The organism is Escherichia sp. E4930 (genome assembly GCF_005845405.1).
Taxonomy (GTDB): domain Bacteria; phylum Pseudomonadota; class Gammaproteobacteria; order Enterobacterales; family Enterobacteriaceae; genus Escherichia.
Window position 1 is genome coordinate 1 of record NZ_VCDZ01000021.1, and the last position, 57671, is coordinate 57671.

Annotated in this window: 31 protein-coding genes and 2 pseudogenes (1 of these 33 running past the window's edge); 14 read left to right on the forward strand and 19 right to left on the reverse strand. The window is 55.6% G+C overall.

Translation table 11 applies throughout. From position 1 onward, the window contains the following. Nucleotides 1-186 precede the first annotated feature (186 nt). Together ybbP and ybbA are read right to left on the reverse strand one after the other, a co-directional pair. A complete protein-coding gene (gene ybbP, locus FFT88_RS20010) occupies nucleotides 187-2601 on the reverse strand; it encodes a putative ABC transporter permease subunit YbbP (protein WP_135403858.1) in 2415 nt (804 codons plus the stop codon). Beyond that, complete coding sequence (ybbA, locus tag FFT88_RS20015; protein ID WP_001110573.1) at nucleotides 2598-3284, reverse strand: putative ABC transporter ATP-binding protein YbbA; 687 nt, start codon at nucleotides 3282-3284, stop codon at nucleotides 2598-2600. The genes ybbP and ybbA overlap by 4 nt, the downstream gene beginning before the upstream one ends. On the opposite strand from ybbA, the gene tesA reads away from it, so the two are divergent. From tesA to cnoX, 3 genes are read left to right on the forward strand one after another with little or no spacing between them, the layout of a single operon-like run. Beyond that, the gene (gene tesA / locus FFT88_RS20020) at nucleotides 3252-3878 is read left to right on the forward strand and encodes a multifunctional acyl-CoA thioesterase I/protease I/lysophospholipase L1 (protein ID WP_135403859.1); all 627 of its coding nucleotides are present in this window, start codon (nucleotides 3252-3254) and stop codon (nucleotides 3876-3878) included. The genes ybbA and tesA overlap by 33 nt on opposite strands. Continuing rightward, nucleotides 3868-4677: an NADP(+)-dependent aldehyde reductase gene (gene ybbO, locus FFT88_RS20025; RefSeq protein ID WP_135403860.1), complete on the forward strand. Its 810-nt coding sequence runs from the start codon at nucleotides 3868-3870 to the stop codon at nucleotides 4675-4677. The genes tesA and ybbO overlap by 11 nt, the downstream gene beginning before the upstream one ends. 60 nt (nucleotides 4678-4737) lie before the next feature. Next, entirely contained in the window at nucleotides 4738-5592 is an 855-nt protein-coding gene (gene cnoX / locus FFT88_RS20030) for a chaperedoxin (protein ID WP_001295322.1), read from the forward strand. Between the two features lie 72 nt (nucleotides 5593-5664). Here the strand turns inward: cnoX and fetB are convergent, their stop codons facing one another. Next, the gene (gene fetB, locus FFT88_RS20035; RefSeq protein ID WP_010347707.1) at nucleotides 5665-6444 is read right to left on the reverse strand and encodes an iron export ABC transporter permease subunit FetB; all 780 of its coding nucleotides are present in this window, start codon (nucleotides 6442-6444) and stop codon (nucleotides 5665-5667) included. Next, nucleotides 6431-7108: pseudogene (gene fetA, locus FFT88_RS20040) on the reverse strand (iron ABC transporter ATP-binding protein FetA). Before fetA ends, fetB begins: the two are co-directional and overlap by 14 nt. A 144-nt stretch (nucleotides 7109-7252) precedes the next feature. Between fetA and FFT88_RS20045 the strand changes: the two are divergent. Then, the gene (locus tag FFT88_RS20045) at nucleotides 7253-8170 is read left to right on the forward strand and encodes an SPFH domain-containing protein (protein ID WP_000904498.1); all 918 of its coding nucleotides are present in this window, start codon (nucleotides 7253-7255) and stop codon (nucleotides 8168-8170) included. After that, a complete protein-coding gene (locus FFT88_RS20050; protein ID WP_130223170.1) occupies nucleotides 8167-8625 on the forward strand; it encodes an NfeD family protein in 459 nt (152 codons plus the stop codon). Before FFT88_RS20045 ends, FFT88_RS20050 begins: the two co-directional genes overlap by 4 nt. 385 nt (nucleotides 8626-9010) lie before the next feature. On the opposite strand, the gene FFT88_RS20055 is transcribed toward FFT88_RS20050, so the two are convergent. Then, the gene (locus FFT88_RS20055; RefSeq protein ID WP_001001643.1) at nucleotides 9011-9373 is read right to left on the reverse strand and encodes a hypothetical protein; all 363 of its coding nucleotides are present in this window, start codon (nucleotides 9371-9373) and stop codon (nucleotides 9011-9013) included. A gap of 731 nt (nucleotides 9374-10104) precedes the next feature. Here FFT88_RS20055 and FFT88_RS20060 point away from each other — a divergent pair. From FFT88_RS20060 to FFT88_RS20070, 3 genes are read left to right on the forward strand one after another with little or no spacing between them, the layout of a single operon-like run. After that, nucleotides 10105-11154 (forward strand): YadA-like family protein, encoded by a 1050-nt coding sequence (locus FFT88_RS20060; RefSeq protein WP_240731078.1) that lies wholly within the window; start codon nucleotides 10105-10107, stop codon nucleotides 11152-11154. Nucleotides 11155-11207: 53 nt separating this feature from the next. After that, nucleotides 11208-11630, forward strand: a complete 423-nt coding sequence (locus tag FFT88_RS20065) for a hypothetical protein (protein WP_130215525.1) — start codon at nucleotides 11208-11210, stop codon at nucleotides 11628-11630. Next, on the forward strand, nucleotides 11627-11830 hold the full coding sequence (locus FFT88_RS20070; RefSeq protein ID WP_130215523.1) for a hypothetical protein: 204 nt from the start codon (nucleotides 11627-11629) through the stop codon (nucleotides 11828-11830). Before FFT88_RS20065 ends, FFT88_RS20070 begins: the two co-directional genes overlap by 4 nt. Nucleotides 11831-11833: 3 nt before the next feature. Here the strand turns inward: FFT88_RS20070 and cueR are convergent, their stop codons facing one another. The 7 genes from cueR to glsA form a co-directional block, all read right to left on the reverse strand. Next, complete coding sequence (gene cueR / locus FFT88_RS20075) at nucleotides 11834-12241, reverse strand: Cu(I)-responsive transcriptional regulator (RefSeq protein WP_001026752.1); 408 nt, start codon at nucleotides 12239-12241, stop codon at nucleotides 11834-11836. Next, nucleotides 12238-13413, reverse strand: coding sequence for an HlyD family type I secretion periplasmic adaptor subunit (locus tag FFT88_RS20080; RefSeq protein WP_130258561.1), 1176 nt, complete (start codon nucleotides 13411-13413; stop codon nucleotides 12238-12240). Before FFT88_RS20080 ends, cueR begins: the two co-directional genes overlap by 4 nt. After that, on the reverse strand, nucleotides 13410-15572 hold the full coding sequence (locus tag FFT88_RS20085; RefSeq protein ID WP_135403862.1) for a type I secretion system permease/ATPase: 2163 nt from the start codon (nucleotides 15570-15572) through the stop codon (nucleotides 13410-13412). Before FFT88_RS20085 ends, FFT88_RS20080 begins: the two co-directional genes overlap by 4 nt. Nucleotides 15573-15575: 3 nt before the next feature. Then, entirely contained in the window at nucleotides 15576-37244 is a 21669-nt protein-coding gene (locus FFT88_RS20090; RefSeq protein ID WP_135403863.1) for an Ig-like domain-containing protein, read from the reverse strand. Nucleotides 37245-37352: 108 nt separating this feature from the next. Then, nucleotides 37353-38708: a TolC family outer membrane protein gene (locus FFT88_RS20095; protein WP_130215513.1), complete on the reverse strand. Its 1356-nt coding sequence runs from the start codon at nucleotides 38706-38708 to the stop codon at nucleotides 37353-37355. A 342-nt stretch (nucleotides 38709-39050) separates the two neighbouring features. After that, nucleotides 39051-40343: an APC family permease gene (locus tag FFT88_RS20100; protein ID WP_135403864.1), complete on the reverse strand. Its 1293-nt coding sequence runs from the start codon at nucleotides 40341-40343 to the stop codon at nucleotides 39051-39053. A gap of 2 nt (nucleotides 40344-40345) precedes the next feature. Then, complete coding sequence (gene glsA, locus FFT88_RS20105) at nucleotides 40346-41278, reverse strand: glutaminase A (RefSeq protein ID WP_130215511.1); 933 nt, start codon at nucleotides 41276-41278, stop codon at nucleotides 40346-40348. Between the two features lie 261 nt (nucleotides 41279-41539). On the opposite strand from glsA, the gene copA reads away from it, so the two are divergent. Beyond that, on the forward strand, nucleotides 41540-44044 hold the full coding sequence (gene copA / locus FFT88_RS20110) for a copper-exporting P-type ATPase CopA (protein WP_135403865.1): 2505 nt from the start codon (nucleotides 41540-41542) through the stop codon (nucleotides 44042-44044). Nucleotides 44045-44258: 214 nt separating this feature from the next. On the opposite strand, the pseudogene FFT88_RS20115 reads toward copA, so the two are convergent. Continuing rightward, nucleotides 44259-44336, reverse strand: a pseudogene (locus tag FFT88_RS20115) (addiction module antidote protein, HigA family); the annotation flags it as partial. A gap of 49 nt (nucleotides 44337-44385) precedes the next feature. On the opposite strand from FFT88_RS20115, the gene FFT88_RS20120 reads away from it, so the two are divergent. Continuing rightward, a complete protein-coding gene (locus FFT88_RS20120) occupies nucleotides 44386-45180 on the forward strand; it encodes a TraB/GumN family protein (RefSeq protein WP_135403866.1) in 795 nt (264 codons plus the stop codon). 202 nt (nucleotides 45181-45382) lie between these two features. Continuing rightward, entirely contained in the window at nucleotides 45383-45862 is a 480-nt protein-coding gene (gene ybaK / locus FFT88_RS20125) for a Cys-tRNA(Pro)/Cys-tRNA(Cys) deacylase YbaK (RefSeq protein ID WP_130215505.1), read from the forward strand. 36 nt (nucleotides 45863-45898) lie between these two features. Here the strand turns inward: ybaK and ushA are convergent, their stop codons facing one another. After that, entirely contained in the window at nucleotides 45899-47551 is a 1653-nt protein-coding gene (ushA, locus tag FFT88_RS20130; protein WP_135403867.1) for a bifunctional UDP-sugar hydrolase/5'-nucleotidase, read from the reverse strand. A 217-nt stretch (nucleotides 47552-47768) separates the two neighbouring features. Here ushA and fsr point away from each other — a divergent pair, with 217 nt between their 5' ends. Together fsr and ybaL are read left to right on the forward strand one after the other, a co-directional pair. Further along, nucleotides 47769-48989 carry a fosmidomycin MFS transporter gene (gene fsr / locus FFT88_RS20135; protein ID WP_130206317.1) on the forward strand — a complete coding sequence of 407 codons (1221 nt, stop codon included), beginning with the start codon at nucleotides 47769-47771 and terminating at the stop codon, nucleotides 48987-48989. A 238-nt stretch (nucleotides 48990-49227) separates the two neighbouring features. Continuing rightward, nucleotides 49228-50904 (forward strand): YbaL family putative K(+) efflux transporter, encoded by a 1677-nt coding sequence (ybaL, locus tag FFT88_RS20140; RefSeq protein ID WP_130215499.1) that lies wholly within the window; start codon nucleotides 49228-49230, stop codon nucleotides 50902-50904. A 130-nt stretch (nucleotides 50905-51034) separates the two neighbouring features. Here the strand turns inward: ybaL and gsk are convergent, their stop codons facing one another. Next, nucleotides 51035-52339, reverse strand: a complete 1305-nt coding sequence (gsk, locus tag FFT88_RS20145) for an inosine/guanosine kinase (RefSeq protein WP_135403868.1) — start codon at nucleotides 52337-52339, stop codon at nucleotides 51035-51037. A gap of 151 nt (nucleotides 52340-52490) precedes the next feature. Between gsk and aes the strand changes: the two genes are divergently transcribed. Further along, entirely contained in the window at nucleotides 52491-53459 is a 969-nt protein-coding gene (gene aes, locus FFT88_RS20150) for an acetyl esterase (protein ID WP_135403869.1), read from the forward strand. Here aes and hemH read toward each other — a convergent pair. From hemH to recR, 4 genes are all read right to left on the reverse strand, one after another. Next, nucleotides 53434-54396 (reverse strand): ferrochelatase, encoded by a 963-nt coding sequence (gene hemH / locus FFT88_RS20155; protein WP_135403870.1) that lies wholly within the window; start codon nucleotides 54394-54396, stop codon nucleotides 53434-53436. The two genes, aes and hemH, sit on opposite strands and share 26 nt — an antisense overlap. Nucleotides 54397-54527: 131 nt before the next feature. Further along, nucleotides 54528-55172, reverse strand: a complete 645-nt coding sequence (adk, locus tag FFT88_RS20160) for an adenylate kinase (RefSeq protein WP_001313630.1) — start codon at nucleotides 55170-55172, stop codon at nucleotides 54528-54530. Nucleotides 55173-55390: 218 nt separating this feature from the next. Continuing rightward, on the reverse strand, nucleotides 55391-57265 hold the full coding sequence (htpG, locus tag FFT88_RS20165; protein ID WP_000678201.1) for a molecular chaperone HtpG: 1875 nt from the start codon (nucleotides 57263-57265) through the stop codon (nucleotides 55391-55393). Nucleotides 57266-57374: 109 nt separating this feature from the next. Continuing rightward, nucleotides 57375-57671 carry the 3' portion of a recombination mediator RecR gene (recR, locus tag FFT88_RS20170; protein WP_130206305.1) on the reverse strand. 309 nt of this gene lie beyond the right edge of the window, so the window shows 297 of its 606 coding nt (coding positions 310-606); the start codon falls outside the window, past its right edge — the gene reads right to left on this strand; it ends in the stop codon at nucleotides 57375-57377.

Below are 57671 nucleotides of genomic sequence, written 5' to 3' on the forward strand. Positions count from 1 at the left end.
CTACGGTTGAGTGTCAGTTTTGTAGGCATGATAAGACGCGCCAGCGTCGCATCAGGCACCGCCGCACAACTGCCGGATGCGGCGTAAACGCCTTATCCGGCCTACACAATCTTGCAAAATCAATATATTGCACGCTCTTCGTAGGCCAGATAAGACTTTGCGCATCAGGCAATCTAACGCCTGTCATTACCCCGCAAACTGCCTGAACAGCGCCTTACCCTTAACCAGTCGCGCGCCCAGCCAGCCGCCGCAAAGCGACAGCAGCAGTGCACCGCTGCACGGCAGCACAATCCACAATCGCCAGTCTGGCTCCCACGGGAAATCAAACACTTTCGCCTGCAACACTACCAGCGCCGTTTCCGCACCAATTGCGGCCACCAGGCCGGATACAAACCCAAGCATGGCGAACTCACACCACAATGTCGTGCGCAGCAGTTTTTTCCCCGCACCGAGTGTGCGCCACACCACCAGCTCCTGATGACGCTGACGCATTCCCACCTGCACCTGTGCCAGCAACAGCAACATACCGCAGGCGGTGACCAGCACCACCATCACTTCCAGCGCCCGACTTACCTGCTCCAGCACCTGACCGACCTGTTTTAAAATCGCGCCAATATCTAACAGGCTAATGGTCGGGAACTGGCGGTTGAGTTGCGTCAACATGCCGTTGCCATTCTCCCAGCGGAAACTGGTAAGCCAGCTCTGCGGTTGCCCGTCTAATGCCCCTTCCGGGAAAATAAAATAGAAATTAGGCCGCAGACTTTCCCAGTCCACTTTGCGCAGACTGGTCACTTTAGCGCGGAACTCCTGGGTATCGCCCATAAAGGTGACGGTATCGCCGAGGGCAACGTTTAAGCGTTTCGCCAGCCCCTCTTCCATCGACACTTCATCGGCTTTTGGCGGCCAGTTACCGGCGACAATCGGATTATGATCGGGCCGCGTATTTTGCCAGGTAAGATTGAGTTCGCGGTTAAGCGCCTCATCTTCATTACCTTCTGTCGGCTTGCCGTTAATCGCCGTCAACCGCGCCCGCACCACCGGATAAAACGATTCCGGGACTATTTGATGTTCCGCGAGGAACGTTTTTAGCGGCGTAACCTGTTCTGTGGCGATGTTGATTAAAAAGTAGTTCGGGCTTTCTGGCGGTAGCTGCTGCTGCCAGCGGTCAAGCAGATCGCCACGCAACACCAGCAGCAGTGCCAGCAGCATAAAGGAGAGCGAAAATGCCGAAAGCTGGCTTAACGTTGACCACGGCTGACGTAACAGGCGGCTAACCGCCAGGCGCAGAGGTAGCGATTTCAGCGTCATGCGGCGAAGTACATTCAGCAGCATCCAGCCCAGAACACCGCACAGCAAAGCCAGTACTACCGCGCCCGCCAGCACCGCCCAGAGCAGCATACTGCCACCCATTAATCCGGCGAGCAGCAGCACAACCACCACACTGACAATCGGCAGATAAAACTTCAGCGGCCAGACGTTCGCTACCACATCATTACGTAATACGCGTAAAGGCTGCGTTGCCAGCAACAAGCGGTACGGTCGTAGCCCCACCAGCAGCGAGATGACCGTCATGGTGCCAAGCGCCCACAGCCACGGCCAGAGGCTGGCTGGCGGTAGTGCAGCAGGCAGAACGGGCTTGAGCAGCACCATCAACACGTTTTCGAACAACAGGCCTATCGCCCCACCGGTAATGGCTGAAAGCGCCAGCACCATCAACCACTGACCGACGATTAGCTTACGCAGTTGCGCTCGCCCTGCCCCCAGCGTTTTGAGGATCGCCACCAGATCGTAGCGGCTGCGACAGTAATGATTCATCGCCACCGCCACCGCCGCCACTGCCAGCAGCAAGGTCAGAAGCGCCGAAAGCAGCAGGAACTGTTGCGAGCGTTCCATTGAGCGCCCCAGCGCGCCTTCGTCCTGTTCCAGACCGTACCAGCGTTGTTCGGGTTTAAGCTGGGGTAACAACCATTTCTCATAGCTGTCGAGCTGGTTCTCGCTGCCGCCGAATTTATAACGCCAGGTGACCCGACTCCCCGGCTGCACGGCTCCGGTTTTATCGACATCCGCCAGATTCATCATCAGGCGCGGAGCCATCTGGAAGGGGTTAAAACCGGAATCCGGTTCCTGAATCACTTCTCCGGCAATCCGCAAGGTGGCATCGCCCACGTCAATGGTGTCGCCCGTTTTCAGGTTAAGCAGCGCCATCAGGCGTGGGGCCAGCAATACGCTGCCCGCCTGCGGTTTCAGGCCTGGGGGATTGGTTTGCAGATCGCCATACATCGGGTAGATATCATCCACCGCTTTGACATTCGCCAGCTGCGGTGTGTCGCCCGCAAAGGTCATCGTGGCGAAAGTCAGCTGCTTGCCAACTTTCAGGCCGCGCTTTTGCGCTTCCTCCAGCCACGCTTGTGGCACTTCGCGCGAACTGCGCAACGCCCGATCGCCCGCCATAAACTCACGGCTTTGCTGGCTTAAACCTTTCTCCATGCGATCGCTGATATTACCCAGCGCCAGCACGCAGGCCACCGCCAGGCTTAGCGCCAGCCAGACAATTAATAGCGACGGCGAGCGCCATTCGCGCCAGAACCAACGTGCAATCATGCTTCCTCCTGCAACTGCCCGTTCACCAGCCGTAAGCAGCGGTCGCAGCGTGCCGCCAGTTGCAGGTCGTGGGTCACCATAATCAACGTGGTGCCATGTTCACGGTTGAGGGAAAACAGCAGGTCGGCAATTTTATCGCCCGTCTGGCGGTCAAGGTTGCCAGTGGGTTCGTCGGCAAACAGCACATCAGGTCGACCGTTAAAGGCTCGCGCCAGCGCCACCCGTTGCTGTTCACCGCCGGAAAGCTGTGCCGGAAGATGATCAAGACGTTTACCCAGCCCTAACTGTTCGAGCAACGCTTTCGCCCCGTTACGACTTTCCGCGCTACTCTCACCGCGCAGCAGCGCCGGAAGCTCGACGTTTTCCAGCGCGTTAAGGGTCGGAATTAACATAAATGACTGAAAAACAAAGCCTACGTGCTTCGCGCGCAATTTTGCCCGCGCTTCTTCGTCCATATTATGTAGCGGTTGTCCCACCAGACTCACTTCGCCACTGCTGCCGTCATCCAGCCCGGCGAGGATCGCCAGCAAGGTTGACTTACCCGATCCCGACTCGCCCACCAGCGCGATAGTCTCGCCACGTTTGACAACCAGCTCAACTCCGGTGAGGATGGAGAGTTCATGCTCCCCCTGACCGACGGACTTCTTAAGATGATGAACTTCAACAATGTTTTCCGCTGGCATTTGCCCTTCCTGTTCCTGGTCCTGTTAACCTTTCGTGCCGCCGCAGCGGACACGTTATTAATTCTGGGTGATAGCCTGAGCGCCGGGTATCGAATGTCTGCCAGCACGGCCTGGCCTGCCTTGTTGAATGATAAGTGGCAGAGCAAAACGTCGGTAGTCAATGCCAGCATCAGCGGCGACACCTCGCAACAAGGGCTGGCGCGCCTTCCGGCTCTGCTGAAACAGCATCAGCCGCGCTGGGTGCTGGTTGAACTGGGCGGCAATGATGGATTGCGTGGTTTTCAGCCACAACAAACCGAGCAAACGCTGCGCCAGATTTTGCAGGATGTCAAAGCCGCCAACGCTGAACCATTGTTAATGCAAATACGTCTGCCTGCAAACTATGGTCGCCGTTATAATGAAGCCTTTAGCGCCATTTACCCCAAACTCGCCAAAGAGTTTGATGTTCCGCTGCTGCCCTTTTTTATGGAAGAGGTCTACCTCAAGCCACAATGGATGCAGGATGACGGTATTCATCCCAACCGCGACGCCCAGCCGTTTATTGCCGACTGGATGGCGAAGCAGTTGCAGCCTTTAGTAAATCATGACTCATAAAGCAACGGAGATCCTGACAGGTAAAGTTATGCAAAAATCGGTCTTAATTACCGGATGTTCCAGTGGAATTGGTCTGGAAAGCGCGCTCGAATTAAAACGCCAGGGCTTTCATGTGCTGGCAGGTTGCCGGAAACCGGATGATGTTGAGCGCATGAACAGCATGGGATTCACCGGTGTGTTGATCGATCTGGATTCGCCAGAAAGTGTTGATCGCGCAGCCGACGAAGTGATCGCCCTGACCGATAATTGTCTGTATGGGATCTTTAACAATGCCGGATTCGGCATGTATGGCCCCCTTTCCACCATCAGCCGTACGCAGATGGAACAGCAGTTTTCCGCCAACTTTTTCGGCGCACACCAGCTCACCATGCGCCTGCTACCCGCGATGTTGCCGCACGGTGAAGGGCGTATTGTGATGACCTCATCGGTGATGGGATTAATCTCCACGCCGGGTCGCGGCGCTTACGCGGCCAGTAAATATGCGCTCGAGGCGTGGTCAGACGCGCTGCGCATGGAGCTGCGCCACAGCGGAATTAAAGTTAGCCTGATCGAACCCGGTCCCATTCGTACCCGCTTCACCGACAACGTCAACCAGACGCAAAGCGATAAACCGGTCGAAAATCCCGGCATCGCCGCTCGCTTTACGTTGGGGCCAGAAGCGGTGGTCAACAAAGTGCGCCATGCTTTTATTAGCGAGAAACCGAAGATGCGCTATCCGGTGACGCTGGTGACCTGGGCAGTAATGGTGCTTAAGCGCCTGCTGCCGGGGCGCGTGATGGACAAAATATTGCAGGGGTGAGTTGAAGCGCGCGCTTAAGCCCCCATGTCATAGAAAATATCGACAACAGAGAGCGACTCCATGTCCGTAGAAAATATTGTCAACATTAACGAATCTAACCTGCAACAGGTTCTTGAACAGTCGATGACCACACCGGTGCTGTTCTATTTTTGGTCTGAACGTAGCCAGCACTGTTTGCAGTTAACCCCGATCCTGGAAAGCCTCGCGGCGCAGTACAACGGGCAATTTATTCTGGCGAAGCTGGACTGCGATGCGGAGCAGATGATTGCCGCCCAGTTTGGTCTGCGCGCGATTCCGACCGTGTATCTGTTCCAGAACGGGCAACCGGTAGACGGCTTCCAGGGACCGCAACCGGAAGAGGCGATCCGCGCCCTGCTGGATAAAGTGCTGCCGCGCGAAGAAGAGCTGAAAGCGCAGCAGGCGATGCAACTGATGCAGGAAGGCAATTACACCGACGCCCTGCCATTACTGAAAGACGCCTGGCAGTTGTCGAATCAGAACGGGGAGATCGGCCTGCTGCTGGCAGAAACGCTGATTGCGCTGAACCGTTCTGAAGATGCAGAAGCGGTGCTGAAAACCATTCCGTTGCAGGATCAGGACACCCGCTACCAGGGGCTGGTGGCGCAAATCGAACTGCTGAAGCAGGCGGCAGATACGCCGGAAATTCAACAGCTGCAACAGCAGGTGGCGGAGAATCCAGAAGATGCCGCACTGGCGACGCAACTGGCGCTGCAACTGCATCAGGTTGGGCGCAATGAAGAGGCGCTGGAGTTACTGTTCGGACATCTGCGTAAAGATCTCACCGCCGCAGACGGTCAGACACGTAAAACGTTCCAGGAGATCCTCGCTGCGCTGGGTACGGGTGATGCACTGGCGTCGAAGTATCGCCGCCAGCTGTATGCGTTGTTGTATTAATTTTCCGTTGAAATGCGATGCTGTGCAGGTTTGCAGGCCTGATAAGACGCCAGTGTCGCATCAGGCATCGCATTATTTCTTCTTCAATTGCGTCACCACCAACTGGTGGCGCGAATTATAAAACTTACGATAGGTTAAATAGCAGGCAATAATGGTCGACAAGCTGGCGGTTGAGAGCAGCATAAAGGTCACCATAATCTGATATTTAATCGCCTTCACCGGATCAATCCCGGCAAATATCAGCCCGGACATCATTCCTGGTAAACTCACTAAGCCAACCGTTTTTGCCGAATCCACCGTCGGAATTAAAGCCGCGCGAATACTGTCGCGAATCAATATCGCTGAAGCCTGCTTCGGCGTCGCGCCAAGACTCAGTTTCTCCTGAATCTGTTGCTGTTCGCTAATGACCCGTTGCCCTAAATTGTTGTAACACAACCCCACCGCCACCATCGCGTTACCGGCAATCATCCCGGCGATAGGGATCACCTGCATCGGGATAAATTCAATCGACCCTGAGAGAATCAGCACCGCCAGAGTAATTCCCGCCCCGACCGTAATGGCAATAAACGATGAGATAAAAGCTTTAGCAATATATTTACTGCGCTTTTGCGCATTCCACGCCGCATTAAAGCAGATAAATAACACCATCAATAATGTCAGGCTGGCATCATCCACGCTGAAAATATACTTCAGCACATAGCCGACAATAATCAGCTGAATTATCGCACGCCCCACACTCCAGAGAATATCTTTCTCCAGCGCCAGTTTTTCTTTATGGCTAATTAAGATTGCGACAACCACCAGCATTAATGCCAGGGCCAGTGACTCGTTGGTAATATTATGCGTGTTCATAGCGTGCTTCCTGCATTTCTCCGGCATGCGGTTGCAGTGTAATCACCTTATCCGCATGATTAATTTCGTCTTTATCGTGCGTCACCCACAACACCGCAATATTTTGCTCACGTACATAGCGGTGGATCATCTCATTGACGTTGCGTTTGTTGCTTTCATCCAGCGCACTGGTGATTTCGTCGAGCAATAAAACCTTCGGCATAAATTGTAGGTTACGAATCAATGAGATGCGTTGTTTTTCACCACCAGATAGCTCGGCGATATTTTTCGTCAAAATGGTGTCCGGCAAGGAGAAACGTTCGAGAAAATCGAGAAAAATGGCCGGATCAGGCTGCTGGTTACGGATCTGCTAGGGAAAGATCAGGTTATCGTAGACCGTGTCGCCAAACAGAGCCGGCGTCTGGGCGCAGTAAGAAACTTGTTGGCGATAGGTTTCTGGCTTTAGTGTGCTGACATCCTCACCTTCAAACAGTAACGTTCCGCTGGTCGGGCTGATTAATGAAGCAACTATTTTTAGTAGCGTACTTTTACCGCAGCCAGAAGGGCCGGTAATTAACTTAAATTCGCCAGCACGCAGCGAAAAATTGATGTTATTGAGAATCTTCGTATCGCCCGCCTGATATCCAACATTTTGTAGTTGGAGCAAAAGACTATTTTCCTGCATTGCCCATCCCTTTTCTGATTTTTACTAAAAACAGTTTATCCTCCGCAAGAATAAGGGGGAACTCTCTTTCAGTAATCAGGTATAATTTGTTTAATCAAGCAGCAATTTTGCTCTTTATGGACGGTACAACAGGAGGTTTTTCCGATGCTTATTTTTATCCCGATTCTCATTTTTGTCGCGCTGGTCATTGTTGGCGCGGGCGTCAAAATCGTTCCGCAGGGCTATCAGTGGACGGTAGAACGATTTGGTCGTTATACCAAAACATTACAGCCGGGGCTAAGTCTGGTGGTGCCGTTTATGGACCGCATTGGTCGTAAGATCAATATGATGGAGCAAGTGCTCGACATCCCATCCCAGGAAGTTATCTCGAAAGATAACGCCAACGTCACTATCGACGCCGTTTGCTTTATTCAGGTGATTGATGCCCCGCGTGCCGCTTATGAAGTCAGCAATCTGGAGCTGGCGATCATCAACCTGACCATGACTAATATCCGTACCGTTCTGGGTTCAATGGAACTCGATGAAATGCTCTCTCAGCGCGACAGCATTAACTCGCGTCTGCTGCATATTGTCGATGAAGCCACTAATCCGTGGGGGATAAAAGTCACCCGTATTGAAATTCGCGATGTGCGCCCACCGGCTGAGCTTATCTCTTCGATGAACGCGCAGATGAAAGCGGAACGTACCAAACGCGCTTACATCCTTGAAGCGGAAGGGATCCGTCAGGCGGAAATCCTCAAAGCCGAAGGTGAAAAACAGTCACAAATCCTGAAAGCGGAAGGCGAACGTCAATCGGCATTCTTACAGGCCGAAGCGCGTGAACGTTCTGCCGAAGCGGAAGCCCGCGCAACCCAAATGGTGTCTGAAGCCATTGCTTCTGGTGACATTCAGGCGGTGAATTACTTCGTGGCGCAGAAATACACCGAGGCGTTACAGCAGATTGGTTCCTCCAGTAACAGCAAAGTGGTGATGATGCCATTAGACGCCAGCAGCCTGATGGGGTCGATTGCCGGGATTGCTGAACTGGTGAAAGACAGCGCGAACGAGCGAAATAAATCATGATCGAGATGATAGCTATCCATCCGCATATTTTTTGGCTGAGTCTCGGCGGTCTGCTGCTGGCAGCCGAGATGCTGGGCGGCAATGGTTATCTACTGTGGAGCGGTGCCGCGGCGGTGATTACTGGCCTGGTGGTCTGGCTGCTGCCGCTGGGTTGGGAGTGGCAAGGGGTGATGTTTGCCGTCCTGACGCTACTTGCCGCCTGGCTGTGGTGGAAATGGCTGGCACGAGGCGTGCGCGAACAAAAGCACAGTGACAGCCATTTAAACCAGCGCGGTCAACAGCTGATTGGCCGACGTTTTGTGCTGGAATCACCGTTAGTCAACGGGCGCGGTCATATGCGCGTCGGCGACAGTTCATGGCCCGTCAGCGCCAGCGAGGATCTCGGCGCAGGTACGCATGTTGAGGTGATTGCGATTGAAGGGATAACGCTGATCATCCGTGCGATCATCGCCTGATGCGACGCTGGCGCGTCTTATCATGCCTACAAAAATATGCCCGAACCGTAGGCCGGATAAGGCGTTCACGCCGCATCCGGCGGTTATGCGCCGATGCCTGATGCGACGCTGACGCGTCTTATCATGCCTGGAAGTCTGTGCCCGAACGTAGGCCGGATAAGGCGCTTACGCCGCATCCGGCGGTTATGCGCCGATGCCTGATGCGACGCTGACGCGTCTTATCATGCCTACAAAATATGCCCGAACCGTAGGCCGGATAAGGCGTTTACGCCGCATCCGGCGGTTATGCGCCGATGCCTGATGCGACGCGGACGCGTCTTATCATGCCTGGAAGTCTGCACCCGAATCGTAGGCCGCCTCCGCCATATTAACTGGCATTGGCAAATTACTCGTCACTACCTTTATTCATGTTTTTTTGGTCTTCATCCGGATAGTGTTTTTTTAGATATTCCAGGACGTTTTTATTGACCTTGTGTTGGGTATACACCCACCCTTTCCAGTAATCAGGCTGGTCCAGGTAAACTTCTGGCGGAATGGTGAAATCAGAAAGCGTTAACCATTCGGCTAACAGATCGGGGTTTCTCTTCTGGATCAACTGCAACAGCATGATCAGCGACATGGCAGAGGCAGGAGCCGTACTATCGCCGCTTAAATACTTCCACACCGTAGAGCGATTCGAACGAAAAAGGATGGGGAGCAGCGCCCTGTCCAGATTCATTTCATTAAAAATCTTCTCAAATTCATTCATTTAATTTTCCTGCCTGGCGTAAACCTCTTAAAAATTGAGATTTATCAAAGAAACGCATTCTAGCACACATCAGGAACCGCTTCACGTTTAGCCCAGAAACAACATTTATTTCGCTTATCAAAACAAGTCTTTACTCTTTTTTACATTGAAAGAGCACAAAATGACTTTCAATTTTATTTATATAAGAAACATTTTTTGTTTCTTATAGGCGATATTTACGCTTACACAAGACAAAAACGCGCTTTACATCACACAAATGGCGGCGTAGATTTCGATTAAATTGCAACGCAAATTAATTCTTATAACAACGTTATACGTTGCTTATAGAAACAAAACTGTGACTTACTTTGAACGAGAAAAAATGCATGAAAACTGTAAAGCTGTCTTTACTGGCTGTCGTTGTTGCTACCGCGGTAAGTCCATCTGCGTTTGCGGGTGATACTGTTGAGGCAGCAGCGACAGAATTAGCGGCAATCCAGCCAGGAATGTCGCAAATGGAAATTGATCAGAAAATTGGTCGATTTTTAGAAAGGACAGGAAATAGCGCAGCCGCACAAAATTACCTGATTGCGCATGATTACAAAACTACAACGCCTCAGGAAGATACAACTACTTCTCCCGTACAGCCCACCAGTACGCTCAACCCGATAACCAATCAAGCGCAGATCGACCGCGACAACGGGCAGGATACCGCCATTCAGAACGCGCAGCACACTGCCAACTGGGCATCGCTGAAAGCCGATGATGCGCATCATGCCATTATGGTGGCGCAGACGGATATTGATGCCAATAAAGCCGCCATCACCGACGCCCGCAATGATGTCTCCGCCGTACAGTCAGACGTCAGCACCATAAAAGGCGATGTCGCACATGCCCAGTCAACGGCTGACCATGCCAACGCTAACGCCAACACCGCACTGCTGAACGGCGTCAAACTCTCCGCTGCCGTGACGGAAAATAAAAATAATATCGAACAGAACCGCAGCGATATTGCTGACCAGCAGCAACAGCTCGACGAAACCCAGAAAACCGTTGCTGCCACCGGTGATGTACAGACTGCTGCCCGATATCAGGGCATGATTGACGCCAGGCAGACAGCCGCTACCAACGCGCAGCAGGAACAAGCAGACACCCAGCAGCAACAAATTACCGATCAGCAGAAGCAAATCGACGCGACGCAAAAAACGGTTTCTGCACTTGGCGATGCCCAGACCAGCGCACATTATCAGCAGATGGTTAACGCCAGACTGACCGCACAAAATGATGCGAATGCGCGTATTGCAGCAGAACAAAAACAGAAAATTGATACCCTTGCGACTAACCAGGCAACTCAACAACATATCGATAGCGTGCAGTACGGGGAGCAAATTCAGCGTCTGGCGCAAGACTCAACGCAAACGCATGAACAAATTGACAGCCTGACACAAGACGCAACCCAAACGCATCAGCAGTTAAGCAACACGCAAAAACGAGTAGCGGATAACAGCCAGCAAATTAACACGCTCAATAACAATTTCAGTTCGCTGAAAAACGAAGTTGAAGATAACCGTAAAGATGCTAATGCGGGGATCGCGTCAGCCATTGCCATTGCCTCACAGCCGCAGGTGAAAACCGGTGATTTAATGATGGTGTCAGCGGGAGCAGGAACGTTCAACGGTGAATCTGCGGTGTCTGTCGGAACATCTTTTAATGCTGGAATTCATACGGTAATTAAAGCGGGAGTCTCAGCGGATACACAATCTGATTTCGGCGCAGGTGTCGGCGTGGGATATTCGTTCTAATTTTAATAGCAATTTCTTATTCGCAATTTTCCGCACATTATTTAAGGTTAACAATGATGAATAGCACCATTAAATCGTTTTCCCTGCTGGCGGTGATATTACTGGCTGGCTGTAGTTCTCCCACTTCCCGCATCGCAGATTGCCAGGCGCAGGGCGTCAGTCATGACACCTGTTATCTCGCAGAACAACAGCGTCAGGCGGCTATTTTAAGTGCATCCGAGGCGCAGGCATTTAAAAATGCAGAAGCCGCACAACATGCCCAGGCCGCTAAAAAATCCATTTATAAAGGATTTGGCGTCACCTTCAGAATGAGCAGTAAAAACTTTGCTTACCTCAATGATTCACTATGTGCCATAGATGAAGATAATACCGATGCTACGGTTTATCAGTCGGGTCTGTATAACGTCATTGTTTATCATCACACAGGAAAAGTCGCCTTAATGAAAGAAGGCCAGTTTGTGGGCTATTTAAAATGAAGGAGCAAAAGAAAATGGCCCTGACGCATATTATGATTATCGGTGCGTTTATTTTTGCCTTCTTGCAAGTAGCATTATTAGCCTCCCTGGTGCACGCTGTGAATGTTAACAACGAAATCCAGGAAGGCTTATTTCAGTCGGGGCGCATTATGGTAGAAAGTTTGCAACATATTCTTTCGGTGCAAACGGGGATTAACTGATTTTCACCCCGCCCGATGATGGCAGCAGCCGGAGAGATTTTCGATAATCGGGCAGTCGGCGCTGTCATCACCGGGGCAGGCATTCGCCAGCGCCAGTAGCTGGTTGCGCATGGATTGCAGTTCTTCGATATGCCGTTCGATCTCCGCCACCTTCTCCAGCGTGCGCCGTTTTACATCGGCGCTATGACGCTGCGGGTCGTTAAACAGATTCACCAGTTCGCCGCTCTCTTCCAGGTTAAAGCCCACCTGGCGCGCCTGGCGCAGTAAGGTCAGTTCGTTGAGATGCTGCTGCGTGTAGGTGCGATAACCGTTTTCGCTGCGCATCGGCGGCGTCACCAGCCCCTTCTCTTCATAGAAGCGAATGGCTTTGCTGGTCAGGCCGGTAATTTTTGCTACATCGCTAATGTTCATCGTTCGCGCAACGCCTCCTGTGCTTTGTTAAAGGGTTTCAACAGATAATCCAGCACGCTTTTTTTGCCGGTGCGGATATCGACCGTCGCCACCATACCGGGGAATATCGGAAACTGCTGTTTATGTTTATTTTCCAGATGGTTGCTGAAAGTGCGAATGTACACCCGATAGTAATAAACATCGCGCCGCACTTCATCCTGCACGGTGTCTGGTGATATCACTGCCACTTCCCCCGGCAGGCCGCCATAGATGGAGTAATCGTAAGCGGTTATTTTCACCAGTGATTTTTGCCCCGGATGGATAAACGCCACATCGCGCGGGGAGATTTTTGCCTCAATCAGCAGTTGCTCATCCAGCGGCACGATGGTCATCAGTTTACCACCGGGGGCAATGACGCCGCCAACCGTGGTGACATCAATATCCTGAACAATGCCACGAACTGGCGCAGTAAAGTTGAGCCTGGTGAGGGAGTCTTCCCGTCCACGGATCACCGAACGCTGAGTTTCCACTTCCGCATTGGCTTTCGCTAACTCTTCGCGCGCCTGAACGTAGTATTGCGTGCGCACGTCGCTAAGTTTGTTTTCCAGTTCATTGGCCTGGCGTTGCAGGCGCAGCACTTCGACGCTGCTCGCAGCCCCTTGTTTCACCAGCGGCTGGGTCATAGCCAGTTCACGGTTGACCAGGCTAATCCCCTGCGTCAGCCCGGTGGTGGCTTTGTTCAACCCGTCGCGGCGAGTGTTGTACAACGCCGTTTCCGACTCGATAAGTTCGGGGAATTTATTCAGTTCGTCGGGGAACACCAGCGGTTTATTGCTCACTTCTGCCCGCAGCCGCGCCGAGGTCGCCAGCGCCGCGTACAGCCGCGACATCGCTTCCTGGACGTCGGATTCCGTTTTGGTGCGGTTAAGCTGCGCCAGCGGCTGGCCCTGTTCGACAATATCGCCCACCTTGACGTCGAGATGATACAGAATTCCGCCTTCCAGCGACTGCACCACCTGTTCGCGCCCGGAGGGTTCTACCGTGCCGCTGCCGGTAGTGACTTCATCAAGCTGGAAATACCACGCCCAGCCGAGAAAACAGAGCAGCATGACGACGGTCACACGTACCGCCAGCGCCGAGCGCGGCAGGCGGGGTTCAGTCAGGCCACGGTTGTATTGCAGTTGTCCGTTCATGCAGCAGACCCCTTATTCTTCTCCTGCAACACCACCCGTCGCGCCGTGGGTTCGCCCTGTTCACGCAAAATGGCCTCTTTCGCGCCATCCATCACAATCCGCCCCTGATCCATCACGATAATGCGGTCCACCAGTTGCAGCATCGCCGTGCGGTGAGTGGCGATGACCAGCGTGCGATGTCCAATCCACTGTTTCAGTTGTTCGATTAAATGCGCTTCCGCCATTTCATCCAGCGAGGCGCTGGGTTCGTCAAGCAAGACAATATTGGGTTGAGAGATAAGTAGCCGCGCCAACAGCAGCGTTTGCCGCTGACCGCCAGAAAGGCCAAATCCCCCTTCCTGAATCATGTAGTTGAGGCCATTTTTCTGCTTCTGCACAAAGGGCAGCGCCCCGCTGAGGGTTAACGCGCGTTCGATATCTTCATCGCTGGCTTCCGGCATCCCCATTGTGAGGTTTTCCCGCAGCGAACCGAAGAACAGTCGCCCGGTCTGGCTGAGCAGCCCCATGTCGCGGCGCAGATCTGCCGGATCAAGCTGACCGATGCTGATGTTATCCAGCAGCACCTGCCCCTGCTGGGCGATACGCATTCCGGCGAGCATTTGCAGCAGCGTTGATTTACCCGCGCCGTTGCGCCCGAGAATGGCGATTTTCTCACCCGCCTGAATGTTGAGTTTGCCAATCGCCACATCGGCAATCTTCTCTTCTTCGTCGTAATAAAACACCGCGTTGCTGAACTGATAATTACCGTGCAGCACCGCTTTATGCACCAGTTTGCCGTGTTCCGGTTGATCCACCGGGCGCTTCATCAGTTCATCGAGGCCGTTACGCGCCACTTTCGCCTGCTGCCAGCGCGAGAGCACGCCGGATATCTGCGACAGCGGCGCGATGGTGCGCGAAGCCAGGATCGTCGTCCCGACCAGCGCACCGGTGGTCATGTCGCCGTTCATCACCATAAAGCAGCCCACCAACAGCACCACCACGTAGACGATGGACTGCACTTCCTGGGTCCAGGTGAGCAGCAGTCCGGTGAGAAAACGTTGCTTCATGCTGATGGACGAGGCCACATCGTTGGTGTGATTCCACTGATTCTGAAAACGCTGCTCGGCGCGCAACAGTTTAATGTCTTCAATCGACTGCACGGCTTCCACAAGCGTCGCGTTGCGTACCGCTGACTCGCGCATCCCTTCGTTCGCCAGCCGCGCCAGCGGGCGTTGAATCAGCAAACCGGGGATCACCAATAACGGCAGAGCCAGCAGAACCACCAACACCAGCCAGCCGCCAATCATCCACAAAATAAAGACAAACAGCAGGAAGAACGGCAGATCCGCCACCGCGCCGATGGTGGTGGAGGTGATAAGCTCCCGCACCGATTCCAGTTCGCGGATCTGCGAGATAAACGATCCGGTGGATTTCGAGCGCACGTTATTTTTCAGCCGTAATGCGTGACCAAACACGCGGTCCGAAATACGCAGATCCGCCCGTTTGCCAATCATATCCGAGAGGTGCGTGCGCACCATGCGCATACAGAACTCAAACAGGATCGCCATCATCACCCCGGCGAACAGTACCCACAGCGTCGGGTACGACTGCGCCGGAACGACGCGGTCGTAAACCTGCATCGAGAAAATCATCGCCGCCAGCGCCAGCACGTTCGCCACCAGTGAGGCCAGCATAATATCGCCGTAGCGCCGCCAGTCTTTTAACGAGAGATTCCAGAACCAGTTCGCCTGATACGGGCGAATATAGTCATCCACCCGCGCGTCGGGGATGGCACTGAGCGGGCGCAGCAGCGCCAGTTCGACGATTTTATCCTCAACATCCGCGACGTTAAGCGTGGTTTCCAGCCCTTCGTCACCGCTGAACTGAATGCTGATATTGTCGTGATTGTCGCGGCGGGTGATTACGCCAATCTGCTGATTATCAAACACCGCGATCAACGGCAGCCGCCACGGGTTAAGCGAATCGGCGGAGAACTCCACCAGCCGCAGCCCCATCCCCAGTTGCCGCGCCATGTCAGTGAGTAACTCCTCCCGCTTGCTGTCGCGCTCCCAGTTGACGGTTGCGCGCACGTTCTCCTGAGAAAAATCGAGGCGGTAATAGCGCGCCACGGCGATCATCGCCTCCAGCCAGGCTTCCACGGACTGGGCATTTTTTTTCATTATTTACACCACCATCAACTGATGATTCGCCAGCAATGTGGCGAGGTCGGTATGCACGCCCGTCAGCGTGACCACGTTAGTTGCCGCAAAAGTGCCGCCCGTGCCGTCGCGGTCGATCTGCACGATGGTGTCGCTGCCGCTCTGGGTGACTTTGACAAAATCACCGATGTTTCCAGCCTGCGCATCCAGCGTCGCCACGCCGTTGACGTAGCTGGCTTTGCCATTACCGGTATAGCCGCTGCCCTGTAACAGCTCGCGGATATCAATGCGATCGGTGTCGGCGGTGCCTTCCCATGTGCCTACCGTAAAGCCATTCACCACGTCCGAGCCGTTGCCGCCAGTGGCATCGCTGGCGTTGAGCAGTTTATAGAGCAAGGTGTCGTGACCGCCGTTGCCGATGTTGATGGTGTCGTTACCGCCGCGCCCTTCCAGTTGGTTATCGCCGCTGCTGCCCGTCAGAGTGTCGTTAAAGTTGGAGCCGGAAATGCCTTCAATATTGGTAAATGTCGAGGTGTTAAAGCCGGTCGCCTGGGCAGTGGTGGTGCTTAAGTTGGCGGTGATCCCCACTGTGGAGAGGCGGAAATCGACCACGTCCATCCCGCCGTTCGCCAGCCAGGTTCCGGTGCCGGAGCTGTACACCCAGCCGCCGGAACCGTCGTAGGTGTCGGTACCTGCGGTAGCGAAGAAGGTGTCGTTATAGCCGGTACCAACGAACTTACCGTTGTTGCTCGCCGTGCCTGCTTCGGCGCTGAGATCGTAAGCGTGGGTAGCATCGGTGGCATGTAAACCGCCCCAGGTGGTATTCACCGTCTGGTCGATATTGCTGGCAGTGGTGCCGGTGGATTTGATCAGCACCGCGTTGTAAGTTTCCCCGGCATTCAGTCCGTAGAAATTGACCAGCGCCGAGGTGTCGTTGACGCCCATCCCCGACTGCGGGTTGATGATTTGCGTGGCGACCAGCACTCCCGCCGAGTTGTAGAGTTTTACGGTATTACCGTAATAGACGTTAATGCCGTTGGGATCGGTGATACGCAGGTGCAGCGAGGTGCCGTAGCTCACCGTGTTGGTGTTACGGATGAGGAACACGCTGCCCGACTGTTTGGTCACCAGCACATCCACCGCGCCGTCCCAGTCGTAGTCCATTGCCGCCACGCCGCTGGTGATGCCGCTCTGGCTGCCGCCGAGGGTAGATTGTGTCCAGTTACTGGCATTACTGACGTTAGTATAGAGGTACGACTGCCCGGTCTGAGCAATACGCGCGATATCCATTAACCCGTCATGATCCCAGTCCACTGCCACGCTGAACTGGCTGGCATAGGTTGTACCCGTTGCCCCCACCGCCACCGGATTCCCCAACACGCCGTTGGTATTGAATAACAGCGAGCCGTAGTTAGCTCTTCCCTGGCTGGCGGGCAGGAAGAGGTCCATATCGCCGTCACCATCGAAATCTGCCCAGGTCATGGACACAGACGTCGAGTTGCCGCCGCTGCCTGCAACGCTGAGGAAGGTGTTGATGGTGTTCTGCCCCCAGACAAACGTGCCGTTGCCCTGGCTGATGAGTGAGGACAACGTGTAGTAGTTATTCAGGTTGAAGGTGTGCTGAACGAGGTCAATCCTGCCGTCATTATTAAGATCGACGCCGGAACCTTCGTTAAGGGAAAGATAGCCGTTCACTACCCCGCCGACCGTGGCGCTCCCTCCGTTGTTGGCGGTGGTGGAGTTACCTACCAGAGTGCCTGCGTTATTCCACAGGAAGGTATTAGAGTCCGGCCCGCCTGCGTCGCCAATCCAGAAATCGAGATAGCCGTCGCCCTCTTTATCAAACGCCACAATCGAGCCATACCACGTCAGCGTGCCGACGTTCACCTGAATGGCGCTGGAAAAGGTGCCATCGCCGTTGTTGGTAAAACCGTTGATATAGCCCGTGCCGTAGTCATCACGGGTAATAAACAGATCGCCCGTGCCGTTACGGTCATAATCGGCAATTGAACTGGTGGCGTAGTTGTTGCCGCTTTGCACCAGCGTCAGTGCGGTCTTCGACCAGGTGAGCGGATCGGTTGATTGCATAATTTGCTGGTTAGCCAGCACCGTCCACATCCCGTGGTTGTCCAGGCCATAGGTCAGCCCCCAGGCGGTCGTTTTATTGGCAGTTGTCCAGGCAGGTGTGTAATCAATTGCCGCGTTAACCGTCACCGTGCCATTGCTGACGTTAGCGGTATTGCCGTTGCCCGCCGAGCTTTTTACCTGCGCGGTCACGTTATAGGCGGTCGCGGACGCCGCCAGCACATCGGTATCCGGCAGTTGCACATACCAGGTATTGTGTGCCGGATCGACTACCACCGCACCGCCCGGCTGCGAGGTGTAGGTTTTGCCATTGATGACCACTTCAACATACTGCCCGCTGGCGAGCGCGGCAGTGATCACCCCGCTGATAATCGGCGTGGTATCGCGCGTGGTCTGGCTGGTGATTTGCGCCAGCGTGGTCGGAATAGAGGTATCGACCGTCAGAACAAAATCGCTGGAGGAGGTGATATTCCCTGCCAGATCCACTACCCGCGCGCTGTAGGTGTAGGCACCGCTGACCAGACCGCTGTCGCTGTAGGTCCAGTTCAGTGCGCCGACCATCGTCACCGCGCCTAACAGCAGACCGTTACGGTAGAGGTAAACCACTTCACCGCTGGCCAGCGGGCCGGAGAGCACGCCGTTCAGCAACGGCGTGGTGTCGTCGGTGGCCTGCGAACTGCTTAACGTCCCCTGTCGCTGCCCGACATCATCGGTATACGACACAATAGTCGGCGTGGCGGTGGGGTTAATCGTATCGACCACCACCGTTTTCGACACCACCGGGCCGGTATTCCCCGCCAGATCCAGCACCCGCACCTGATAAACATAGCTGCCGTCGGTCAACGTGCGGCTGTCGGTGTAAGTCCACTGCGTGCCGTTGGTAGTGAGCGTGGTCCAGGTCGCACCGCCATCAAGGCTAATCTGCGCCACTTCGCCGCTGGCAAGCCCCACCCCCAGCGAACCGGTTAGCGTGAGCGTGGTGTCACTGGTGATAAAGTCGGTGGACGAACTCCCCGTATCGGTGCTGATGCTGGCGATGGTGAGCACCTGCGCCGGGTTAACGGTATCGATCAGCACCGACTGGCTGCTGGTTGCGCCAACGTTGCCCGCCAGATCGACCACCCGCACCTGCCAGGTGGTGGTGCCGTTGGTGAGGGTTCGTCCGTCAACGTAACTCCAGTTCAGGCCGTCTGCCGCCAGCGTTACATTCACCCAGGTTGCACCGTTATCGGTACTGATTTGCGCGAACTCATTAGCGCCGAGCGCCGCGCCCAGTACGCCGCGCACGGTCAGCGAGGTGTCGCTGGTAATAAAATCGCTGCTGCTGGCTCCGGTGTCATCGCTGATGCCGGTAATGGAGATGCTTTTCGCCGCTTCCGGGCTGGTGGTATCGACCACCACGTTTTGCGTCGCCGTCTGCCCGACGTTCCCCGCCAGATCCACCACCCGCACCGTGTAGTTCCAGGTGCCGTCGGTCAGTGTGCGACCATCGGCATAACTCCAGCTGGTGCCGATAACGGTTAAGGTGGTCCAGGTAATCCCGCCGTCGAGGCTGATTTGCGCCCGTTCATCAGCAGCCAGCGCCGCACCGAGCGTACCGCGCACGGTCAGCGTGGTGTCGCGAGTAACAAAATCGCTGCTGCTTAACCCGGTGTCATCGCTGATGCCCGCAATGGCGATGGTTTTGCTCGCCAGCGGCGCGGTGGTGTCCACGGTGACTATCTGGCTGGCGGTCGCGCCGATATTTCCGGCGGTGTCGATCACCCGTACCTGATAGTTGTAGTTGCCGTCGCTCAGCGTGCGCCCGTCAAGCCAGGTCCAGGTTAAGCCGCTTACAGAAAGATTCTGCCAGGTAGTGCCGCCATCAATACTGATTTGCGCGAACTCACCGGCAGAAAGCGCCGCGCCCAGCGTGCCGCTTACCGCAAGCGTCGTGTCGCTGGTGACAAAATCATTAGTGATCAATCCGGTATCAGTGGTGATCGCGCTGATGGCGATGGTTTTCACCGCTGGATCTGGCGCGATGGTGTCGATCACCACGTTCTGGCTGTCGGTCGCGCCAACGTTGCCCGCCGCATCAATCACCCGCACCTGATAGAGATAGTTGCCATCGGTCAGCGTGCGGCTGTCGTTATAGCGCCAGGTCGTGCCGGTAACGGTAAGCGTGGTCCAGGTTACGCCGCCGTCGATACTGATTTGCGCCGTCTCGTTACTGGCAAGCGCGGCGGTGAGCGAGCCGTTGACCACCACCGGGCTGACGCTAGTGATAAAGTCGCTGGCGCTAAGGCCAGTGTCGGCTTGCAGGGAATCGATATTAATACCCATCGCCGGGGCGCTGAGATCGACGGTAATGGTGTGATTGCTGCTGCCGGTATTGCCGATAGAGTTGCTCACCGAGGCGTTAATCACGTAGGCATTGCCGTCTGCCAGCGCGGTGACATCGGCGCTACCGAGGGTGTAGCTCCAGCTACCGCCCGTCTGCACCGTGGTGGTATAGGTTTTGCCGTTTAAGGTCAGAGTCAGCGTCTGACCAACTGGCGCGGTGGTAGTGCCGCTGATCACCAGCGACGAGCCGTGTTCCGCTACATTCACCACATCGTCGCCCGCAAAGGTGTTGATGGTGACGGTTGGCACATCGCCGTTCAACGTCACGCCACGGCTGGCGCTACCGGGGTTTCCGGCCTGATCGCTGACCGTCGCGCTGATGGTGTAGCTGCCGTCGCTTAATCCGGAAAACTGCTGCGCCGGAATAAACACCGACCAGCTTCCGCCGCTGCCAACCGTTGCAGTCCAGGTTTGCCCGTTAAAGGTGACGGTCACCATCTGGCCCACTTCGGCGGTGGTGGTGCCGCTGATGGTCTGCCCGGCAAGCTGCTCGGCGTTGTTGATAATATCGTCACCCGCCACGGTGGCGATGGTGACCGTTGGCGCAACGGTATCGACGGTCAGGGCGTGCGTGGTTTGACCGGGGTTACCGGCGCGATCGTTCACGCTGGCGGTGATGGTCTGCGCGCCCTGCCCGAGCGATGCCAGATCCGCCGCAGGCACGTTAAGCGCCCAGGTGCCATTGGCGGCAACCGTGGTGGTGTAGGTTTTGCCGCCAAAGGTGACGGTGACCGTCTGCCCCACTTCCGCGCTGGTCGAGCCGTTAAGGGTTAACGGCTGCTGTTGTTCGGCGGCGTTGAGTCTGTCGTCCGTCGAAACGGTGTTAATGCTGATAATCGGCGCAGTGAGATCCACCGCCACACTGCGCGAAGCCGTAGCGCTGTTTCCGGCGCTGTCCTGCGCGGAGGCGCTAACCGTGTAGCTGGTGCCATCCGCCAGTGCCGCGACGTCCGCCGCCGGCACATTCACGCTCCAGCTCCCGTTGCTTTGAATGGTAGCGCTGTAGCCTTTGCCGTTAAGCAACACGGTCACCACTGTACCTACGGCAAAGTTCGTTCCGGTGCCGCTCAGGGTCAGCGCACTGCCCGCTTCGGCGGCGTTAATAATATTATCGCCGCTGATGGTGCTGACCGAGAGCGACACTGCCGCCGTGTTCACCTGCACATTGTGCGTCTGCGTGCTGCTGTTGCCTGCGCTATCGGTGATAGTGGCGCTGATGGTCACCGTGCCGTCCGCAAGGCCGGAAATCACGCTGGCAGGCACGCCGACGCTCCAGTTACCGCTGGCATCGGTGCTGGTGACATACTGCTGCCCGGCGATGGTCACCACCAGGCGGTCGCCCGCGCCCGCGCCCGTGGCGGTGCCGCTGATAATCTGCGCCTGAGTGTGTTCGACGTTGTTAATCACATCATCGCCCGCCACGGTGTTAAAACTGATGACGGGCGCGGTGGTATCGACGGTCACGCCTTTGCTGGCGCTGCCAGGGTTACCCGCCAAATCGCTGACCGTGGCGGTGAGCGTGTAGCCGTTATTGGCAAGTGCGGTTAAGTCGCTGGCAGGCAGCGTTAAGCTCCAGCTACCGTCTGCCTGCACCGTGGTCTGGTAGTTGCTGCCGTTGAGCGTGACGGTGAGCGTTTGCCCCGTTTCCGCCGTGCTGGTGCCGGACACCGTTACGCCCGCCGCCGCTTCGCTGGCGTTGACGATGTTATCGCTGGCAATGGTGTTGATGGTCACCGTTGGCGCGGCGCTATCGACGCTGTATTCGTGCGTTGCCGTAGCGCTGTTGCCGTTAACGTTAGTCACCCGCACCTGGGCGCTGGCATCGCCGTCACGCAACGTCGCCATATCCGCAGCCGGAACGGTAGTGCTCCAGCTACCGTTTGCCGCCACCGTGGTGGTGTAGGTTTTGCCACCAAAGGTAATGGAAACGGTTTGCCCCGCTTCGACGCCGGATGTGCTGCCGGAGAGCGTTAGCGCCGCGCCTTTTTCGGCGGCGTTTATCACATCATCGCTGGTGATGCTGTTCATGCTGATGGCGACGGCGGTGAGATCAACCGTGACCGGATGGGTAATGCTGGTTTGCGTTCCGGCACTGTTCGCGCCGCTAACGGTAATATTCAGCGTTCCCGCAGGCCAGTTGCTGACATCCGCAGCCGGAACGCCGACGCTCCAGGTGCCGTTTGCCAGCACCGTGGCGGCGTAAGTTTGGTTATTAATCACCACCGTCAATGCCGTCCCTGCCGCAAAGCCGGAACTGCTGCCAGTAATCACCTGCGCCTGACCGTGCTCGATGATATTGACCACATCATCGCCCGCGACGGTATCGACTCGCAGACCTGGCAGACTGGCATCGATGGTGATATCGCGCGTGCCGCTACCGGTGTTGCCAACGGCGTTGGTGACCGAGGCGTTAACGGTTAACTCACCGTTACCCAGCGCCTGCCAGTCGGCTGAGGGGACACTCACGCTCCAGCTTAAATCTGGCTGGACGGTGGCGCTGTAGGTTTTGCCGCCCAGCGCAACGGTGACGGTGCTGCCCGCCGCCGCACCGGTTACCTGACCGCTGATGGTTTGTGCGCTGCCTGCTTCGGCGGCATTGATAATATCGTCCGTCGCCACCGGATTAATGGTCACACCCGGCAGCGCGGTATTGACCTGCACGTTATGGCTGGCGGTGCTGCTGTTACCCTGGGCGTTGGTGACGCTCGCCGTGACGCTATATGTCGCTTCGCCCAGCGCACTGACCGCCGAGGCGGGAACGGTAACGCTCCAGTTGCCGGAGGCGTCGGTGGTGGCGCTGTAGTTTTGTCCGTTCAGGGTGACGGTGATCGCCGTGCCCGCAGGCTGATCGCTGGTGCCGGAAAGCGCCAGATCGGATCCTTTTTCCGTCGCGTTGATTACATCATCGCCCGCGATGGTGTTGATGCTAATCACTGGCGCGGTGAGGCTGACGGTCACGGTGCGGCTGGCGTCATCGCTGTTGCCTGCCCGATCGCTGACGCTGGCGGTGATCGTCTGCGCACCGCTACCGAGTGCCGTAACATCCGCCGCCGGGACGCCGACGCTCCAGTTGCCGGAGGCATCCAGGGTGGTGGTGTAGGTTTTGCCATTGAGCACGACGCTCACCACATCGCCCGCTTCCCCGCCCGTGCTGGTGCCGGAAATCACCAGCGCCTGCCCGTGTTCGGCGTCGTTGATGATGTCATCGCCCGCCACGGTGTTAATGGTGAGAACCGGCGCGGTGGTGTCTACCGCCAGATTATGGCTGGCGCTGCCGGGGTTGCCCGCTTTGTCGTTGACCGTGGCGCTGACGGTGTAATTGCTTGCGGTTAGCGCGCCTAAGGCTGAAGTGGGAATACTGACGCTCCAGCTGCCATCCGTCTGTACATTGCCGGTGTAGGTTGCGCCATTAAGGGTGACGGTGACCGTCTGCCCGGTTTCGGCGGTGCTGGTGCCGCTGAGGGTAAGCGGGCTTCCGGCTTCTGTGGCGTTAAGGATGTCATCGCTGGCGATGGTGTTTATGGTGAGCGTCGGTGCGCTGGCATCGACGCTGTACGCATGGGTCGCCGAGGCACTGTTACCGCTCGCGCTGCTGACGCTGGCCTGCACGTTCGCCGCGCCGTCTGGCAGAGTTGCCAGATCTGCCGCCGGAACCGTTACGCTCCAGCTTCCGTTGGCGGCGACGCTTGCGGTGTAGGTTTTGCCGCCAAAGGTGACGGTAACGGTTTGCCCGCTTTCAATCCCGCTGGTGCTGCCAGAAAGGGTCAGGTCGGTGCCTTTTTCGGCGGCGTTAATCACGTCGTCGCTGGCAACGGTGTTGATGCTGATTGCCACCGCCGTTAAATCGACGGTGAACGGATGGCTGACGCTGACCGGGTTTCCGGCGCTGCTCTGTCCTGCCACGTCAACGGTTAACGGCCCCGCAGGCCAGGCGCTGACGTTTGCCGCCGGAATGCCGACACTCCAGCTCCCGTCTGCCTGTACCGTGGCGGCATAGGCCACACCGTTAATGGTGACCGTCAGCGCTGCGCCTGCATTCAGGCCGCTACTGCCGCCGGTGATCACCAGCGCCTGCCCGTGTTCGATACTGTTGACGATATCATCGCCCGCTACCGTATCCACGCGCAGCCCCGGCAGGTTGGCATCAATGGTGATATCCCGCGTACCGCTGCCCGTATTGCCATTCGCGTTGGTGACCGAGGCGGTAATGGTCAAATCACCATTGCCCAGCGCCTGGAGATCGGCTGCCGGAACGCTGATACTCCAGCTTAAGTTGCCCTGTACCGTGGTGGTGTAAGTGTTGCCGCCCAGCGTCACGGTGACCGTATCGCCAGCGGCGGCGCGGGTCACTACCCCGCTGATGGTTTGATCGGCCCCCGCTTCAGCGGCGTTGATAATATCGTCACCCGCCACAGTATTGATGGTGACGCCCGGCAGGCCGCTGTCGACCAGTAAATTCGCCTGGCTACTGGCGGTGTTGCCTGCCGGACTGGTGGCGCTGGCGCTGACCGTATAGTTAGCCTGGCCTAGAGCCGCCAGATCACTCACCGGAACGGTTAAGGTCCAGTTGCCTGCTGCGTCGGTGGTGGCGCTGTAGTTATGACCGTTGAGCGTGACGGTAACCTGTGCGCCTGTCGCCAGCCCCGTACTGCTACCGCTAATGGTCAACGGCTGGCCTTTTTCATCGGCGTTCAGGACGTTATCGCCGCTGATGGCGTTAAAGGTAATTGACGGCAGGCCAGTATTGACCGTCACCTGATGCGTGGCGCTGCCGCTGTTTCCGGCGGCATCGGTGACGCTGGCGTTAATGGTCACCGTGCCGTTCGCCAGTGCCGAGACGACGCTTGCCGGGACACCGACGCTCCAGTTACCGCTGGCATCCAGCACGGTGGTGAAAGTGCTACTGCCAATAGTCACCGTCACAGTGCTACCGGTTGCCGCGCCAGTAGCGGAGCCACTGATAATCTGCGCCTGGGCGTGTTCCGTCGCGTTGATCACATCATCGCCAGCCACCGTGTTGATGGTGACGACCGGAACGGAAGTATCCACCGTCAGGTTGTGGTTAACGGAGGCCGGGTTTCCGGCCTTGTCGCTCACCGCCGCGCTGACGGTGTAGTTGCTGGCGGTCAGGGCGCTTAACGCTGCTGGCGGCACGCTGACGCTCCAGCTACCGTCTGTTTGCACCGTGCCAGTATAGTTTGCGCCATTGAGCGTAACGGTCACCGTCTGCCCCGCTTCCGCCGTGCTGCTGCCAGTGATGGTCAGCGCCGCTCCGGCTTCGGCGGCGTTAAGAATGTCGTTGCCCGCGATGGTGTTGATGGTCACCGTTGGCGCGCTGGCATCGACGCTGTAAGCGTGGGTCGTGGTGGCGCTGTTGCCGTTAACATTGCTGACGCTGGCCTGCGCGCTGGCATCACCATCACGCAGGGCTGCCATATCTGCCGCCGGAACCGTGGTGCTCCACGAACCATTCGCCGCGACGCTTGCAGTGTAGGTTTTGCCGCCAAAGGTCACGGTGACCGTTTGTCCGGCTTCGACACCAGAAGTGCTGCCGGAGAGCGTTAACGCCGCGCCTTTTTCAGCGGCGTTAATCACATCATCGGCGGTAATGGCGTTGATGCTGACGGCAATCGCCGAGAGATCGACAGTCACCGGATGCGTAACGCTGACCGGGTTTCCGGCGGTGGTGTTGCCGCTCGCCGTAATTGTGACCGTCCCCGCAGGCCAGGCGCTGACATCCACCGCCGGAACGCCGACGCTCCATGAGCCATCCGCCAGCACCGCCGCAACATAGGTTTGTCCGTTAATGGTCAGCGTGACGTTGCTACCCGCCGCCAGGCCGGAACTGCTGCCGGTAATCACCAGCGCCTGCCCGTGCTCGATAATGTTGACCACATCATCGCCAGCGACAGTATCGACCCGCAGACCGGGAAGATTCGCGTCGATGGTAATTTCCCGCGCGCCATTTCCGGTATTGCCTACGCTGTTCGTCACCGAAGCCGAAATGGTCAGTTCGCCGTTGCCCAATGCCTGTAAAGCGGCTGCCGGAACATTAATACTCCAGCTTAAATTCGCCTGCACCGTGGCGGTGTAAGTCGCTCCGCCGAGCGTGACGGTTACCGTGTCGCCTGCCGCCGCGCCTGTGACCTGACCGCTGATGGTCTGGCCCGCGCCCGCTTCGGCAACGTTAATAATATCGTCCGTCGCCACAACGTTAATGGTGACGCCCGGCAGCGCGGTATTGACCTGCACATTATGGCTGGCAGAACCGCTGTTGCCATCAACATCGGTTGCGGCGGCGGTCACCGTGTAAGTGGCTTCACCGAGCGTTCCAACCGCAGACGCCGGAACGGTCACGCTCCAGTTACCGGAAGCATCGGCTGTGGTGGTGTAATTTTGCCCGTTGAGCGTCACGGTTACCTGCGTGCCCGCAGGCTGGTTGCTGCTGCCGGAAATCGCCAGATCCGCGCCTTTCTCCGTGGCGTTGATGATGTCGTCGACGGCGATGGTGTTAATGCCGAGTACCGGAGCGCCGAGCGCCACGCTGACGGTGTGCGAGGCTGTGCCTCTGTTGCCTGCGGAGTCGGTGACCGTGGCGGTAATGGTCACATCACCCTGCGCCAGTGCGGAAATCACGCTGGCAGGCACGCCGATACTCCAGTTGCCGTTGGCGTCCAGCACGGTGGTGTAGGTGGTCGTGCCAATCGTCACGGAAACCGTGTTACCGGTGGTCGCGCCCGTTGCCGAGCCGCTGATAATCTGCGCCTGAGCATGTTCCGTGGCGTTGATGATGTCATCGCCCGCCACCGTGTTAATGGTGACGACTGGGGCAACGAGATCTACCGTCAGATTATGCGTTGCCGAGGCCGGATTTCCGGCTTTGTCGCTGACCGCCGCGCTCACCGTATAGGGGCTGGCGGTGAGGTTGGCTAAATCGCCAGTTGGTACGCTGACGCTCCAGCTACCGTCAGCCTGTACGTTCCCGCTGTAACTGACGCCGTTTAGCGTCACGGTCACCGTCTGCCCGGCTTCTGCCGTACTGGTGCCGCTGATGGTCAGCGCCGTTCCGGCTTCAGCGGCATTAAGAATATCGTCCGAGGCGATGGTGTTGATAGTAACGGATGGCGCGGTGGCATCAACGCTGTAAGCATGTGTTGCCTGGGCGATGTTGCCAGCTACGTTGCTGACGCTGGCTTGTACGTTTGTTGCGCCGTCTGGCAAGGTTGCGAGATCGGCGGCTGGGATCGTCAGCCCCCAGGTATTATCCGCGGCGACCGTGGTGGTGTAGCTTTTACCACCGAAAATAACGGTAATAGTCTGCCCCGCTTCCACGCCGGAGGTAGTGCCGGAGAGCTGCAAATCGCTGCCTTTTTCGGCGGCGTTAATGACATCGTCAGTGGAGAGTGTATTGATGGTAATCGCCACGGCAGCAAGATCGACCGTGACCGGATGGCTAATGCTGGTTGTGGTTCCGGCGGTATTGGTGCCAGAGACGGCGATATTGACCGTCCCCGCAGGCCAGTTTGTGACATCCGCTGCCGGAACTCCCACGCTCCAGGTGCCATCGGCAAGTACCGTTGCGCCATAGGTAACGTTGTTGATGACTACCGTCAACGCCGCGCCCGCCGCCAATCCGGTGCTGCTACCGGTGACCACCAGTGCCTGCCCATGCTCGATAATATTGACCACATCATCGCCTGCCACGGTATCGACCCGCAGACCTGGCAGATTGGCGTCTATCACGATGTCGTGTGTTGTGGTGCCAGTATTACCCACGCCATTAGTCACCGAGGCGCTGATGGTCAGTTCACCGTTGCCCAGCGCCTGCAAAACGTTCGCAGGCACGCTGACGCTCCAGCTTAAATCTGGCTGCACGGTGGCGGTGTATTGATTACCGCCGAGCGTGATAGTGACCGTATCCCCTGCTGCTGCCGTCCCCGTAACCTGACCGCTGATGGTCTGGTTAACGGCAATTTCAGCGGCGTTGATAATGTCATCACCTGCTACGGTGTTAATGATTACCCCAGGCAGGAGCGATTCGACATTCACCGTATGGGTGGTACTGCCGCTGTTGCCCGCGCTGTCGGTGGCGCTGGCGCTAATCTGGTACACCGCCTCGCCCAATGCGCCGACTGCCGAAGCAGGCACGGTAACGCTCCAGTTGCCGGAACCGTCGGTGGTGGCGCTGTACGCCAGGCCGTTCAACATCACGGTGACCGTGGTGCCTGTCGCCAGACCGCTGGAGCCGCCGCTGATGGTCAGATCCTGGGTTTTCTCGGTATTGTTAATGATGTCATCGCCGGAGACGATATTGATGGTCAGCGTCGGGCCACTGAGATCAACGGTCACATCGTGAGTCGTGCTGTCGCTGTTGCCCGCGCGATCGATCAGGCTGGCGGTGATGGTCTGGCTACCGGTTGCCAGCGCCGTGACATCCGCCGCCGGAATACCCACGCTCCAGTTACCGGAGGCGTCCAGCGTGGTGGTGTAGTTTTTACCGTTCAGGTTAACCGTGACCACATCGCCCGCCGCCGCGCCCGTACTGGTGCCGCTCACCACCAGCGCCTGACCGTGTTCGATGGCGTTGATAATGTCATCGCCCGAAACGGTGTTTATGGTGAGATCCGGCGCGGTGACATCCACTGCCAGCGCGTGGTCGGCGCTTGCCGGGTTACCTGCTTTGTCGCTTACCGTGGCGGTCACGGTATAGCTACTGGCGGTTAATCCGCTTAAATCCGTTGCCGGAACATTCACGCTCCAGGTGCCATCGGCCTGAACGGTGGTCTGGTACGTGTTGTTATTGAGCGTAACGGTCAGCGTCTGCCCGGCCTGCGCCGTGGTGGTGCCGCTGATGGTGATCCCCGCGCCCGCTTCGCTCACGTTGAGAATATCGTCGCTGGCGATGGTGTTGATGGTCACAAGCGGCGCGGTGGCATCGACGCTGTATGCGCGATCGGCCTGGGCGTTATTGCCGTTAATGTTGCTGACGCTTGCCTGCACGTTGCCCGCGCCGTCTGGCAACGCAGCGAGATCGGCAGGCGGTACATTTACCGTCCAGCTACCGTTGGCTTCCACGGTGGTGGTGTAATTTTTACCGCCCAAGGTGACGGTCACCGTCTGCCCGGCTTCAACACCGCTGGTGCTGCCGCTTACCACCAGCGTTTCGCCTTTTTCGACGGCGTTGATCACATCATCGCCGGACAGGGTGTTAATGGTGATGGCAACCCCAGCCAGATCGACGGTAACCGGATGAGTTATGGTGGAGGTTGTTCCGGCGCTGTTGGTGCCGCTTACCGTGATATCCACCGTACCCGCAGGCCAGTTGCTGACGTCTGCCGCCGGAACACCGAGGTTCCATGTGCCGTCGGCTAACACCGTCGCGGCGTAAGTCACATTATTGATAACGACCGTTAACGCCGTTCCCACCGTTAATCCGTTGCTGCTCCCGGTGATCACCAGCGCCTGATTGTGCTCAATGCTGTTAATAACATCATCGCCCGCTACGGTATCGACACGCAGACCAGGCAGATTGGCGTCGATAGTGATATCTCGCGAGCCGCTGCCGGTATTGCCGACGCCATTGGTAACCGAGGCGTTAACCGTCAGAGAACCGTTGCCCAGCGCCTGAATATCCGCCGCCGGAACGTCCACGCTCCAGCTTAAATTAGCCTGCACCGTGGCGGTGTAGGTGTTGCCGCCCAACGTAACGGTGACCGTATCTCCCTGCGCCGCACCCGTGACCTGGCCGCTGATGGTTTGCGCGTTTCCGGATTCAGCAGCGTTAATAATATCGTCGGTCGCCACCGCGTTAATGGTGACGGCAGGCAAGGCGCTGTTGACCAGCACGTTATGGCTGGCGGAATTGCTGTTGCCTGCCGTGTCGGTGACGTTTGCGGTTACCGTGTAGTTAGCTTCACCCAGCGCGCTAACCGCTGAGGCTGGCACCGTGGTGCTCCAGTTGCCGGAGGAATCGGTGGTAGCGGTGTAATTTTGCCCGTTCAGCGTCACTGTAATTGTGGTGCCTGCGGGCTGATTACTGGTGCCGGTGATTTGCAGATCCGCGCCTTTTTCCGTGGCGTTAATCACGTTATCCGTGGCAATAGTATTGATACCAATGGTTGGCGCGGTGAGATTTACGGTGACCGTGCGGCTGGCATCATCGCTGTTGCCTGCCGCGTCGGTAATGGTCGCGGTGATGGTTTGCGGGCCGCTGCCCAGCGCGGTGACATCTGACAGCGGAACGCCGACGCTCCAGTTGCCGGAAGCGTCCAGCGTGGTGGTGTAGGTTTTACTGTTTAACGTGACGGTGATGACATCGCCTGCTTCGCCGCCAGTGCTGGAACCGGAGATCACCAGCGCCTGCCCGTGTTCGGCGGCGTTAATAATGTCATCGCCGGAGACGGTGTTGATGGTCAGCACCGGAACAGTGAGATCCACCGCCAGACCGTGAGTTGCGGACGCCGGGTTACCCGCTTTGTCGTTTACCGAGGCGCTGACCGTGTACGGGCTGGCGGTCAGATTGCTGAGATCCGCCGTCGGTACGCTGACGCTCCAGCTTCCGTCAGCCTGGACGGTGCCGCTGTAAGTCACGCCATTAAGCGTGACGGTTACCGTCTGCCCCACTTCGGCGGTGCTGCTGCCGCTGATGGTTAACGGATTGCCCGCCTCGGCGGCGTTAAGAATATCGTCGGTGGCGATGGTGTTAATGGCAAGCGTCGGGGCTGTGGCATCGACGCTATAGTCGTGCGTCGCCGAAGCCGTGTTGCCGTTAATATTGCTGACGCTGGCCTGTACCGTGGCGTCGCCGTCGCGTAACGCGCTGAGATCGGCGGCGGGTACGGTGGTTGTCCAGCTACCATCGCCCGCTACGGTGGCGGTGTAGGTTTTACCGCCAAAGGTGACGGTGACCGTTTGCCCCGCTTCAACGCCGGAAGTGCTGCCGGAAAGGGTTAAATCTGCCCCTTTTTCGGCGGCGTTAATCACATCGTCGCCGGAAACGGCGTTAATGGAAATAGCCACCGCCGCCAGATCGACGGTGACCGGATGGGTGATAGTGACCGGGTTTCCGGCGCTACTGGCGCCTGAAACCATGATATTCACCGTCCCCGCAGGCCAGTTGCCCACATCTGCCGCCGGAACACCAACGCTCCACGTGCCATCGGCTAATACTGTCGCAGCGTAAGTGACCGTGTTTATCACCACCGTCAGCGCCGCGCCCGTCGCCAGCCCGCTGCTGCTACCGGTTATCACCAGCGCCTGAGCGTGCTCAATGCTATTGACCACATCATCGCCCGCCACGGTATTGACGCGCAGACCTGGCAGGTTGGCGTCTATCACAATATCGCGCGAACCGCTGCCAGTATTACCAACGCCGTTGGTCACCGAAGCGTTAACCGTCAGATCGCCATTGCCGATGGCCTGAATATCCGCTGCCGGAACGTCCACGCTCCAGCTTAAATTCCCCTGCACGGTAGCGGTGTAGGTTTTCCCGCCTAGCGTCACGGTAACCGTATCGCCCGCCGCCGCGCCCGTCACCTGACCGCTGATGGTCTGCGCCACGCCCGATTCCGCCGCGTTGATAATATCGTCAGTCGCTACCGGATTAATGGTGACGCCCGGCAGCGCGGTATTCACCTGCACGTTATGGCTGGCGGAATTGCTGTTGCCTGCGCTGTCGGTGACGTTCGCCGTCACCGTGTAGCTGGCTTCGCCCAGCGCACCGACGGCGGAGGCTGGCACCGTGGTGCTCCAGTTGCCTGCGGCGTCCGTCGTGGCGGAGTAATTTTGTCCGTTAAGCGTCAGCGTAATTGTGGTGCCTGCGGGCTGATTGCTGGTGCCGGAAATTTGCAGGTCCGCGCCTTTTTCGGTGGCGTTAATCACGTCATCGGTGGCGATGGTGTTGATGCCAATGGTTGGCGCGCTAAGGTTAACGGTGACCGTGTGCGTCTCGTTATCGCTGTTGCCTGCCGCATCAGTCACCGTGGCGGTAACAGTTTGCGGGCCGCTGCCCAGCGCCGAGACATCCGCCGCCGGAACGCCGACGCTCCAGTTGCCGGAGGCATCCAGCGTGGTGGTGTAAGTTTTATTGTTTAGCGTGACGCTGACGACATCTCCCGCTTCTCCGCCTGTGCTGGAACCGGAAATCACCAGCGCCTGCCCGTGTTCGGCGGCGTTAATAATGTCATCGCCCGCAATGGTGTTGATGGTGAGTACCGGAACGGTGAGATCCACCGCCAGATTATGCGTGGTGCTCGCCGGGTTGCCCGCTTTGTCATTGACCGTCGCGGTCAGGGTGTGGCTGCCATCGGTCAATGCCGCAAGATCTGCCGCCGGAATATTAATACTCCAGCTGCCATCGGCCTGTACCGTTGCCTGATACGTCTGCACGGTCGGGCTATTGAGCGTTATCGTAACAATCTGCCCCGCTTCAGCGGTGGTGCTGCCGCTCACCGTCACGCCCGCATCAGCTTCGCTGGCGTTGACGATATTGTCGCTGGCGACGGTATTGATAATGATGGTTGGCGCGCTGCTGTCGACGCTGTAGCTATGCACCGCCGAGGCGCTATTGCCGTTGATATTGCTGACGCTGGCCTGCGCGGAGGCGCTGCCATCGGTTAATGACGCCAGATCGGCGGCGGGAACGGTGGCGGTCCAGCTACCATCGCTCGCCACGGTAGCGGTGTAGTTTTTACCGCCAAAGGTGACGGTGACCGTTTGCCCGGCTTCTACATTCGTGGTGGTGCCGGAAAGCGTTAAATCAGCGCCTTTTTCTGCGGCGTTAATCACATCGTCCGTGGCGATAGTGTTGATGGTGATAGCCACCGGAGTGAGATCCACCGTTACCGGATGCGTAATGCTTATCGGATTTCCGGCGCTACTTTCCCCGGACACGGCAATATTAACCGTCCCCGCAGGCCAGGCGCTAACCTGCGCCGCCGTAACGCCCACACTCCAGCTGCCATCGGCCTGCACCGCAGTGGTGTATTCCACATTATTAATTGTGACGGTAAGCGGCGTGCCTTCTGCCAGCCCCGAGCTGCTGCCGGTGACAACCAGCGCCTGCCCGTGTTCGATGATATTGACCACATCATCGCCCGCCACCGTATCGACCCGCAGACCGGGCAGATTAGCGTCGATGGTGATATCCCGCGTGCCGCTACCGGTATTGCCGTTTTGATTGGTGACCGAGGCGCTCACCGTCAAATCGCCATTACCCAGCGCCTGAATATCTGCCGCCGGAACGCTCACGCTCCAGCTTAAATTGGCCTGCACGGTGGTGGTGTAAGTATTACCGCCCAGCGTAATCGTTACCGTGTCGCCAACGGCGGCTCCAGTAACCTGCCCGCTGATGGTTTGCGCTACGCCCGCTTCGGCGGCGTTAATAATATCGTCGGTTGCCACCGGGTTAATGGTCACACCGGGCAACGCGCTGTCGACCAGCACGTTATGGCTGGCGGTGGCGCTGTTGCCGATACCGCTGGTCACCGCCGCCGTTACCGTATAGTTGGCCTGGCCCAGGGCGGTGACCGCCGATGCCGGAACCGTCACGCTCCAGTTGCCTGAGGCGTCGGTCGTGGTGGTGTAATTTTGCCCGTTCAGCGTCACGGTGATGGCGGTATTGGCTGGCTGATCGCTGGTGCCGGTAATTTGAACATCGGCCCCTTTTTCGCTGGCGTTAATCACATCATCACCAGCAATGGTGTTAATACCAATCACCGGCGCGGCGGTATCGACCGTGACGGTCAGTGACTGGCTGCCCGTGTTTCCGGCACGATCGGTTACTGAGACGCTGACAGGATAACTGCCGTCCGCCAGCCCACTGACCACCGAGGCCGGAACGCCCAGACTCCAGTTGCCGGAAGCATCCACCACCGTGGTGTAATTCACATTATTCAGCGTCACGGTGACGATATCGCCAGCCTGTGCACCAGTAACCGTGCCGCTGATGATTTGCGCCTGGGTATGTTCCGGGGTGTTAATGACGTTATCTGTCGCCACCGGATTAATGGTCACCACCGGCGGCGTGGCATCGACCAGCGCCACGCGTGAGACACTGGTCGGGTTACCGGCGATATCGTTCACGCTGGCGGTGACCGTGGCGTTGCCGTCAGCCAGTGCGTCAACGTTGGCGGCGGGAACGGTCACGCTCCAGGTGCCGTCTGGCTGCACGACGCCCTGATACGTTTGCCCATTCAACGTAACGGTCACCGTCTGCCCCGGCTGGGCGTCGGTGGTGCCAGTGATTTGCAAATTCTGCCCGCTTTCGGCGGCGTTGATGATGTTATCGGCGGTCAGCGGATCGATGCTCAACGCCGGGGCCTGGCTGTCGACGGTAATGGTTCGGGAGGTGTCGCCAGTGTTACCGCTGATGTTGGTGACGGTCGCGGTGATTTCCGCTGCGCCATCAGGCAAGCTACTCACCGTGCTGGCGGGGACGGTCAGGCTCCAGGAACCGTCATTCTGAACAGTGGTCGTCAGGGTTTGCCCGGCAAATTTCACGACTACCGTTTGCCCGGCCTCTACTCCTTGAGTAGTGCCGGTCAGCGTCAGCGGCGCGCCTTTTTCTGCGGCATTAATAATGTCATCGCCGGAGACGGTATTGATAACAATCGCCACGCTACCCGCATCAACCAGCACATTATGGTTGATAGAAACCGGGTTACCTGCCGGATCTTCCGCACTGGCGGTAACAATAACCGTGCCCGCAGCGAGCGCCTGCAAGTCCGCAGCTGGAACACCCACCTGCCAGTTGCCGTTGCTGTCGGTCACGCCCTGATAGCTTTCGTTGCCGAGTGTTACCGTCACGGTAGTGCCCGCAGGTAAATGGCTACTGCTGCCAGAAATGACCAAATCCTGCTGCTGTTCGAGAGCGTTAATAACGTCATCGCCGGAGACAGTATTGATACGCAGTCCCGGCAGCGTGGCGCTGATGGTGATATCACGCTCACCATTACCAGTGTTGCCATGCCCGTTCGTCACAGAAGCATTTATCGTTAACGCCCCATCGCCCAGCGCCTGTAAATCCGCCGTCGGTACGTTCACGCTCCAGGTAAGGTTGCTGCCCACCGTCGCCGTGTAGGTATGACCGCCCAGTTCAATAGTGACGGTATCGCCCTGCACCGCACCCACGACGCGCCCACTGAGGGTTTGATCTGCCGCTGCTTCAGCGTTGTTAACAATGTTGTCGCCTGCAAAGGTGTTGATGATCACCTGCGGCAGCACCGTATCGACCAGCAAATTGCTCTGCGCGGTGCCGGTGTTGCCGGTCACATCGGTGGCGCTGGCGGTAACGGTGTAATTGGTGTTTGCCAGATTCAGGACATCGCTCACCGGAACATTCAGCGACCAGACGCCGCCGCTGACCTGAGCGCTATACGTGACATTATTCAACGTCACGTTAACCGTGCCGCCGTCAGGTAAATTGCTGGTGCCACTTAACGTGAGCGGCTGCTGAGATTCCAGCGCATTCAGTACGTTATCACCGCTGATAGTATCTATTGCCACCTGCGGCGCGACGCCTGCCAGCGTGATGTTATGGGTCGCTGTACCGGTATTTCCAGCGGCATCAGTAACCGTGACGATGATGTCATTAGGGCCACGCGCCAGAGTACGGGTTACCGCCGGATCAAGCGCTACGTTCCAGCTGCCGTCTGCCTGTACCACGCCTGTCAGAACTGTGGCTCCTAACTTCACGGTGACGATATCCCCCGGAGAAGCCCCACTGACCTGACCGGAAATAATCTGCGCCACAATCTGTTCAGCGGTGTTAAGAATATCGTCGCCAGCGATGGTGTTAACGCTGACCACTGGCGCAGTGGTGTCTACCGTGAAATTCGCATTGTTACTGGTGGTATTTCCTGCCCGGTCACTGACGCTGGCATTTACGGCGTAGTTGCCATCGGCCAGCGCCTGCACTTCTGCGGCAGGCAGCGTCACTTGCCAGGTTCCGTCGCTACCGACGGTTGCTGTGTGGGTGACGCCGTTCAGGTTCAGGGTTACGGTTTGCCCCGCTTCGGCATTCGATGTACCGCTTAACACCAGCGCGGCGTTATGTTCCGCGGCACTGACAATGTTGTCCTGGGCGATGGTGTTGATAGCAAGTGTCGGCGGTTGGGTATCGACCGTTAACAGTTGCGCGCCAGTGACCGTATTGCCCGTGGCATCTTTCCCACTGACCAGCACCGCCTGATTCCCTTCGCCTAACGCTTGCGCATCGGCGGTCGGCACTTGTACGCTCCAGGCACCGTTAGCCCCAACGGTGGTGGTGTAGGTTTTGCCGTTTAGCGTGACGGTGAGTTCTGTTCCCTGTGCCAGATGGCTACTGGTGCCAGAAAGCGTAAATCCAGCGGCCTGTTCGCTGGCGTTAATAATGTTATCGCCTGCGGTGGTGGCGAGCTGTACGGCGGCCTGACTATTGTCGATGGTTAACGTTATCGACCCGGCGTTGGTAATGGTGCTGCCGACGATTTGCACCACTGACCAGGTATGCTCGCCCGCGCTTTGCGTGGGCAAATCGACGCTCCAGCGTCCATCGCTACCGACCTGAGTACTGGCGATGGTGTCACCATTGCTGTCTTTAATCTGAATGGTTGCCCCCGCCTGCCCGCTGCCGCTAAAGGTTGGCGTAGTGTCATCGGTGGTATCGTTGGCGGAAAGAATACCGCGTTGATCGCCCTGATTATCGGTTACCAAAAACGATGGCGTGGCGTTGCCGGGTTCGGCTGGCGGTGGATTGTTAACCACTTCAGTTTTTGAGCCATCATCGCCACCGCTTGCCAGTAAAGCGCCAAGCGCGCCGCCACCTACCGCCGCCCCCGCCAGCCATCCCCACGGGAAAGCCGTCGTCTGACCGACAATATCGAGGTACGGCGCAATGCTTTCAATTGCGGTGGTCTGAGCGGTCAGCTCCACAGGCGCTAATCCACCTGCCGCGGTATCGGCAAATGTTACGTGGGTCAGTTGTTGACCATCGGCAAACACCAGTTCGGATTGTTCGCTGGTATTTGCCGCTTGCAGGAAATAACCGTTGCAGCGGATCACCGTGCCGTCCTGCATATAGATCAACAAGTCATTTCCGTCACGAACATAACGCGCAACGGCAGATGCCTGAGCATGAACCTGCACCACAGAGGGCTCATAAATGACAACCGTAACGTCGCCAGGATTGATCAGCGTTTGTTTGACGGATGTTTTTCGCGAAATAACATCAATAATCAGGCTCATAATGGCATTCCTGATAAATGGCGCACATCCTTAGCGAGTCCATTTATCTAAATAAGACAAAGGTAATCACTCAACAACGATGCATACCTGATATTAATAATGGCAGGATTATTTCAAGTCGGGTAAGTCGTTGTATAAGCCCTGTTTAATTCCCGCTAATGGAATAAGGTTATTAACCGCAGCGGCATAATTCACTGCGGCGACCCAGCCATCATAATTGGCATTTATTTCAGCCGATTGCGCCTGAAAGACATCTTGCTCGACGGTTAATAGATCATTCAGGCTGCGTTTACCCAATTTATATTCATTTTGGTACACATCTCTCGTTTTGTGCGCACTTTCAGATTGCGCTAACCCAGCCTCTTCACGACCCCGTGCGCCAGTCCAGTTGGCATACGCCACCGACGCTCGTTGAAGCACGTCCAGTTTTGCCTGCTCAACCTGCGAGGCAGAGATTTTTTGTTGCCCTTCGGCCTGTTGCACCTGGGCTGAAACCGCGCCGCCCTGATACAGCGGCGCGTTGACGTTCAGTTGTAACTGATCATCCCAATACGAGCGGTCGCTGGTCTGGTAGCGCGTTTTGCCGCCCTGAATACTGAGCGTAGGCCAGTATTGCGATTTGGTTTTTTCCACGCCGTACTGGGCAGACTGGCGTAAGTTTTCTGCCGCCAGTACCAGCGGGATGGACTGATAGTCGATATTTTTTAGCGACACGGGCTGTTCGGCTAATGCGGCTGGCGGCGAAGCTATCGCCTCCGGCTGTACGCCTGTGAGCACCGCCAGCTGTGCTTTGGCGCTTGTCATCTGTGCCTGATATTGTTCCAGCGTCGAGCGCATTCCCGCTATACGCGTTTGCGCCTGTAACTCATCGGATGATGAATTAAGCCCGGCGTTGGCGCGTAGTGCAGCCATGTTGTAGACGTTTTCCAGAGAGTGAATGTTACGTTGCGCTGCGTCGCACAAAGCCTGATAACGACTGACTTCCATATAGGTCGTCGCCGTCTTTTCGGCTACGTCGGTTAAGGTTGCCATCAATTTAAAGCGGTAGCTGTCACGAGCAGCAGTTTGCAGTTTGATATCGTTACTGGTTTTACCAAAGTCATACACCAGCTGCGTCAGGGTTATGCCATAAGAAACGTTGTTATCCAGCCTGCCGCTGGAGTCCGTTTGCCGGGAAGGCCCCGCATTACCCGTTAAACCGATGTGCGGATACCAGGCGCTTTTGGCTTCATCGATTTGCGCTTCACCAATACCTATCTGCGCCGCCTGTTGGGTGACGTCGGGGTTTCGCGCAAAGGCACGCAATATGCTTTCCTGTAACGATAAACTGGCAACCGGCGTAACCGCAGGGGCATTCGCCCATTGCGGTAATGGCGCAGCAAGCGCGTCTCCACCCATCACAATAAAACTGATTAAAAATATCAGACCTTTATTTTTACGGTTTTTTAATTGTAATCGCGCCATAGATAAGTCACTTCCTTCCAGGTCATTATTTTAACTGATCTTTATAACCAGCATCATTTTATTTAAGAAGGGTAATAACTTGTGCATCTCTTTTGTTTTTACTTCCCCCATTAAAAGAAATGCAGTGAAAAAGCTTATACGTTATTTATTAAGAATACACTACGACTTTTAGTTTACCATCATCCTCGTTAAGAATAATCCACGATAAGAAGTGATAGAAATCACAGTTTTATCGTCTATATATCTTTTTGGTGTGAATTATTTATTAAAAGCATAAGCAAGGGATTAAATTAAGGATAAAAAATAAAAGCGCAGTGCAGAAAGCACTGCGCACAAGAAGGTTTATACCGTTTTATTCCGTTTCATTACCATTGCCACAATAAGGCTTAGTAATAGTGCGCCTATAATCCACATCAGCGCACTGCTGCCCTGGGACCACAGGCTGTAAATAAAACCGATGATCACCAACAACATAACCAGCGTGCCAACGATGAGGATTGGCAACGAGGCGTGAATATCATGACGCAGGCGGATAGCGACCATAAACACCGCCAGGTAACAGATCAAAAAAGTGGCACTGGCAACGCTGGCGAGCGAGCCTAAATTCAGCGCCGCCGTCATCAGCATGATCAACACCACCACGATGATGTTGCCCCATGTGCTCTGCCGCCACAGGGATTTATTCATTAACTTCGGCAGTTCATGCTCGCTGCCCATGTTGTCCATGATATTAAATACCGCGAACAGGTTAGCGTTAATGGCTGAAGCCGTCGCCAGTAAAGCGCCGATCACCACAATCACATACCCCACATGCCCGAGCAGCGGAGAAGCGGCCTGCGCTACCGCGGTATCGGCATATTTTTCTAACTCTAATGCCGAAACATCGCTAAGCAGTACCAGCGCTAGTGCGATGTAAAGCAGCGTAGTAACGCCAATCGCCACCAGAAACGCCCGTGGCATAATGACCGCCGGATCTTTTACTTTATCCGCTGCGTTCGCCATCATGCCAAAGCCCGCGTAGGCAAGGAAGGTAATCCCGATACAGGAGAAGAACGCGCCGGAAGTGGGGGGCGCGGAGACAGAAATGTGCGCAGGTTGTAGCGACCAGACGCCCGCAATGATCAACAACAACAGGATCATCATTTTGATGCCAACGAGGATAACTTCCAGTCGGCCTACCGCGTGGTTGCTTAAAGAGTTGAAGAGCGTCATCAGCGCAATGATAGCCAGCGCGTACAGCAATATAAGATGCTCATCCTGGCTGCCTTCATGCAGAAACTGCGCGGCATAAGCACCAAATGCGCGGGCAACCATAGCAATACTCACCGCCAGCGTCATCAGGTAAAGCAAGGATAATGCCAGTGAAAAGACGCCGTTCCCTAATCCCCGGCGAAAGAAGTCAATAATCCCGCCATTACTGGGATAACTCGCCCCAAGCCGCGCATAGGCATAACCGGAAAACATCGCCACTATGCCGCCAAAGGCAAAAGCAACCCAGGTTGAGGCTTCCATTAACAACGCCGCCTGCCCCAGCAGGGCAAAGATCCCTGCCCCCACCATTGCCCCGATGCCAATGGAAACGACATTCCATAGCCCGAGGGGTTTGTTACCGTTATCACCTTCCGCGTTCATCATGATCAGCCCTTAAACACGTTATAGCCGAGTTGGTTAGCAACAGATGCCACCATTTTCTGACCCCGAACACTGTTACCGTCTTCATCCAGCGGCGGGGAGAACGCGGCAATCCCCATCACGCCAGGTACGACCGCCAGAATGCCGCCGCCAACGCCGCTTTTTCCTGGCAAACCCACGCGATACGCCCAGTCACCGGAGCGGCCATACAGTCCTTCCATCATCATTTCGGCCAGAATGTATGGCACGTTGTCGGCCTGCAGAATGCGTTTTTGGCTTAGCGGATTAACCCCGCCCGCCGCCAGCGTCGCGCCAAGCGTCGCCAGTTCCACGGTATTGATGAGCGTGGAACATTGGCGAGTGTAGACATCACAGGCTTCCATCGCATCGCAATACAGATATCCGGCGGAGTACAACAGCCAGGCAATAGCGCGGTTATGGAAGTTGGTTGTTTGTTCCGACTGGTTGACTTCGTCAGAGAGCGCGACTTGTTCTCCTGCAAGCTGTTGTTGAATATGTAAAATTCGCTGCCAGCGTTGTTCTGCATTCTCGGCTTTAATCAGACTGACGGCGGCGATAGCCCCCGCATTAACCAGCGGTGATAACGGTTTGCCACCATGAAGTTCTAAGGCAATGACCGAGTTAAAGGGAAGTCCGGTGGGATCTGCGCCAATTTTATCCTGTACTGCCTGCGGGCCGACATCTTCTAACGCGAGGGCTAACGTACAGACTTTGGAGATGGATTCCAGCGCAAAGCGATAATCACTGTCACCGGCACTATAGATATTGCCATCGCAGGTTACGATAGCGACGCTCGCCAGTTGACTGGGGACATTCGCCAGAAAGGGGATGTAGTCGGCGTTTTGTCCGCCGCTAAGTGAGTGAAATTGGGTGTACGCCTGATCCACTGCTTGTTGTAATTTGTTTGCATCTAACATCTTTTGTTAACTCCTTTTTATAGATGCGGGAGGTATTTCCTCACCCCGATGCCAGTTTTCAGGCATCCTGATTTAACTTAGCACCCGTACTTTAGATAAAGGAAAACAAAGAGATAAATGTCTAATTCTGATGCTAATTGCGCCAATTTTTTAATCTCTGCCGACTTTTCATTTCGCTGATAAATAATTTCTTGACCTTCCCCTTGCTGGAAGGTTTACCCTTTATCACAGTCAGTCAACACTGTCTTAAAGGAGTGAACTATGTCTCAAACTATCGACCTGACCCTGGACGGCCTGTCCTGCGGTCACTGCGTTAAACGCGTGAAAGAAAGTCTCGAACAGCGCCCGGACGTTGAGCAGGCTGATGTGTCTGTCACTGAAGCACACGTTACCGGCACTGCCAGTGCAGAACAGCTGATCGAAACCATCAAACAAGCGGGTTATGACGCATCTGTAAGCCACCCAAAGGCTAAACCGCTGGCGGAGTCATCAATCCCGTCGGAAGCACTGACAGCGGTTTCTGATGAGCTTCCGGCAGCGACCGCCGATGACGATGACAGCCAGCAGTTGCTGCTGAGCGGCATGAGCTGCGCCAGCTGTGTCACCCGCGTACAAAATGCGCTGCAAAGCGTACCGGGCGTCACCCAGGCACGGGTAAACCTGGCGGAGCGTACTGCGCTGGTGATGGGCAGTGCCTCCCCACAAGATTTAGTCCAGGCGGTGGAAAAAGCAGGCTACGGCGCGGAAGCGATTGAAGATGACGCTAAACGCCGTGAGCGCCAGCAGGAAACCGCCATCGCTACAATGAAGCGCTTCCGCTGGCAGGCGATTGTCGCCCTGGCGGTGGGTATCCCGGTGATGGTCTGGGGGATGATCGGCGATAACATGATGGTCACCGCTGACAACCGCAGCCTGTGGTTAGTTATCGGCCTGATAACCCTGGCGGTGATGGTCTTCGCGGGCGGGCATTTTTACCGCAGCGCGTGGAAAAGCCTGCGCAACGGTGCGGCGACGATGGATACGCTGGTGGCGCTGGGTACGGGCGTGGCGTGGCTCTATTCGATGAGCGTCAACCTGTGGCCGCAGTGGTTCCCGATGGAAGCGCGGCATCTTTATTACGAAGCCAGCGCGATGATTATCGGTCTGATCAATCTCGGTCATATGCTGGAAGCACGCGCACGTCAGCGTTCTTCTAAGGCGCTGGAGAAATTACTCGATTTAACCCCGCCGACGGCACGACTGGTTACTGACGAAGGTGAAAAAAGCGTGCCGCTGGCGGAAGTTCAGCCAGGCATGCTACTGCGCCTGACGACGGGCGACCGCGTGCCGGTAGATGGTGAAATTACCCAGGGCGAAGCGTGGCTGGATGAAGCGATGCTGACGGGCGAACCTATCCCGCAGCAAAAAGGCGAAGGCGATAGCGTCCATGCCGGGACAGTGGTTCAGGACGGTAGCGTGCTGTTTCGCGCCAGTGCGGTTGGCAGCCACACCACGCTGTCGCGGATTATTCGTATGGTGCGCCAGGCCCAGAGCAGCAAGCCAGAAATCGGTCAGCTGGCGGATAAAATCTCTGCCGTGTTTGTGCCGGTGGTAGTGGTGATTGCGCTGGTCAGTGCGGCAATCTGGTATTTCTTTGGTCCGGCACCGCAGATTGTCTATACCCTGGTGATTGCCACCACGGTGCTGATTATTGCCTGTCCGTGTGCGCTGGGGCTGGCGACGCCGATGTCGATTATTTCGGGCGTCGGGCGGGCGGCTGAGTTTGGCGTGCTGGTACGGGACGCCGACGCGCTGCAACGCGCCAGTACGCTCGATACTGTCGTGTTCGATAAAACCGGGACGCTGACTGAAGGGAAGCCGCAGGTTGTCGCAGTGAAAACGTTTGCTGATGTTGATGAAGCGCAGGCATTGCGTCTGGCGGCGGCGCTGGAGCAAGGTTCCAGCCATCCGCTGGCACGAGCGATCCTCGATAAAGCAGGGGATATGCAGCTGCCGCAGGTCAACGGTTTCCGCACATTGCGCGGGCTGGGCGTGAGCGGTGAAGCAGAAGGTCATGCGTTATTGCTGGGTAATCAGGCGTTGTTAAATGAGCAACAGGTTGATACCAAAGCTATCGAAGCGGAGATTACTGCTCAGGCATCGCAAGGCGCAACGCCTGTGCTGCTGGCGGTTGACGGGAAAGCGGTGGCCCTGCTGGCAGTACGCGATCCGTTGCGTAGTGATAGCGTGGCGGCACTGCAACGCCTGCATAAAGCGGGATATCGTCTGGTGATGTTGACCGGGGATAACCCAACCACCGCCAATGCAATCGCCAAAGAAGCGGGAATTGATGAAGTGATTGCCGGGGTGCTGCCGGACGGTAAAGCCGAAGCGATCAAACGTCTGCAAAGTGAAGGACGTCAGGTGGCAATGGTAGGCGACGGCATTAACGACGCGCCAGCGCTGGCCCAGGCGGATGTCGGCATTGCGATGGGTGGCGGCAGTGATGTTGCCATTGAAACTGCGGCGATTACCCTGATGCGCCATAGCCTGATGGGGGTAGCGGATGCGCTCGCTATTTCCCGCGCGACGCTGCGCAATATGAAGCAGAACTTGCTCGGTGCGTTTATCTACAACAGTATCGGTATTCCGGTCGCCGCCGGTATTTTGTGGCCGTTCACTGGAACGCTGCTAAACCCGGTAGTTGCCGGAGCGGCAATGGCGCTCTCGTCGATTACCGTAGTGAGTAACGCCAACCGATTGCTGCGGTTTAAACCGAAGGAATAAGTACGTCATTGCGGATGCGCTGCTTTAGGGCGGCGCATTTGGCATCGGCGCATGACTGCCGGATGCGGCGTAAACGCCTTATCCGGCCTACGGTTCAGGCATTGGTTTGTAGGCCTGATAAGACGCGCCAGCGTCGCATCAGGCAATGGTGCTCGGATGCCGGATGCGGCGTGAACGCCTTATCCGACCTACGAGATGAAGCGATGTTTTGACCTTACGCGACCTTTTTTGCACGCTCTTCACGGCGTGCCAAATATTCGGTCGCAGTTTCAATCCGTCTCAACTCCATTTGCGCCATCCCTCCCCGCGCGCTAGCATGATATTTCACAAAGGGAGGTCGTATGGATCTGTTGTACCGGGTAAAAACGCTTTGGGCCGCGCTGCGCGGTAATCATTACTCCTGGCCTGCCATCGATATCACCCTCCCCGGCAATCGCCATTTTCATCTGATTGGCAGTATTCATATGGGGAGTCACGATATGGCTCCCCTGCCCACCCGTTTGCTCAAAAAACTCAAAAACGCCGACGCGCTGATCGTCGAGGCGGATGTTTCCACCAGCGATACACCTTTTGCCAATTTGCCAGCCTGCGAGGCGCTGGAAGAGCGCATTAGCGAAGAACAATTGCAAAATCTGCAGCACATTAGCCAGGAGATGGGAATTTCTCCCACGCTGTTTTCTACCCAACCGCTGTGGCAAATCGCGATGGTTCTTCAGGCGACACAGGCGCAAAAACTGGGGCTGCGGGCAGAATATGGTATCGATTACCAGCTATTGCAGGTGGCGAAGCAACAACATAAACCCGTGATTGAACTGGAAGGGGCAGAAAACCAGATTGCCATGTTGCTCCAGCTTCCCGACAAAGGACAGGCGCTGCTGGACGATACGCTGACCCACTGGCATACCAACGCACGGTTGCTGCAACAAATGATGAGCTGGTGGCTGAATGCACCGCCACAAAATAATGAAATAACGCTGCCCAATACGTTCAGTCAGTCGCTGTACGATGTCCTGATGCACCAGCGAAATCTCGCCTGGCGGGATAAACTGCATGCTATGCCGCCAGGGCGCTATGTGGTCGCTGTCGGTGCTTTACATCTGTATGGAGAAGGGAATTTGCCGCAAATGTTGCGCTAAAAAAATGGCCAATATCGCTATTGGCCCGTCAAAGAGGAATTTCATATTTTTATTATTATGCCGTCGCTTTAAACGACGGTGTAAGTCGATTGTCGCTCAATCTCACCATCCTGCCAATACTCTTAGGCAAGATGACACTTTTTTTTGGGCCGCCATCAGGCGTATGCTTTCTCCGTTTTTTGTTTGAGGCAGGAAAATTACGATGACACCCGCAGTTAAATTACTCGAAAAAAACAAAATTTCTTTTCAGGTTCATACCTACGAACACGATCCGGCTGAAACCAATTTTGGCGATGAAGTCGTCAAAAAATTAGGTTTGAATCCGGATCAGGTCTACAAAACGCTGCTGGTCGCAGTGAACGGCGATATGAAACATCTGGCAGTGGCCGTCACGCCGGTCGCAGGTCAATTGGATCTCAAAAAAGTGGCTAAGGCGCTGGGAGCCAAGAAAGTAGAGATGGCCGATCCGATGGTCGCGCAGCGTTCAACGGGATATCTGGTTGGTGGAATTAGCCCACTAGGGCAGAAAAAACGTCTGCCGACGATTATCGACGCCCCCGCACAAGAATTTGCCACTATTTATGTTTCCGGCGGTAAACGCGGGCTGGATATCGAACTGGCGGCAAGCGATCTGGCGAAGATCCTCGATGCCAAATTTGCCGATATCGCCCGTCGCGATTAAGCATTGTGCCGGATGTGAACATCCGGCACTTTCAGATTACTGCCAGCTCACCTCACCTTTCGGCTCATAAGCATTCGCATCCAGCGGCGAGTTTTTCTGGATATACGCTTTCAGCACTTCGGCATCAATAAAGCCGGTATTCACATAGCCCGGTTTGTTATCAAGGTGCGGGTAACCATCACCGCCAGTAGCATTAAAGTTTAATGTTGCCATGCGGTAGGTTTTTGCCGGATCGACCGGTTCGCCTTTAATTTTCAGGTCGTTGAGTTTGCCGTCTTTCGCCACAAAACTGACGTTGGCAAATTGCGGGTAGGCACCGGAATCCGGCTTCATCTGCGCGACGGCAGTCAGGTAATCAATCGCCTCTTTACCGGTCATGTCGGCATACACCACCACATTGCCGAACGGCTGCACTTTCAGCACGTTTTTATAGCTGATATTGCCTGCCTCGATAGAATCACGAATTCCGCCTCCGCTCATCACCGCAAAGTCGGCACCAGTACGATCCATTTGGGCTGCCAGAATCAACCGCCCCATATTGGTCTGTACAAAACGCACTTTGTCACGATCGCCTTCCAGACGACCATTGGTTTCGCCAATTTTCACTTCCAGCTGCGCTTTGCCTTTGTTCTGGAACGGCGATAACAGCGAAATCATTTGCTGATTCTCGGCGATTTCCGGGGTGTACAGTACACGCTCGCTTTTCCCGTCTTCCCAGGTGACTTTTTTCTTCAGGTTTACCGGAATCAACTGGTAGTTGACCATTTTCATTTCGCCGTTGCGAAACTCAAAGTCGGCCCGACCAACGTACTTGCCCCACTCATGCGCTTGTACAATCCAGATGCCGTTTTGTTGATCCGGTTTGCATGGCGTACCAGGAACGTAATCTACCTGCTTTTTATTTTCAGCTGCCATACAGACTGGATCTTGCGAATGTCCGCCGACAATCATCGCCAGCGATCCGGCATGCAAACTGCGCGCCATCTCTACATCACCCGGCGCGTTAGAACCGTGCTCACCGTTGTCGTAATGCCCCATATGGGTCGCCGCGATAATAATGTCCGGCTTTTCTGTCTGTTGCAGCTCCTGGATCACCAGTTTGGCTTCGTCGGCAGGTTTACGGAATTCAATGTCGGTGAAGTTTTCTGGGTTACCTAATTTCGCTGTTTCATCAGTTGTTAAACCGATAACGGCGATTTTCAGATCCTGGCGCTTAAACAGCGCCCAGGGTTTAAACAGGCGCTCGCCGGTACTTTTTTGATAGATATTGGCAGAGAGCAACGGGAACTTTGCCCACTTTTCCTGCTGGCGTAATACGGTGAGCGGGTTATCAAATTCATGATTGCCAATCGCCATTGCATCATAGCCCACCAGATTCATGCCGCGAAAATCTGGCTCTGCGTCCTGCAAATCGGATTCCGGCACACCGGTATTAATGTCGCCACCAGAAAGTAGCAGCACGCTCCCGCCTTCAGCGGCGACCTCTTTACGAATACCGTCCACCAGCGTTTTTTGTGCCGCCAGACCGTATTCGCCATATTCATTGCGCCAGAAATGACCGTGATGGTCGTTGGTATGCAGAACCGTAATTTTATAGGTTTTATCCTGCTCATAGGCCAACGCAGTTGCACTCGCCAGTGACAATGTGGTTAACAGTGCTAATGCCACACCCCGCTGCAATAATTTCATACTTCTCTCCCTGACCAGATAATAACGTGTTGAAAATTAGTATGACGCGACATCATAGACAAGTCTGCGTTCGGTTACGATAAATCTACATCCAGATTGGAAATTCTGTTTTCCACATTGAGACTTCCTTCAAAAGGCACGTGCAGGTATGTTAGTCAGGTAATAATCACAATTAAGATAAATTTTTACATCGCAACTCTAAAAAAGTGACTTTCCTATGGCAATGAGTGAACAAACCCAGCCTGTGGCGGGCGCGGCTGCATCGACCACTAAGGCTCGCACATCGTTTGGCATTTTAGGCGCTATCAGCCTTTCGCATCTGCTGAACGACATGATCCAATCGCTGATTCTGGCGATTTATCCGCTATTACAGTCAGAGTTTTCCCTGACGTTTATGCAGATTGGGCTGATAACCCTCACCTTCCAGCTCGCCTCTTCGCTGCTGCAACCGGTCGTCGGCTACTGGACAGATAAATACCCAATGCCGTGGTCGTTGCCAATTGGCATGTGCTTTACCTTAAGCGGCCTGGTATTGCTGGCGCTGGCGGGCAGTTTTGGCTCGGTGTTGCTGGCGGCGGCGCTGGTCGGTACCGGTTCGTCGGTCTTTCATCCGGAATCTTCCCGCGTGGCACGTATGGCGTCTGGCGGACGTCATGGTCTGGCGCAATCCATCTTCCAGGTCGGCGGTAACTTTGGCAGTTCGTTGGGGCCTTTGCTGGCGGCGGTGCTCATCGCCCCCTATGGCAAAGGCAACGTTGCATGGTTTGTACTGGCGGCACTGCTGGCAATCGTGGTGTTGGCGCAAATCAGCCGCTGGTACTCTGCGCAGCACCGAATGAGTAAAGGCAAGCCGAAAGCGCCAATAATCAATCCGCTGCCACGAAATAAGGTCGTTCTGGCTGTTTGCGTACTGTTAGTGCTGATTTTCTCGAAATATTTCTATATGGCGAGCATCAGCAGCTATTACACCTTTTATCTGATGGAAAAATTCGGATTATCCATCCAGAATGCCCAACTTCATCTGTTTGCCTTCTTATTTGCCGTTGCGGCGGGGACGGTGATTGGCGGGCCTGTTGGCGATAAGATTGGGCGAAAATATGTAATTTGGGGCTCTATCCTCGGTGTTGCGCCTTTTACGCTTATTTTACCGTACGCAAGCCTGCACTGGACGGGGGTTTTGACGGTGATTATTGGATTTATCCTCGCCTCGGCGTTTTCTGCCATTCTGGTTTATGCTCAAGAGTTGTTGCCGGGACGTATCGGCATGGTTTCCGGGCTCTTTTTCGGTTTTGCTTTTGGCATGGGTGGCCTTGGAGCCGCAGTTCTGGGGCTTATCGCCGACCATACCAGTATCGAGTTAGTTTATAAAATATGTGCTTTCCTGCCGCTTCTTGGAATGTTGACCATATTCTTACCTGATAATCGGCATAAATCCTGAATTCCCGGCAGCCAAAGGTAAACTTTGGCTGCTTCATTTTGCAGTAACCATAAGCCTTTCCTCTTCATACACCTCATCACTTTTCCGATCCGTGCCTTTTTTGCGGCTAATTCCATTTTTCTGCAAAATTCAACAATTATTCATAAACATCATCTATGAAATTGTCATAAACTATTACCTGTAATTTTGGTTTTCCCGGCCAAAATATGGACAACCACCACCAGGAAAAGGAGACGGAATGCATCACGCCACCCCGCTTATCACCACAATTGTTGGCGGCCTTGTGCTTGCCTTTATCCTCGGCATGCTGGCCAATAAACTGCGTATTTCTCCTCTGGTGGGATATCTGTTAGCGGGTGTGCTGGCAGGCCCCTTTACCCCAGGTTTTGTTGCCGATACAAAACTTGCGCCTGAACTGGCGGAACTGGGCGTCATTTTGCTGATGTTCGGCGTCGGCCTGCATTTTTCGCTCAAGGATTTGATGGCGGTAAAGTCCATCGCCATTCCCGGCGCGATCGCCCAGATAGCCGTGGCGACACTGCTGGGTATGGCTCTCTCCGCCGTGCTGGGCTGGTCGTTGATGACTGGTATCGTGTTCGGTTTGTGTCTTTCCACCGCCAGTACCGTGGTGTTACTGCGCGCACTTGAAGAACGGCAATTAATAGACAGCCAGCGAGGGCAAATCGCCATCGGCTGGCTGATTGTGGAAGACCTGGTGATGGTCCTGACGCTGGTGTTGCTGCCAGCGGTAGCCGGAATGCTGGAACAGGGCGATGTGGGCTTTGCGACGCTGGCGCTGGATATGAGTATCACCATCGGCAAAGTGGTCGCATTTATCGCCATTATGATGTTGGTAGGTCGCCGTCTGGTGCCGTGGATTATGGCACGCAGCGCAGCAACCGGTTCGCGCGAGTTGTTTACCTTGTCGGTGCTGGCGCTGGCGTTAGGGATTGCTTTTGGCGCGGTGGAGCTGTTTGACGTCTCCTTTGCACTCGGCGCGTTCTTTGCCGGGATGGTGCTGAATGAGTCCGAACTTAGCCACCGTGCCGCTCACGATACGTTGCCATTGCGCGATGCGTTTGCAGTGTTGTTCTTCGTCTCTGTCGGGATGTTGTTTGATCCGTTAATCCTGATTCAGCAGCCGTTGGCGGTGCTGGCTACGCTGGCGATTATTCTGTTTGGTAAATCGGTCGCGGCGCTCTTCCTCGTCCGGTTGTTTGGTCACTCCCAGCGTACGGCGTTGACCATCGCCGCCAGCCTGGCGCAGATTGGTGAGTTCGCATTTATCCTGGCGGGACTGGGGATGGCATTGAATCTGCTGCCGCAGGCGGGGCAAAACCTGGTGCTGGCGGGGGCGATTTTGTCGATTATGCTCAACCCTGTGCTGTTCGCGCTGCTGGAGAAATACCTGGCGAAAACCGAAACGCTGGAAGAGCAGACGCTGGAGGAAGCTATCGAAGAAGAGAAGCAGATTCCGGTGGATATCTGCAACCATGCGCTGCTGGTAGGTTATGGTCGTGTGGGCAGCCTGCTGGGGGAGAAATTGCTCGCGTCTGATATTCCTTTAGTGGTGATTGAGACGTCACGTACTCGCGTCGACGAACTGCGTGAGCGCGGAGTCCGGGCGGTATTAGGCAACGCGGCTAACGAAGAGATCATGCAACTGGCGCATCTGGAATGCGCAAAATGGCTGATCCTGACGATTCCCAACGGTTACGAAGCAGGCGAGATTGTGGCGTCTGCTCGCGCGAAAAACCCGGATATTGAGATTATCGCCCGCGCCCATTATGACGACGAGGTGGCATATATCACCGAACGTGGCGCGAATCAGGTGGTGATGGGCGAGCGTGAAATTGCCCGTACCATGCTGGAACTGCTGGAAACGCCACCGGCAGGTGAAGTGGTGACGGGGTAAACGGTGGTTGCCTGATAACAGGCGCGGATATGTAGGCCTGATAAGACGCGGTCAGCGTCGCATCAGGCATCGAGAGCCAAATGCCAGATGCGGCGTGAACGCCTTATCTGGCCTACGAACCGACGATAACTTAACGATCCCAGTAAGATTCTTCCAGGCTGTCTTCACGCTCCGGCAGCCCGCGCGTTAAGCGTGGAGAATGCTGGTTCAGTACCTGATAGCTCACACGGTTGGCATATTTACACACCTGCGCTAATGACGAATACGTCAACCAGGTGAATTTATGCTTGCTGGAATTTGGTACGCTGCTACGGTGATAACTGTTAGCGGTAATGTCATGCAACAGCGCCGCCAGCGCCCCATCTCCGGCACCGTTGGTGTTCATGATTTTTTCTGGTCCGCCCATATACGGCGCAATGTGCGAATAGACGCGCAGCGGATTCTGGCAATCCTTGTGGCGCATGGCGCGGCTAAACTCATACTGGTTAAATTCCGCGATAGCGCCCGGCAGCAGCGGATGCTGGGTTTTGCGTTTCGCTTCGTCTTCAGTAAAGCCCGCCATATACAAACCGATTGGCCCGGCGGTGCACAGCACCAGATCCACCCAGTCCAGCGCCTTGTCAGACGCCAGCAGCGGATCGATCTCTCCGGTCAACGCTTCGGCTTCTTCTTCGTTCATCGCAAGGATGGAAACGTGTTCTTTGAGGAATTGCTGCCACCACTGCGGATTCTCGGCGATGACAAATTTAGTCCCCAGCGTCAGCACCACCGGCACGTTATATTTCTTCGCGTACTCAATGGCTTTCATGGTCGCTTCTGGCATCGGTTCGCCCGGCTTGCAGCGCACCAGATATGAGGTGAGTACCAGCGCCGACGCTCCGGCAATCACATCTTCCGGAATGCTTTCTGCCCGTAGCTGGTTCATGTGGCCAGGGCTAATGGCAAAAGTGCGTTCGCCAGACTCGCCAATCAGCGTAAAACAGCGTCCAATCGGGCCGTCTACGCCTTGCAGATAGTTAAGATCGGTACGGCTGGAGGTATTACACAAATAACGATAGGCGTAGCTGCCAATTTCAATATTGCTGCACATCACGCCCAGAAGTACCGAGCGGTCATCCGCCAGTACCGAGTAGTTATGCATGGTGTTACCAATAGTGCCACCCGCAAACTGATGGGTAATCAGGTTTTTCTCTTTAAGTTCCTGATAGAGTGCTTCGGCAACGTCATCTTCAATCACCAGTGAATGCCCGGCACTTAATCCATAACGTTCAATGAACTCATCATCCACTTTCGCTTCTATATCAACCAGAGTCTGGTCGATACCCACTACCCAGGCGGCGCTGGTTTCGTTTTCTGGCTGGAACTGCTGAAGCAGCGGATCGCGTGCGTTTACGGGGAAGTAATGTTTGGATTTACGTTTACCGGGAAATTTCATGGTTGTTTTTACGGGTGGTTAACTGAGCGGCGAATGTTAACACAATCTCACGGGAACGCGCGAGATGCAGCCAGTTTCAATATCAGCAGACGAGATCGCATTATCATGGCAGAGCTTCCTTACAATGGCGTAATTTGAAAGGAGTTTTTCTATGAAGATGGAAAACAAATTACCCGCACTGGAACTGATTTCTGCCGAAATGAGGGCCGTTGTTAATACACTTCAGCCTGATTTACCGCCCTGGCCCGCAGAAGGAACACTTGCCGAGCAGCGTCAGCATTACACGCTCGAGCGGCGATTCTGGAATGCTGGCGCTCCAGAAATGGAAACCAGGGATTACGCAGTTCCGACAAAATATGGACAGGTGGAGGCCCGCTTATTTTGTCCAAATCCAGATAGCCCAGCGACGCTATTTTATCTTCACGGCGGTGGTTTTATTCTCGGCAATCTCGATACTCACGATCGCATCATGCGCCTGCTGGCAATCTACAGCCAATGTACGGTGATTGGCATTGATTACACCCTTTCACCTGAAGCGCGTTTTCCGCAGGCGATAGAGGAAATCGTGGCCGCCTGTTGTCACTTCCACCAGCAGGCGGGCGATTATCAAATCAATATGTCACGTATTGGCTTTGCCGGTGATTCCGCTGGCGCAATGCTGGCGCTAGCCAGCGCCTTGTGGCTGCGGGATAAACAGATCGATTGCGGTAAGGTTGTGGGCGTTTTGCTGTGGTATGGACTTTATGGGTTACGGGATTCCGTGACTCGTCGCCTGCTGGGCGGTGTCTGGGATGGCTTAACGCAACAGGATTTGCAGATGTATGAAGAGGCATATTTAGGCAGCGAAGCGGATCGCGAGTCGCCGTATTACTGCCTGTTTAATAATGATCTCACTCGAAATGTGCCGCCCTGTTATATCGCCGGAGCGGAGTTCGATCCGCTGCTGGATGACAGTCGCCTGCTTTACCAGACGTTAGCGGCACACCAGCAACCTTGTGAGTTCAAACTCTACTCCGGTACGCTGCACGCCTTTTTGCATTATTCACGGATGATGAAAACCGCCGACGATGCTCTACGCGACGGTGCTCGATTCTTTAGCGATAGGCTGCAACAAGATTAGCCATCATTTCGATATGTTCCGGTGTAGCATTAAGCGCCGGAATATATTCGTATTTTTTCCCGCCAGCGCCGAGGAAGACTTCACGGTTTTGCTCGGCAATCTCTTCCAGAGTCTCCAGACAATCCGCAGCAAAGCCCGGACACACCACCTGAATATGACCGACACCTTTTTCTCCGAGCATTTTCAACGTTTCGTCGGTATAAGGCATCAGCCAGGGTTCCCGACCAAAGCGCGACTGAAAGGTCATCATCACTTTTTCCGGTGCCATCCCTAGTGCGGAAGCCAGTTCACGAGTCGTTGTGCGACAACGCTGCGGGTAATCATCACCTTCATCCGCGTAACGCTGAGGAATGCCATGATAAGAGAGCAGCAGCAGATCCGGCTCGCCATGTTTTTCGAAAGAGGCCCGCACGCTATTTGCCAGCGCATTAATGTAATCGTGGTTATCGGCGTAATCACGAATAAACGAAATCCCCGGAATGCTACGCTTGCGCGCGAGAATGCGTGCAAGTTCATCCCATACCGCACCGACCGTTGAACAGGAGTATTGCGGATAGAGCGGCAGCACCACAATATGATCAACATGTTCTGCCAGTAGTTCATCGACGGCGCTTTCCAGTGATGGCGAGCCGTAGCTCATGCCCAGCGCCACTGGCATATCCGGTAAACGTTGTGCCAGCGCCTGCTGTTGCTGGCGGCTGTAAACCATCAGTGGCGAGCCGTCTTCCATCCAGACCGAGGCGTACAGCTTCGCCACGCGCGGCGAGCGCAGCGGCAAAATCACACCACGCAGCAACGGCCACCACAACAGCCGTGAGGTATCGACCACGCGTCTATCGCTTAAAAATTGTTTCAGATAGCGTTTTACCGCTTCAGGAGTGGGGGCATCGGGCGTCCCCAGGTTTGCCAGCAGGATACCGGTTTTAGTCTGACGCATTACCGCCTCTTATCGATTCAACTTGTTGATAATTGTAGCGGAAAAGTGAGGAAGAAGAACTAATTGCTGTGAGAGGTCTGGCCTGAGGAGGATACGCAGACCTGCCCGAGAGCAGATCTGCTGCGGCTTAATTAGCCGAGGATTTTTTCCAGAGCCGCGCGAACTTCAGCAACCGGTTTGGTGCCGTCAACTTTCGCGTATTTGGTGTTACCCGCTTCTGCTTCTTTGGAATAGTAGCCGATCAGCGGTGCAGTCATCTGATGGTATTCAACCAGACGTTTACGTACGGTTTCTTCCTGATCGTCTTTACGGGTAGTCAGCTCTTCACCGGTTACGTCGTCTTTACCTTCTACTTTCGGCGGATTGAATTTAACGTGATAAACACGACCAGACGGCGCGTGAACGCGGCGACCGACGATACGATCAACGATCAGTTCGTCCGGTACGTCGAATTCCAGAACGTAATCAACATTGATGCCCGCTTCTTTCATCGCGTCTGCCTGCGGAATGGTACGCGGGAAGCCGTCCAACAGGAAACCATTACGGCAATCTTCCTGAGCAATGCGCTCTTTAACCAGCGCGATCACCAGTTCATCGGTGACCAGTTTGCCAGCGTCCATAATGTCTTTAGCTTGTTTACCCAGCTCGGAGCCAGATTTGACTGCGGCACGCAGCATATCGCCAGTGGAGATTTGCGGAATACCATATTTCTCCATGATGAACTGAGCCTGAGTCCCTTTCCCCGCGCCCGGAGCGCCAAGCAGAATGATACGCATTGCGAAAATCCCCTTAAATTGTGTCGAATTTTTTGAAAAAGCGATAAACGATACCACCAACAGGCGATTGCCTCAAGAAAGGCGCCCGGGGCTGAAACGGTTAATGGTGAGATAATTTGCGGAAAGTGCAGAGGATGAAAAGAAAAATGCCGGATGACACGAAGGTCATCCGGCACCACATTCAGCTGTATGCCGGATAAAATTCATCCGGCATTACATCAGGAAACCAGTAACTGGTTCATACGACGAATAAACAGGTTCGGATCTTCCAGCGTACCGCGTTCTGCCAGCAGCGCCTGATCCAGCAGCAGTTCTACCCACTCGCTGAACTTGGCTTCATCTTCAGTATCTGCAGCACGTTTCACCAGTACGTGATCCGGGTTCAGTTCGAAGATGTATTTCACTTCTGGTACTTTCTGGCCCGCTGCGGCAAACAGTTTCGCCATCTGGGTGCTCATTTCGTCCGCGTCGGTAGAAACGATCGCTGGCGTATCGGTCAGACGGTGGGTCAGACGAACATCTTTCACGCGCTCGCCAAGCAGTGCTTTCACGCGGTCGATGAACGGAGTCAGTGCTTTTTCCGCTTCTTTCGCACTTTCGTCGACTTCGTCAGCCAGTTTTTCCAGCGACTCGTCAACTTTAGACACAGACTGGAACGGCTTGCCATCGAACTCGGTCAGATAGTTCATCATCCACTCATCGATGCGGTCAGAAAGCAGCAGAACTTCGATGCCTTTCTTACGCAGCAGTTCCAGGTGCGGGCTGCTCTTCGCTGCCGCATAGCTGTCTGCGGTGATGTAGTAGATTTTCTCCTGCCCTTCTTTCATGCGGGAAACGTAGTCTTCCAGAGACACGGTCTGCGCAGAAGAATCGGTATGGGTAGACGCAAAACGCAGCAGTTTGGCGATCGCTTCCTGGTTAGCGAAATCTTCCGCCGGACCTTCTTTCAGTACCAGGCCAAACTGTTGCCAGAAGGTCTGGTATTTTTCCGCGTCGTCTTTCGCCAGTTTTTCCAGCATTTGCAGCACACGCTTGGTCAGCGCATTGCGCAGATTGCGGGTTACGGTGCTGTCCTGGAGGATTTCACGGGAAACGTTCAGCGGCAGATCGCTGGAGTCAATCAAACCACGCACGAAGCGCAGATAGTTCGGCATGAACTGTTCTGCGTCGTCCATGATGAACACACGCTGAACATACAGTTTCAGGCCGTGTTTATGATCGCGGTTCCACATATCCCACGGTGCCTGCGACGGGATGTACAGCAGGCTGGTGTACTCCTGCTTACCTTCAACGCGGTTATGGCTCCAGGTCAGCGGATCGTTAAAGTCGTGAGCGATATGTTTGTAGAACTCTTTGTACTCTTCATCGGTGATTTCCGACTTGTTACGAGTCCACAGCGCCTGCGCTTTGTTGATTTTCTCCCAGGAGATAACGGTTTCGCCGTCTTTCTCTTCGCGTTTTTCGATCTCTACCGGCAGCGCGATATGGTCGGAGTATTTGCTGATGATGGAACGCACGCGCCAGTCATCGAGGAACTCATCTTCGCCTTCACGCAGATGCAGGGTGATTTCAGTACCACGATCTTCTTTGGTGATGTCGGCAACGGTGTATTCACCTTCACCAGCTGATTCCCAGAACACGCCGTTTTCTGGTTTTTCGCCCGCCGCACGAGTACGCACGGTCACTTTATCGGCCACGATAAACGCGGAGTAGAAACCAACACCAAACTGACCGATCAGTTGGCTGTCTTTCGCCTGGTCAGAACCCAGGGATTCGAGGAATGATTTGGTGCCGGATTTCGCGATAGTCCCCAGATGGTCAATCACTTCGTCGCGGGTCATCCCCACGCCGTTATCGGAAATGGTCAGCGTGCGCTTGTCTTTATCGAAAGAAACACGAACGCGCAGTTCGCCGTCACCTTCGTACAGATCCGGGTTAGAAAGCGCGCGGAAACGCAGCTTGTCCGCCGCATCGGAGGCGTTAGAGATAAGCTCACGCAGGAAGATTTCTTTATTGGAATAGAGAGAATGGATCATCAGGTGCAGAAGCTGTTTCACTTCTGACTGAAAACCACGAGTTTCTTGTCCTTTCATGTAGGTCTACCTCAATAATGCCATTTTAAGGTTAAAAACAGGATGAGGGGTAAATGGGGACAAGGAAGGATAATTTCAAGCGAGAGCAGGTGATCCTGCTCTCGTTTGCTTAAAAACGAATCTTATGACGCCCGGCAAGGGAATGTGACAACGTGGTGCCATCGACCATTTCCAGTTCGCCGCCAACCGGTACGCCATGAGCGATACGGCTGGCTTCCACGTCATATTGCGCGCAAAGCTCGGCAATGTAGTTAGCGGTGGCTTCACCTTCGACCGTCGGGTTGGTGGCGAGGATCACTTCGGTGATTTTTTCTGCCGCCAGACGCTGTTCCAGGCGATCAAGTCCGATATCATCCGGGCCAATACCGTCCAGCGGTGACAGATGCCCCATCAACACAAAATAACG

Coding starts and splice junctions, on each gene's coding strand:
- ybbP (WP_135403858.1), bottom strand. CDS start 2,601: ATGATTGCACGTTGGTTCTGGCGCGAATGGCGCTCGCCGTCGCTATTA.
- tesA (WP_135403859.1), top strand. CDS start 3,252: ATGATGAACTTCAACAATGTTTTCCGCTGGCATTTGCCCTTCCTGTTC.
- ybbA (WP_001110573.1), bottom strand. CDS start 3,284: ATGCCAGCGGAAAACATTGTTGAAGTTCATCATCTTAAGAAGTCCGTC.
- ybbO (WP_135403860.1), top strand. CDS start 3,868: ATGACTCATAAAGCAACGGAGATCCTGACAGGTAAAGTTATGCAAAAA.
- cnoX (WP_001295322.1), top strand. CDS start 4,738: ATGTCCGTAGAAAATATTGTCAACATTAACGAATCTAACCTGCAACAG.
- fetB (WP_010347707.1), bottom strand. CDS start 6,444: ATGAACACGCATAATATTACCAACGAGTCACTGGCCCTGGCATTAATG.
- FFT88_RS20045 (WP_000904498.1), top strand. CDS start 7,253: ATGCTTATTTTTATCCCGATTCTCATTTTTGTCGCGCTGGTCATTGTT.
- FFT88_RS20050 (WP_130223170.1), top strand. CDS start 8,167: ATGATCGAGATGATAGCTATCCATCCGCATATTTTTTGGCTGAGTCTC.
- FFT88_RS20055 (WP_001001643.1), bottom strand. CDS start 9,373: ATGAATGAATTTGAGAAGATTTTTAATGAAATGAATCTGGACAGGGCG.
- FFT88_RS20065 (WP_130215525.1), top strand. CDS start 11,208: ATGATGAATAGCACCATTAAATCGTTTTCCCTGCTGGCGGTGATATTA.
- FFT88_RS20070 (WP_130215523.1), top strand. CDS start 11,627: ATGAAGGAGCAAAAGAAAATGGCCCTGACGCATATTATGATTATCGGT.
- cueR (WP_001026752.1), bottom strand. CDS start 12,241: ATGAACATTAGCGATGTAGCAAAAATTACCGGCCTGACCAGCAAAGCC.
- FFT88_RS20080 (WP_130258561.1), bottom strand. CDS start 13,413: ATGAACGGACAACTGCAATACAACCGTGGCCTGACTGAACCCCGCCTG.
- FFT88_RS20085 (WP_135403862.1), bottom strand. CDS start 15,572: ATGAAAAAAAATGCCCAGTCCGTGGAAGCCTGGCTGGAGGCGATGATC.
- FFT88_RS20090 (WP_135403863.1), bottom strand. CDS start 37,244: ATGAGCCTGATTATTGATGTTATTTCGCGAAAAACATCCGTCAAACAA.
- FFT88_RS20095 (WP_130215513.1), bottom strand. CDS start 38,708: ATGGCGCGATTACAATTAAAAAACCGTAAAAATAAAGGTCTGATATTT.
- FFT88_RS20100 (WP_135403864.1), bottom strand. CDS start 40,343: ATGATGAACGCGGAAGGTGATAACGGTAACAAACCCCTCGGGCTATGG.
- glsA (WP_130215511.1), bottom strand. CDS start 41,278: ATGTTAGATGCAAACAAATTACAACAAGCAGTGGATCAGGCGTACACC.
- copA (WP_135403865.1), top strand. CDS start 41,540: ATGTCTCAAACTATCGACCTGACCCTGGACGGCCTGTCCTGCGGTCAC.
- FFT88_RS20120 (WP_135403866.1), top strand. CDS start 44,386: ATGGATCTGTTGTACCGGGTAAAAACGCTTTGGGCCGCGCTGCGCGGT.
- ybaK (WP_130215505.1), top strand. CDS start 45,383: ATGACACCCGCAGTTAAATTACTCGAAAAAAACAAAATTTCTTTTCAG.
- ushA (WP_135403867.1), bottom strand. CDS start 47,551: ATGAAATTATTGCAGCGGGGTGTGGCATTAGCACTGTTAACCACATTG.
- fsr (WP_130206317.1), top strand. CDS start 47,769: ATGGCAATGAGTGAACAAACCCAGCCTGTGGCGGGCGCGGCTGCATCG.
- ybaL (WP_130215499.1), top strand. CDS start 49,228: ATGCATCACGCCACCCCGCTTATCACCACAATTGTTGGCGGCCTTGTG.
- gsk (WP_135403868.1), bottom strand. CDS start 52,339: ATGAAATTTCCCGGTAAACGTAAATCCAAACATTACTTCCCCGTAAAC.
- aes (WP_135403869.1), top strand. CDS start 52,491: ATGAAGATGGAAAACAAATTACCCGCACTGGAACTGATTTCTGCCGAA.
- hemH (WP_135403870.1), bottom strand. CDS start 54,396: ATGCGTCAGACTAAAACCGGTATCCTGCTGGCAAACCTGGGGACGCCC.
- adk (WP_001313630.1), bottom strand. CDS start 55,172: ATGCGTATCATTCTGCTTGGCGCTCCGGGCGCGGGGAAAGGGACTCAG.
- htpG (WP_000678201.1), bottom strand. CDS start 57,265: ATGAAAGGACAAGAAACTCGTGGTTTTCAGTCAGAAGTGAAACAGCTT.